Genomic DNA, 56,064 nt, shown 5'->3' with positions numbered 1-56,064 from the left:
TTGAAGATGAGTTGGGTGTAGCGGGATTCGGGCGCGGAAAAGAGGCGCATACCCGGCAAAGCGGCCATGCGCGGCAGGTCGGCGGCGGGTATGCGGTTGATGGCATAGATCGCGCCATCCTGGTAAGCAGTCACGGCGGCGGCCACGTCCGGGAAGAAGCGATATTCGATGGCGTCCAACTGCACGCCGCCGCGCCAATAAGCAGGGTTGGGGCGCAGGCGCAGCCGCCCGCTACGGGTCCAATCGCCACTCTCGACGATGAAAGGCCCTGTGCCCACGGGGGCCTGGTTAAAGGCGGCGGCGGGCAGGGTAGCGGCGGTGATGCCGGGCAATAGATGGGCGGGCAAGATGCCGCGCGTGGTGGCTTCCAGGAAGGGGGAATAGGGCGTGGGCAGGGTAAAGGAGATGGTGTGCGCGTCTAGTGGGGTGATGGTGACGGCTTGCCAAAGGCGCGCCAGGCCGGGCACGGCGGTGTAGGCATCATCCTGCATCAGGCCGTAGGTGAAGGCGACGTCGGCGCTGGTGAAGGGCTGCCCATCCTGCCAGGTGACGTCGTCGCGCAGGGTGAAGGTGACGGTGAGATTGTCTTCGCTAACCTGCCAGCCGCGGGCTAATGCCGGCACTAACTGCCCCTGATCATCGTAGCGCGTGAGGCCGTCAAAGACAAGGTTGACGAGGTCGCGGTCTACCTGGTTGGCGTCCGCCAGCAGGGGATTGATATATTGCGGGCGTCCCACAACCCCTTCAACCAGGCTGCCGCCAGATGCCGGCACTTGCACCGTACACAAATTCGCCGATTGCGCCTGCACCGTCAGGAGAGACAGAATCAGGCCCAGGCAAACCAGCGCCAGCAGCCCTTGCAGCCGAATATCAGGTTTCATCATTATCGGGCGCGGCGCACGCCGGCGCGGGGGAAAAGGCCAACCAGGGACCAACCACCTGTGTCACTCGCCGCGTGCGGCCACGCAAAGGGGGATCAGCTTTGCCCAACAGCGATAAAAGTCAATACCGTGATGATAAAGAAGGCAATGCTGAAATAAATGGTCACCGTATGCAGCGTGGCTTCCATGCCCCGGCGCGTGCGGAAAGGCCCACTACCGCCTCCGGAATCCCCACCGAGAAACCCGCCCAGGTCAGTTCCCTTGTTTTGCAGGACGACCAGGACAATCAAAACGACAGCCAAAACAATTTCAATCAGGCTCAAGTAGGGAGCAAAAGGACTCAAATCCATCGTGTAACAACCTCGCTAGTAGAGAATAGGCGGACGCGCATGGGGCTTTGGGTTCGCGCAAAATCAACTTTGGACTATCCCACAAGCAAGAACCCTTTCAGCGCATTCGTCAATTCCCGAGCGAAGCCGCTATTGACGGATGCGCCCTTGTGGGTCGCCATCGTGCCGCATGTAGACAAGCGAGGCATTATAACAATCTCCGGCGACAGCGTCGAATTTCGTGGTAACGCCATCTATTGACATTCCCCGCGCACGACCTTATAGTTATGCGGCGCTCCGTCGCGCCTTTTCACGTTCATTTCTTACCTGTTTGCGGGCGTTTCCCGCAATACACAAACGGTCACATGAGTAACGAAAGCGAAGCCAACAGTAGTACGGGCGATATGCCCCTGCCCGACTACCCTGCCAACTCAATACCCTAAGCCCTGGCAGGTTCCCATACCTCCAGGGCGTCGTCAATGGCGACAGCGCAACCACGGAGGTATGTCATGAGTCCTCAAGCGTTTGACACATTTGAATTGATCCTGGAAGAATTGCAGGTGTCCCTGGACCGCGGCGATATGCCGCGTGCCGTGGAGATTTTCGCGGCGCTGCGTCCGGCGGATATGGCGGCGGTTTTTGACGCGCTGGATCAGGAAGAACAGATAGCGCTGCTGGGCAGTTTGCCGGCATCGGAGTCCGCCGACATCCTGGAAGAATTGGACGATGAAGATGTCGCGGAACTGATTGCCACGCTGCCCAACCCCCAGTTGGTGCGCATTATGGATGAGATGGAGCCGGACGAGGCCGCCGACCTCCTCGGTGACATCCAACCGGAGCGTGCCGAAGCTCTCCTCTCCGACCTGGAAGATGAAGATGAACTGCGTCCGCTGTTGATCCACCCCGACGAAAGCGCGGGCGGCATCATGACGTCCAGTTTCCTGGCGCTGCGTCGCCGCATGACGGTGGCGGATGCACTGGAAGCGCTGCGAACGTGGCGACCAAACGCGGAGGCCATTTACTACCTGTTTGTGGTGGACGCGCAGGCGCGCCTGGCGGGCGTGCTGGACCTGCGCCGTTTTCTGATTGCCGATCCGGGGACGTTAATTCAGGATATTATGAACCCGGATGTGGTGTCGGTTCGTGCCGGCATTGATCAAGAAGAAGTCGCCCGCCTCATGGTCCGCTACGACCTCCTCGCCCTCCCCGTCGTAGACAGCCAAAGCAGGCTCCTCGGCGTCGTCACCTACGACGACATCATGGACGTTCTCGAAGAAGAGGCCACCGAAGACATTCAACGACTGGGCGGCGCGCTACCCTTAAAACGCTCCTACCTGGACACCGGCATCGTCACCATGACGCGCAAACGCATCGGCTGGCTGCTCCTTCTCTTCGTCACCGCCACCCTCACCGGCTCCGTCATGCGCGTGTTCCAGTGGGAACTGGAAGTCATGGCCTCCCTGGCCATCTTCATCCCCCTGATCATCGGCACGGGCGGCAACGCCGGCTCACAAACGACCGCCACCGTCATTCGCGCCCTGGCCACGGGGGACGTCGAATGGCGTGATTTATTCTCCGTCTGGTGGCGCGAAGCGCGCGTGGGTTTGCTGTTGGGCGCGGGGATGTGTGTGGCCGCGTATGCGCGCGCCATCACCTGGGAGCCAAACCCGCGGCTTGGCCTGACCGTGGCCGTGGCTATCGTGGGCATTGTCCTCTGGGCCACCTCCGCCGGCGCTATCCTCCCCCTGATTGCCTCCCGCCTGAAAATCGATCCCACCGTCGTCTCCGGTCCCGTTATGAGTACGCTGGTGGACGCCACCGGGCTTTTCATTTACTTCACCCTGGCGCGCCTGATCCTCGGGCTTTAGGTCGACCAAGAACCTTTGAGGAAGGTTGCTCTGGTTTCCTAATGCCAGGTTTTGGCCTGAAAACACCTGCCTGGAAGGGGCGCAAGATCACAGCGTGAGTAAAAAAAGGCCGACCAGATGATGGTCGGCCTTTGCCCGGAGAGATGAACCAGGGGAGAGGATTGTTGCTAGTTGTTCGGGCGGGCCTCCAGCGTGACCTCTACGGTTGCCGGTTGACCGTCGCGCAGGATGTGCAGGGTCACCGTTTGACCCACTTCCGTATCTTGCGTAATGTAGGTGAGCAAGTCGTCGAAGTCCTGCACCGTCTGGTTGTCAATGCCCACAATCACGTCACCGCCGATGCGCACCGCCTGCCCCTGAACGGTGGTTTGCCCGGTGGCGCCGCGCAGCCCTGTGCCTTCAGAGGGGCCACCGGCAACGATGCGGTCCACCAGCACGCCGCGCTGGTTGGCATCCAGATTCATGGCCTGCGCCAGCGTTGCGTTCAGTTCCACGCCGGAGACACCCAACCAGGGGTAGCTGACCTGACCGGTGGCGATAATCTGCGGCACGGTCTTGCTCACGATGTCCACGGGCACGGCATACCCGATACCGGAGGAGGCGCGCACGGGGGACTCAATGGCCGTGTTCACGCCGATGACCCGGCCATCCAGGTTGAGCAGGGGACCGCCCGAATTGCCCGGATTGATGGCCGCGTCCGTTTGAATGATGTCGGAAATGCTGAAGCCTTGCCCTTCATTCAGAAGACGCCCCAGGCCGGAGACGATGCCGATGGTCATGGAGCCTTGCAGGCCAAAGGGATTGCCGATGGCGACCACGAACTGTCCCACGTGCAGGGCATCGGAGGAGCCGAGGGGGAGGGGCGTGAGCTTGCTGGCGGGAACGTCAACTTTGACGACGGCGAGGTCAGAGTCGGCGGTAGCGCCGACGAGGGTAGCGCGGGCTTCGCTACCATCGGCGAAGTTGACCCGGATGCTGGATGCTCCCTCAATGACGTGGTTGTTGGTGACGACGTGCCCCTGCGTGTCGTAGACGAAGCCAGAACCCTGGCCGAGATTGGTGACGATGTTCACCACGCCGGGGTTGACACGGTCATAGAGGTTGACAAAGGTGTCTTCGGTAAGCGCGCCGCCGCTGACGATGCTTTGCGCGGCAGCCGCGGCGGGGACGGCCTGGGTTTGGGTTTGGGTCTGGGCGACGGTGGCGGGTTGCAGGTTTTCGGTTTGCGAGAGGAGGGCGGGTTGAGATGCCGGCATGACGGCGGCCTGCCCGCATCCACTCACAACCAATAGCAGCAGCACAACAAGAGGTAAGTAAACAACATGAATTCGCTTCCGCATGACGTGTAGGTCTCCTTATCTTAATGCATCTGATTCCAAACGTGATGCCGGCATTTTCGCCCACACGTGTAAAAAAACTGTTACCTGATGTTAAACGCGAACTGAGGGCGACCTGAGCAGCAGGTGAACAGCCCAGTTTTCACCGGCATTTCCCGTCATCCGCGCAATTACCTCACGGCGGCAATGGTCGATTTCCTCGTTCGACGTTACAATCGTTGCTGCCAGTGCTGAAACAAGACACCCACATGTGAAGACACGTCGCACCATACCTTATTTGGGTAGCCAAAAAGGAAGACATGAACGAAATCTTAGACGTCGGTTTAGAGATAACGAGGTGGTTGCAACAGAACTACCCCTGGCTACGTGGATTCATGGCTTTTATGTCGCAAATGGGGCGCTTCGAGTTTTATCTGGTCTTGGTCCCCATCATCTACTGGGCTATCGACAAGCAGCTTGGCCGCTCACTGACTTACATCCTAACCTTCAGCGACGTAACCAACAATCTCCTCAAACACGCTTTCCGTGGCCCCCGCCCCTACTGGTTAGATCAATCCGTCGGCCTTAGCAGCGAGAGCACATCCTACGGCATCCCCAGCGGGCACAGTCAAACCGCGTTCATCATCTATTTATACCTGGCTATCTGGCTGCGTCGGCGGTGGGTCTGGGCGCTGGCGCTGCTGATGGTATTCCTCATGGGACTCAGCCGCGTCTATCTGGGCGTCCACTTCCTGCACGATGTTCTGGCTGGCTACCTGGTCGGGTTGTTGATTCTGGTTGGCTATCTGCTTTGGTGGCGATATTTGCAGGACAATTTTCGCCGACGCATATTGGGGCAGCGGTTGCTACTGGCGATCATCATCCCCCTGGCTTTCGGCCTTATCTACGCGCTCGTTCTCTACCTCATTGGCCAGCCGGACCTCAGCGTTGCCTGGAGCAGCTACCTCCCTGAGTTGGAAGCGGAAAGCGTGCAAAGCATGTTCAGCAGCCTGGGCGCGCTGCTGGGCGTGGGCTGCGGTCTGGTTTTGGAAGGCAGCCGCGTTCGTTTTCGCGCGGGCGGCCCTATTTGGAAGCGTGCCGTGCGCGTCATTCTTGGCCTCATCGGGGCAGTGGCGTTCTGGCGCGGGCTGGCGCTGGTGTTTCCCACCGATCCGCTCTGGTTAGGGCTGCCGCTGCGGGCGCTGCGTTATTTCTTGTTGGGTATCTGGGTGAGCTATTATGGCCCCATGGTTTTTGTGCGCCTGCGGCTGGCGGACGCAGACCCGCCCCCAGGAATTGAGCTGACGATACGCCCCCTCGACCGTATTCAGCCGCCGAAGTAGATGGGGGCCGGCTTAGATGCCGGCAATTCGCAAATCCTCAAACCGTTTCCGGGCAGCCGGGGTGAGCGGGCGCGCCTTACGAGATGCCGTATCCACCTGCACAATCACCGTTTCCGCATCCGCCACGCAGCGACCATCCTGGTAAATCGCCTGCGACAACGTGAGCGAACTGTTGCCAACCTTGCGCACGCCTGTGCCCACGGTGACCGAGCCAGGCCACTGAATTTCTCCCCGAAAGTCAAGCGTCAGTCGCGCAATAACAAACTCAGCATCATCCGCGGCAAGCGGCTGTTCCGGGTCGTACAGAATCTCCACGCGCCCGGTCTCCAGGAAAGTGGCAAACAGAGCATTGTTCACATGGCCCTGCCGGTCTGTGTCCGCGTAGCGAACCTTATCGGTTGATTGTCTGGGAAAAGATGGCGGCAGTCGCTCCATGCCGGCAAGTATAGCTTCGCGTACCCAATCGCGCTAAGGACTGTCGATGAAATAAAGTACAGAATTGCGTCGTCAGTTTGAGGGAACGGTACGGAAACAACTTCGCCGTCTTATTTAATCTCCGTTCCTACCATGTCACGGCGCGTAACCATCAAAGACGATCAAGCTGTTGGCTGCATTGGGGTTATGCGTCCCCAGCGTCCTGATAGTGACGGCGTGCGGACCGGGTTCCAATCCACTCATCTGCACCTCGTACTGGAGCTGAGGGATGGGATAGTAGGTATCCACGGTAGCCAGGAGTTGTCCGTCAACGATGACGTCCGCTTCCCCACACATAGGGCAGCGCAGCGTGAGCCAGCTAAACTCTGCTCCCCACGCGGCGAAGTTGATGGTCGCATCTGGCGCCACGGTTTGGCGGAAGCCGCCGCCGAAAGCACCCGGAACAGCGGTCCCGTTCCACAGATTGTACTGCACGGCCAGTTCGTTATCGTCCGTGATTGCATTCCCGAAGGCGAATCCGTCCACGCGCACGTCACGGCCATTGGAATAAGGCGACTTCAGGCCGCTGGCAACGATCATGATGGTGTGCGACTGCAAGGGGTTGAGATTGCCATATTCCAGTGTCAGTTGGTAGGTAGGCTGTGGGAAGTAGAGATTGAGCAAATCCCGAAATTGTCCATCAATGAACACGTATGCCTTCCCCTGGTCTGGTCCGCGATAGGTAATGAAGGCCACCGCATCAGTGGGGGCAGGGGTCTTGTACGTCATGGTTTTGCCCAAGCTATTGGCAGCGCGGTAGCCACCGCCATAGGCATTGGCATCCGCAGTCCCCACCCAGCCGCCAAAGCCGGCAAATCCTCCATACTGCACGCTGTAATCGGCGTCATCAATGAACACGGGGGCGTCATAGGCCGGTCGCGTTACGCCAATGTGGAAACTGTCGTTGGCCTTGTAGGTAAAATAGATCCAATCTTCCGCCCCCACCGGAACGACGTCGAAATCCATGACGATTTGCCAGCCGGGCAGGACGAGATCAAAGTCCACAAGGCCGATAACCAATGTCTGGAAGCTGAGGCCATCAGTGCTGACGGCCAGATCAATGCGGCCGGTGTCTGGATGGAAGTAGAATAGTTCGTAGGTACTGTCTGGCAGTTGGCGTACGCGGCTGATGCCTCTGTCAGTGGCCGCGCCATTCAGCCATATCTGCTCGCCGCCTGTCTGCCAGTTGCCCCAACCGGAACCGCCAGTGTCGCTTGTGCGATAACGCAGGTCCTCAGGCACATTGGGATACATTTCGCCGTCAACGTCTACGCGCGCCCACATGCGGTAGAGACCGTTTTGCTTCATGACGTTTTGGGATAATGTGCCTATCAGGGTCGGTTGGGCGATGACCTGCCAGTCGAGGCCGTCACTGCTGGTGACGTAACGCATCGCGTAAGCCCAGCCTTGACTATGTTCGTAGTAGTAGCTCTCCCAGGCTTCGTAGGTGGCGGCTTCTTTGATGATGGAGCGAATGCCGGCAACATACTCATAATCATCTCCCCCAGGTAAAGCAAGATTCGTGTTCGTGCGGTCCGACCAAACCAGTCCATCCTGGCTCTGAAAACGCTGCTCCACACCAAAACGCGGCAGACTCCGCTTGTTGCTGTTCAGCCACATGTAATACATGTCGCCTTCTTGCATGATCGTAAAGTACTGCAAATAGCCGCCAAAAGCAGGGGCCAACTCGACAACTGCCCCACCGACATCTTCAAGAAGGACCGTTGAAGTGAGGTAAACGGGGGTATCCAGGGCCAGCGGCGAGGTGTGTTCCCCACCGAATGCCGGCAAGTCGGTGGCGTAGGTGCTGTCGATGGGCAACAGCCACAAAAGGACCGCCAGCAACACACAGACGGCCAGCGGTAAGCCAACGATGGCGACGTTGTGGGCAATCCTTGTCTTATTCATTTCGCTTTCTCCTTGCTCCCAATTCGAGGCACTTTGTAGCCATCATACTAAATACCGCGAAGGCAAGTCAAGCAAAAACAGCCGGGGATTTGCCGCAATTAAATTGGCCGTATTGTGCGAAACACGGCTATCCATTTTCCACACACCCGGCACTTATCAGCCCATCCGCAAATGCGCACGCAGATCAACAAGAATGGGAAGCGGATGGGTCTTTATGGTGAAGCGTTTATGCCGGCAATTACCACCATCCGCTCCCCCTCATCCGAAAACGACTCCCGCCGATACCCCCCATACAGCGCCAACAGACGCAGCCCCGCGCGGCGCAGCAGCATCTCCACTTCATGGGCATACCAATAGTAAAAATCAATCTGCGTCACCAGCCGCCGCACTACCCCACCCGCCGCCGGCGCGGCATCATAAATCCAGGTCACTTGCAACGTCTGCGCCTCCTGATCCAGGCGGCTGCTGGCGAGTTGGAGTACCAGATCACCCGATTCGGGATCGGTAAACGCCCGCTCCAGCGTCAACAGATGATCATCCGGCGTCTGCGTCACGGTCAGCGGATGCGGCAAATCAATGAACAGGCGACCGGCGGCGTGCAGATGGGCGCGGGCGGCGCGCAGCGCCGCCTCGGCTGCCGCCGGTGGCAGGTGCATCAGCGTATTGTACGATAACAAAATCAGGGAGAACGTTTGCGGCAGCGCGAACGCCGTCATGTCGCCCTCAACCAGCGTGACGCGGGCTTGCGTGACGGCGGTCTCATGCGCCAGTTTTTGCCGCGCCCGTTGCAGCATGTGCGGGGAGTTGTCGAGGCCGGTGATGGACACGCCGGCGCGGGCCAGGGGCAGCAGCAGCCGCCCAGAGCCGCAGCCTAACTCCAGCACGGGGCCATCGACGGCCAGCGCCAGGCTGCGCACAAAGGGAATATCCGCTTGCAGCGCGGCGTGGGTCAGGTCATAGTAGTGGGCGATTTTCTCGTAAAGGGGAATCGTGGACATGAGGGAAGTGTAGCAAATTGGCTTGATCGCACAAGACCCGATTTCCCAGGAACCGGGTTTCAGGCAGGAAATGCGCCGTAGCCCTGTTCCATTCGCGCATGCGCCGGTAAAATCGCGTTATGAATCAACCATATGCGACTCCTCCGGCGGCCACGATGCGCCTGCTGGGTCTGGCGGCGGTGGGTGTGTTGGTGTTGGCGATTGGGGGGATTTTGCTGATGAGTGCCGGCATTTTCGACCCCATCCCCGCCACACTTCCTACCGCGCCCCTGCCCCTCTCCCCCATGACCCTCACCACCACCGAGCCGCGGCTCGTCTGGCTGGCCGAGGCGGACCCGTCCGCGCCTTTGGATGCACGATTGACGGTGGCGGGAAATGCCGGCAGTCCCGACGTCGCCTACGCGCTTCTCCTGGGCAACCCGGTCACCTTTCTCGCCGTCATCCTCTCTCCCGCCGGCTACACCTCTATCTCACTACACGAAAAAGGCCGGCAGATTGACATCCTGCCCGCGCAAACCTGGCCGCACATCCACCCAGGCAGCGAACTGAACGAAATCCAATTGACGCGCCAGGACCAAACCATCACCGTGCGCCTCAATCGGGAAACGCTGTGGTCGGGCCGCGTTCCCCTGACGGAAACCTGCCTGGGCATCAGCGGCCAAACCTTTGCCCCCCCCACCACCATTGACTTCATCAGCTTGCAGTTTGCGCCGTAGCCACGCTCTTCTATTCCCCTTGCCACCCCGTGCGCGTCAACAATCCCCCAACCATGCGCGGAAACACTCGATGCCACCGTAAAAACAGGTTCGCCATGAAGGGAACCACGACTTCCCGCCGCTCGCGCTCAATGGCCCGCGCAATGTGTGCGGCGGCCTGCGCCTCCGTGAGCGTGGGCACAATCCGACTCAGCCGAGGAATGCGTTCCTCACTGCCCGGATTGCGCGCAAAATAAGGCGTGTCCACCTTGGCGGCGGCAAACAGGGTGACGCCGATGCGCGTGCGGTGCAAATCGGCGCGCAATCCTTCGCTGAAGCCGCGCATGGCAAAGCGAGCGGCGATATAGCCCGTGGCGCCTGGCCAGGCGGCATAGGAAGCCACGGAAGTGACGTTGAGGATGTGGCCGGCGTCGCGCTGGAGCATGGCGGGCAGGAAGGCGCGGGTGATGTTGAAGGCGGCGAAATAAGGCGCGGCCATCATCTGCGCCCCTTCCTCCGGGGATGTTTCCGCCACGGTCAGCCAGCGACCCGCACCCGCATTATTCACCAACACATCCGGCACGCCGATGTCGGCCATGATCACCCGCGCCACGTAGCTGGTGGCCGCGGCATTGGTTAGATCAATGGGGTAGATGGCTGCTTGCCCGCCCTGTGCCCGAATGGACTGGGCCACTTCCGCCAACTGCGCCTCCCGCCGCGCCAACAGCACGACACGCCCGCCTTTCCGCGCCAACAGTTGCGCCGCCGCCGCGCCGATGCCGCTGGATGCCCCGGTGATGACGATGATTTTCTCGTTAACGTTCACGATTATTCCCAGGTTTCTGGCGGTTCGGGCATGCCCAGGATATGGTAGCCGGCATCAACGTAGATGACTTCACCGGTGACGCCGCTGCTGAGGTCGCTGGCCAGCCAGAGGGCGGTGCGGCCCACTTCGTCCTGATCGACGTTGCGGCGCAGGGGGGCGCGTTCACCGACATAAGTGAGCATTTTGCGGAAGCCGGAAATGCCGGCAGCCGCCAATGTCTTAATCGGTCCGGCGGAAATAGCATTAACGCGAATCCCATTCGGCCCCAGGTCCGCCGCCAGGTAACGCACGCTCGCTTCCAATGCCGCCTTCGCCACGCCCATCACGTTGTAGTGGGGAACCGCTTTTTCCGCGCCATAGTAGGTCATCGCCATGATGCTGCCGCCGTGAGCCATCAAGGGCACGGCCCGCCGCGCCATGGCCACCAGGCTGTAGGCGCTAATGTCCATCGCCAGGGCAAAACCGTCGCGGCTGGTATTCACGAAGCGGCCCGTCAGGTCATCCTGTTTGGCGTAGGCCACGGAATGGATGAGAATGTCAATCTCGCCAAAATGCGCCGCCGCGCGCGCGAAAACGGCATCCAGTTCCGCATCCGAGGTCACGTCGCACTTCTCTACGAAGGTAACGCCAAGCTGCTCCGCCAGCGGCATCACGCGCCGTTCCAACTGGGGAATGCCATAGCTGAAGCCAATTTCCGCCCCATGCTCATGCAGCGCCTGGGCAATGCCCCAGGCAATGGAGTTTTTGTTGGCAATGCCAAAAATGAGGGCCTTTTTCCCTGCCAATAGTTTCATGCTGTCTTCTCCGAAGGTAGTGGTCAATGGGTGGTGGTGGTTGGTCAGAAAGTGGGTGGCTGGCATTGGTGAGTTGGTCGTGTGCCAACCTGTTCGTCATTTTCCGTTTTCTGTTGCCCGTTTTCAGCGGTATTGAGAGACGAACGGGTTATCCTTTATCCAAAACCGCCAGGGCATGGAGTGCCAGGGTTCGGACGTTTTGCCTAATCCTACGCGCGGGCCGTGGTGAATAGATGCCGGCATCACCGCACGCGCCTCCTCCACCCATATAACCCCGCCGGCCTGAAAAAGATTTGTCCCATTCAAATCACTACCAATGCCCAACGCCCGCGCCAGCTTCGCCGGGCCATTCGTCCACTCGCCGCGCCCACGCCCGGCCCGATTGCGAGCCATCACATCCTCCCCTTCATCCGGCTCCAGCGCCCGAATGAGCACCGCACTCGCCTGCCCGGCATCACCCGTGACGATATTGAACATCCAATGCATACCGTACGTAAAATAGACGTACGCATGACCCGCCGGGCCAAACATAACGGCGGTGCGGGCCGTGGGCGCGCCGTTGTTGCGCGTGCCGTGGCAGGCCAGATCGGGTTCCTCGCTATCGCAATACGCCTCCGTCTCCACGATCACGCCGCCAACGCGCCGACCGTCAATCAGGCGCACCAGCCGCTTGCCCAACAGCGCCCTGGCAACAACGACGGCGGAACGTGCATAAAAAGATTGGGGCAGCACAGTCATGACAGCTTCCGGGAAGAGCAATGTCGCTTGAACAAAAAGAGGAACAGGCCACATGACCGGTTCCTCCTCAAAATTCGTGGCGACTGACCGCCGCGCCCTATTCCAACAGCGTGGCCGTCAACTTAATGTCCGTCCCCGCCAGGGCTTTGGAAACGGGGCAGCCCGCCTTCGCCGCCTGCGCCTTTGCCTGAAATTCCGTATTCTCCAGGCCGGGCACAACCGCCTCGGTACTCAACTCAATCTGCGTAATGGCCGGGCCGCCATCCACGCGGCCCAGGTGAACGCGCGCCGTCGTCTGGATGCGCGTTGGCGTGTAACCGGCATTGGAAAGCAGCGCCGACAAAAACATGGAGAAGCAGCCCGCATGAGCCGCGCCAATCAGCTCTTCCGGATTGGTTCCGTCCCCTTCTTCAAACCGAGAGGCATACGTAAACGGGCCATCGTACCCGCCGCTGCCCAGTTTCATCGTGCCCGCGCCCTCGCGCAGCGTTCCCTGCCATATAGCTTCAGCATTTCGTACAGCCATGCGAAATTCTCTCCTTCAAAACCACCCAGTAGGGCGAGTTTCTAACTCGCTAAGTACAGTGTTGCGTGAATGCGTTCCGTGGTAACTACTAACGCTCTCTGGAGATTGGACCAATTTCACGCGCTCAATGGCCGTTTTCACCAGAGAAAATTGGTCCGAATTATTCTCATCTCAGGCAGACGCCCCCATTATAACCGCTAACGGGGACATCCGCGAACACTTCCCGAAAGCTCGATTTCTGCCAGGCGCGTCTCCTTACGGCTTCCGGGAAGGTGGGGGCAAATGAATACCCAATTGCCATGTACCGCTTGCCTGCTGCAAAAGGCACGTTACAATGAGCGGGCACGTCATCTCATCGTCAGTGGTGGTCTGTTTGCCGGCATTACGGTGCATCCGTCAATAGATTTGGAATGGACGAATGCGCCGGGAAAGATTCTTTTGGGCACAAACCCTTGCGAGGCTTTCATGGGTCGCTTTGAGCAGAAAATCGCCTTGGTTACCGGTTCGGGGCGCGGCATTGGGCGGGAATTGGCCTTACGCTTCGCCCGCGAAGGCGCGGACATCATCGTCAACTTCTTCCGCAACCGCGAGCCGGCGGAAGAAACCGCCGCCGCCATCCGTGACCTGGGGCGGCAGGCGCTGGTGATCAAAGCCAACGTCGGCGACCTGGACGACCTGGCCGCCATGTACGAAACCATCAGCACCACCTGGGGCGGGTTGGACATCCTCATCCACAATGCCGCATCGGGCTACAACCGTCCGGTGCTGGACCAAAAACCACGCGGCTGGGAATGGACCATGAACATCAACGCCCGTTCGCTGCTCTTTGGCGCGCAACACGCCGCGCCCTTGATGGCGGCGCGGGGCGGCGGCGCCGTGGTCGTCATTTCCAGCCTCGGTTCCATGCGCGTGCTGCCCGATTACGTGGTCGTGGGCGCATCGAAGGCGGCGCTGGAAGCCCTGGTGCGCTACCTGGGCGTGGAACTGGCGGCGCAAAACATCAACGTCAACGCCGTGTCGCCGGGCGTGGTCCTCACGGAGGCTTTGCGGCATTTCGAGGCCTTTCGCGGCGAAGAAAACCCGCTGGTGCAGCACGTGCTGGACAATACGCCCGTCGGGCGGCTATGTACGCCGGAAGACGTGGCGAATCTGGTCTGCTTTCTTTGCCTGCCGGAGAGCAGAATGATCTGTGGGCAAACGATTGTGATGGACGGCGGGCATTCGCTGCCGCTGCGATAGGCAATCAGACTGGAGCAATTGGGGAAGCTGCTCCAATCTCTCAGGAAGGGGTTACGATGTCAGATTTAGTTGAGCCACAACGGGAAAAATCACGCAGCGTGTTACCCACGCTGACCGCGCTGGGTGTGGGCGGCTTTTTGCTCTGGCGCAATGGTGAGCGTTGGATGCGGCACGGTTTGATTTATCTGTCACATGCCGCATGGGCGCGGGACGCCATCAGCGCCGTGCCCGTGGCCTGGGCGGTTGCCAGCCGCTTTGTCGCCGGCGAAGCGGTCCAGGCCGCCATGTCGGCCAGCAAAGCGTTGAATGACCAGGGGATGTCGGTCACGCTGGATTTTTTGGGTGAGAGCGTGGCGGATGCAACGCAGGCGCGGGCGGCACGAGACGAAATCGCCCGTCTTCTGGATGAGATTGCGGCGGCAGGCGTCAATGCCAATGTGTCGCTAAAGTTGACGCAGTTGGGGATGCAGATTGAGCCGCAAATGGCGGAGGAGAATCTGCGCTATTTGCTGGAACGGGCCAGGCAGCATGGCAACCGCATTCGCATCGACATGGAGGATTCCCCGTGGACGGATACGACGCTGCAAATTTACCGCTCCGTGCGGGATAGTGCGGGACTGGACAACACGGGGGTGGTCATTCAGTCTTACCTGTATCGCAGCGAGGCGGATGTGGCCCGGTTGATCCAGGAGGGGGCCTGGGTGCGGTTGTGTAAGGGGGCGTATGCGGAGCCGGCGGCGGTGGCTTTCCCGAAGAAGGTGGACACGGACGCGAATTATGTGCGGCTGATGCAGATGTTGTTGAGTGAAGAGGCCAGGGAGAGGGGGGTGTATGCCGGCATTGCCACCCACGACGACAACATGATCAACGCCACCATCGCCTACGCCCAGGACAACAACATCCCTCCCACCGCCTTTGAATTCCAGATGCTCTACGGCATCCGCCGCGAACGACAACTCGCCCTGGTGCGCCAGGGCTACCAGATGCGCGTCTACGTCCCCTACGGAACCGCCTGGTATCCCTACTTCATGCGCCGCCTGGCCGAACGCCCCGCCAATCTCTGGTTCTTCGTCAGCAACTTCTTCCGCGGCTAAATTGAGCTTCCGGGAAGATACATCATCCTTCATATGCCTATGCCTGTTTTCACCGAATCGCACCTGATCAACGGCGTCATCCTGGCGCAACTACAGCCCTTCGGCGACGAACGCGGCCGCTTCATTGAGACCTTTCGCAAATCCTGGTTCCCGCAGCGACGCTGGGAGATCGTGCAAACCAATCGCTCCGACTCCGCCGCCGGCGTACTGCGCGGCCTGCACTACCATCATCGCCAGGTTGATTACTGGTATCCCCTGGCCGGCAGCCTGCGCGTCGGCCTCGCCGACCTGCGCCCGTCGTCTCCCACTTACATGGCCTGCCAGACCATCGACATCGGCGCAGACCACACGCAGGGGCTGTTCATTCCCATCGGCGTCGCCCACGGCTTTCTGGCACTCACAGACGTGACGCTCTGCTACATCGTGGACAATTACTACGATGGGGCGGATGAGTTTGGCGTACGCTGGGATGATCCCGCGCTAAATGTGGCTTGGGGCGTGAGCCATCCCATTTTGTCCCCCCGTGATGCGTGCAACCCGTTTCTACAGAATATTCCCGCCGCACATCTCCCCCACTGAGCCTGCCTCAGCCCAGCAAACGGCTCCAGAGCGGCGGCCCCAGAATGAGCAGACCAATGAGGACCGCGCCGACGGCGGCCACCAACACCGCCGCCGCGGCCACGTCCTTGGCGATTTTTGCCAGCGGATGGGGACGCGGCATAGCCATATCGACCACGGCCTCCAACGCTGTGTTAAAAAATTCCGCCACCCACACCGCCATGATCGTCAGCAGCAAGATGGCCCAATCGCCGCGCGACAGCCGCAGCCAGAACGCCAGCGCCAGCACACTCACGCTGGCCAGCGCGTGAATCCAGGTGTTGTGCTGCGTGCGCAGCACATATGCCCATCCCTGAAACGCATAGCGAAACGAGCGCGCGCGGCTGCGCAGTTCCTTTTGCCCCCCATCCAGCACGGATTTCATGTTCAATACCCGATGAGAATGTGACTACTAGCCCGCTGCCTGAGCCATTAGTCCGCTGCTTGAGATTCCAGTCCGTCGCCTGAGCCTGTCGAAGATGCGCGGCGCTGACTTTACCTGCGCCATCATGAGGCTTGAGATTCCAGTCCGTCGCCTGAGCCTGTCGAAGGCGATATTGGACCAATTTCACCAGAGAAAACGGTCCAATCTGGCTTAGCCGTGACGAATGGCCGTCGTCAGGGCGGCAGGGCTACGGCAGTTCCCAACCGGGCCAGGGCCGCCGCTTGCAACCGCCACATGGCGTCTTTCTGCGCCGGTTCGGCGTGGTCGTGTCCCAACAAGTGCAGCACCCCATGCACGACCAGCAGTTGTAATTCGGCGGCCACGGTGTGCCCGGCCTGGGCTGCCTGCCGCCGCGCCTGGGGCACGGAGATGGCGATGTCGCCGAGGTTGACGACGGGTGAGGTGAGCCATTCGCCGGAGGGGAAGCTGAGGACGTCTGTGGGTTTGTCGTATCCCATGAAGGCGAGATTGAGGGCTTGCAGCCGGGCGTCGTCGCTGAGGAGGAGGGTGAGGCTGGCTGTGCCGGCATAATCCGACACCCCCACCGCGGCCACCACCGCCTCGCGCAAGAGCGACTCCCACGCCGGGTCCATCTCGATTTCCACCACAAAATCGACGTTCACGTGCATGGGAAGACTATGGCCGCGGCTCCACGGCGGGTTGGGAGGGGACGGGTTCCGGGCGGTGGGGTTCTGGAGAAATGCCGGCATCCATCGGCTGCCGCATCATCTCCTCATTCCCCGGATAACGCACGCGCACATGGAAGCGCCCTTTCAGCGTCTTAATAAACGACGAGCGAATATGCTGCAACTCGCCCAACGTCAACCCGGAATTATCCAACTGCCCCGCCTTCAAATGCCCCTCCACAATCGAATTGACCAGCCGCTCAATCTCCGCTTCCGTATCCGGGCGCAGCGCGCTGGAAGCCGCCTCCACCGAATCTGCCAGCATAACAATGCCCGTCTCGCGGGAGCGCGGACGCGGTCCAGGATAGCGGAATCGGCCACTGTCCACCTCCTCGCCACTGATCTCCGCCTCCTCCTGCGCCTTCTTGTAGAAGGCGATCACCAGATTGTCGCCATGATGCTCGGCGATGAAGTCGCGGATGCGGTCCGGCAGGCGATATTGCCGCGCCAGCGCCAACCCATCGGCGACATGGCTCATAATGATGCGGGCGCTGCTGTAGGGATCGAGGTTTTCGTGCGGATTAAGGCCGGCCTGGTTTTCCGTGAAAAACGGCGGGCGGTTTATTTTGCCCACGTCATGATAAAACGCGCCCACGCGCACGAGCGTGCCACTGGCAGCCACCAGTTCCGCCGCCTGTTCCGCCAGGTTCGCCACCATGATGCTGTGGTGGTAGGTTCCGGGGGCGCGGCGCAATAGCTCTTGTAACAGCGGATGGTCGAGGCGCGATAACTCCTGCAATTGTAGCGTGGTGATGATGCCAAAGACGCTGCCCATGAAAAACAGGCCGGCAACGGACAGACTGGCGGTGATGAGGCCATTTGCCAGCGCCCAGCCGAGGAGCTGAAAGAACTCAACGGGCTGCGGGTCTTGTGGCAGGCGAAAAACGACGATAACGGCCATGTTGGCCACGGCGGCGATGAGGCCGGCGCGGAAGAAGGCGTTGATGCGTTGCACATCGCGCAGGGTGAGGACGGCGATCAGGCTACCCACGGCATAATAGGCGGTGAGTTCGAGGGAATTGCCGGCAATGTACCCCACCAGCGCCGCCTCCACAATGGTCACCAGAATACTGAGGCGCACGTCGAAAATCACGGCCACCAACATGGACAGCGCTGCCGCCGGGAACAGGTACGAGAGCGCCGTGCGCCCCGGAACCATCAGCTTCGCGCCCAACGTAAAAATCAAAATAAGGAAGGCGAAGATGAGCAAATACCGATTGGACGGCATCCGCTGCCGCTCAAACACCTGCCAGTAGACAATGATCACCGTCACCGCCAGCACCGCCGCCGTCACCACGCTCACGATCTGCGCCCAGTCGGTGTGCTGGCGCAGCAAACCCAACTGCTCCAACATCTCCACGTCTTCCGCGTCCACGATTTCCCCGACGCGGATAATGCGCTCCCCTTTGGTGGCGCTGTGCAGCACCGGTTCCACGGCGGCAATGGCTTCATTTCGCTTTTGCTCCGTGGCGCTCTCGTCGGGGAAGGTGTTGGCGACGATAAACTGGGGGGCCAGGCTGGTGACGACCCTTTCTTGCGGCGTGGTAAGGTAGAAGCTGATCTGGCTGCGGGCGGTGCGGCGGGCTTCGCTGACGCCAGTTTCGCGGATTTCCTGACGCATCACTTCTTCGACGATGCGCAGGATGTCGTCTTTGACGGCGGAGAATTCGGCGGGGGTGAAGGTGAGGATGTCTACGGCTATTTGCGGTTCGATGGTGATGGTTTCAATGGCGTGGAGGTAGCGGGCGCGCGTGCCGGCATCCGTCACGCCGTCGGCACGCACCACATCCACAAAATTGAAGATTACCTGTGCCTGCTCGCGCCCCGCCCGCCCAATGCTCAAATCCGGCGTGCTATAAATCGTCCCCACGCTGGCCGCCGCATTGTCCTTTTGCCGCTGCGTCGCCAGGGCGCTCTCAAACGTGATCGACTGCGACGCAATAATATCCCTGGCCGCCGGCTCCCCGACCACGACGGACACTTGTGGTCCCGTGACCAGGTTCAGGGCCATGATGCCGGCCAGCCCCACGGTGAGGCCAATCGTTACCAACCAGAGTAACGAACTCTGCACCATGCGCGTCATGCGCGTGCCGGCATCTGGGATTATCTCCGCCTGTCCAGTCATCATCATGCACCGGGCGCGTCGCGGCTCAACGCGGCTGCAACTTCTCCCGCACCACCTGATTCACCAACCCGCCATCCGCCTTTCCCTTCAACTGCCCCATCACCACCCCCATCACCTTGCCCATGCCCTTCAAATCCGTCACACCCAAACGCTGCATCGTCGCCTCCACAACCGCTTCAACCTCCGCGCGCGACATCTGGCGGGGCAGGTACGCCTCAATCAGCGCGATTTCCGCCTCCGCCGTCGCCATCAGGTCGGGGCGACCCGCCCGCTCCGCGTCGGCAATCGTCTCTCGCCGCTGCTTCACCTGTTTGCCCAGGACGGCCAGCACGCCCGCGTCATCCAGCGTTACGCCGTCGTCCTTCTCCACCTGCTTAATGGCCGCCATCACGCCGCGCAGCGTATCGCGCTTCTCCGTCTCGCCGCCGCGCATCGCCGCGGCCACGTCTGCCTGCAATTGTTCTTTCAGTGACATTGTAGAACCTCCGCCGACATTGTAACACGGGAGCGAGGCGGCGGGTAGGCAAGCCCAACCGGACGCGCCCCAGGCGGGCAACAATGCCGCGAGAAAGCCGCCCAACCCCATCCACCGCCCCCCTCGCGGCTCTTGCCCTCGCCCCCCTTCCCCATTATACTTACCGCAATTATCTGGCATAAGCAAATCAGCTTCCCTCGTTTCACGAAAAATACGCATGGATTACGCTACCTACCGCCAGAAATTCTTTACCTCCCCCCCGCCGCAGCCGCGCTTTGCCTTCACCGGCCTCTACGGCATAACCCTATACTTCGCCGACTACGCGGAGGCCGTCGCCTATTACGCGCAAGTGCTGGGACCGCCAGCCTACGTCGAAGGGGAAGGCACGCGCGGGTGGCAAATCGGCCACACCTGGCTCACCCTGCTCCAGGGCAAGAACGGTTCCCCGCAAAACGTCGAAGTCCTGTTCGTCATGCAGACCCCCGCCGCGGCGGAGCGCCTGCAAGCTGCATTCGTGACCGCCGGCGGCGTCGGCCAACCGCCCGGCGACCAACTGATGTACGAACCCATCCGCTCCTGCCCCGTCACCGACCCCTTTGGCACAAACATCCTGATCATCTCCCCCCTGAGCCAATCAACGGAGAAAGAGAAAAACAGGCATGCTTGAAGGTAGTCCTCATTTGATGAATGCTTGATTCCAGGTATAACCACTGTTATACTCATATCATGAAAACAGCTATTTCCGTACCCGATCCGATTTTTGAAGCGGCTGAACGCCTGGCCAGGCGGCTGGGGATGTCGCGCAGCCAACTCTATGCAACCGCCCTCGCCCGTTTCCTGGATACATTTGATGAGAAGGCCACCACCGAGGTGCTTAATGAGGTTTATGCGGAAACCTCTAGCGCCATTGATGCCACGCTCCTACAAATACAATTACAATCCTTGCCCGCGGAAGAATGGTGATGAATCGTAGTGAAATTTGGTGGGCATCTTTGCCAGATGCGGTTGGTTCGTCACCCGGCTGCAGGCGACCCGTCCTGGTGGTCCAGTCCGATGCCTTCAACAATAGTAGAATCCAAACGATCATCGTATTGGCGATTACGGGCAATATAAAGCTGGCCAATGCGCCCGGTAACGTGATGGTCAGCACTAGACAAAGCGGCCTGCCACGAGATTCCGTGATCAATGTTTCTCAAATAATCACGGTTGACAAGTCATTCCTGACCGGGTACGTAAGCACCTTATCCGCCAGGACAATGCGGCAGGTTGAAACAGGGATGCGCCTCGTGTTGTCCTTGTAAGGGCGCATCCGTTTATAACATTGGAATTGACGGATGCGCTGAAAGGATTCTTCTATAATCAGAGCCTCCAAAGTTTATTCCGAGCGAACCCTAAAAGGCTAACCGGGGGGCGGCGCGACCGCCCATTCGCATCTTCCCAGATCTCCCCCGTGAGCAAAAACATTCTGATTCTCTCCCCGTTCCACTAGCCGACGGAGAGAGGGAGGAACAGCAACAAGTTTAGTCCACTGTTTTTCGGGTTTGGCTTCGTGAAGTCGGGCGAATTGAAAGACCTCTTGCCAGGCCAGACACTCGTTAAGACGAAGTGGAACCGCTGCAAACCGCCTTTTTCGCCGCAGGCGGTGCCGGCATCGCGCCCAGCGACCAACTGATGTACGAACCCATCCGCGCCTGCCCCGTCACCGACCCCTTTGGCACAAACATCCTGATCATCTCCCCCCTTGAACCACGCAATAGAACGTGAATCCGCGTTTTTCCGCGTTCATCCGCATCCTGAAAAATAAAGGAAAAGGAGCAAAACGACATGGACAATAGCTTGAATAGTTCCGCTGAGATAGTGACGGTGCGTCCGGAGGCGACGACGATGACGCGGCAGCAGTTGCCTAATTTCGTGGGTATTTCGGAGGCGACGGCGGGTGCGCGGCATCTTTCCATGAATCTGGTGGTGATTCCGCCCGGTGGGGCGGCGCAGCCGCATGTGCATCGCGGGTATGAGACGGCTATCTATCTCTTGCGCGGGCGCGTGGAAACGCGCTATGGTCCGGGGTTGAAGCGCTCGATTATCAATGAGGCGGGCGATTTCATCTTTATCCCCGCCGATGTGCCGCACCAACCGGTTAATCTGAGCGATACGGAACCGGCGCACGCGCTTGTGGCCAGGAATGACCCTAACGAGCAGGAGAGCGTTGTGCCGTATGACCCGGCGGCAGATGACTGATAACTCTGCTGTCTACCGCATTCGGAGCAAGGACGAATCATGGACATCATCAATCATGAGATGTTGTGCCGGCAATTCCTCATCACCATCGACTCGCTAGAAGACGCCCTGCGCAACTGCCCGGACGAACTATGGGAAAAGAAACTGTGGACGGACGAGCCGGAGCAATGGGTAGCGGCGGGATTCTCCGCCTTCTGGTATCTCGGCTACCATGCGCTTTTCTGGCTCGACCTCTACCTGACCGGAGCGGAAGAGGGATTTATGCCGCCAGCCCCTTTCGACCTGGTAGAAATGCAGGCGAACGAAGTCCTGCCACGTACCTACTTCCGCGACGAACTGCTTGACTATCTGGCCTTGTGCCGCCGCAAATGCACGGAGACCATAACCACATTGTCGGCAGAAGAAGCGCGCCGCCTGTGCCGGTTTCCCTGGGGAGAAATCACGTTCGCGGAGCTACAACTGTACAACATGCGCCATGTGCAGGAACATGCCGCGCAACTGCATTTGTTCCTGGGGCAGCATCGCGGCAACTAGAAGCTACGCCGTTTGCAACACGGTGTACAGGTTCAAATCCCCCTCCCGTCCGTCGCTATGGAATTGGTGCAGGATGGTCAGGCCGGCTTCTTGCGCCAGCGCGGCCATCTCGGCGGCGTCGATCAGGCAGACGTAGCGCCAGGCAAAGCCGCCGCGCCGCCACGACAGCAGATAGTCGCGCGGCTCCACATCTACGGCGGAAAGGCCAATAGATTCCCAATCGTTCACTTTGCGCTGCTGGCGTGGATTGCGGGCAAACTGCCAGTGCGCCAGGAACAGGCGACCGCCGGGGCGCAGGTGGTCGGCCATCTCACGTAGCAGCCGCAGACGATTGGCGCGCCCCGGAATGTGCTGCATGGTGGCCAGGCAGGCGATGGCGTCGTAGTCGCCCAGGCCGTGCAGGCAGTCTGGTTGGCTCAGGTCTCGTTGCGCGAATGTGCCGGCATTTTCCGCCCGCGCGATCCGTAGCAATGGCTCACTGAAATCCACGCCTGTGTAGCTACGCAGCCGCGCCTCTCGCCAGAAGAAGCCCCCCAATCGCCCCGATCCGCAGCCCACGTCCAACAAATCACATTTTTCCGCGGGCAGCCAGGGGATGAGTTCCTGGAAACCGGGCCACGGCTGCCGGCGGGATTGGGCGAATTCGGCGGCCATGCGCTCGTAAAACGCGCGGTTGAGAGTGAGAAGTTGGGCGGCGACGGTCTCGGACATGCCGGCATTGCGTACGCGCTTCGTGTTGGTGACAAACCAGCGATGGCCGTCGGCGGCGGCAACCCACATCCCCGGCGGTTCATGCCGCAGCACAATGGCCGGCTGCCAGGCGGCATTGTCGTCGTTGGCAAAACGGATTTCCACGCGCGCGCCGGGCGGGTAGAGGGCGATAAGACGCTCAGGCATGAGGGATTACGGCTGGCGAATCATGAGGTTGTCGAAGGCGGCGCGGACACCTGGTTGGGCGAAAGTGCCGGCATTAACCCCCACCAACCCCCGCGCATACCCCATCGCATCCGTAAATTGCCCCAACGGCTCGCCATTCACATACAAAATCATGTTCGGCCCCCCTACGACCACCTTCAACCGGTTCGTCGCCCGCAAACCCGACTTGATCGCCGCCGACTCCGCCCAACCGTTAGGCAGCAGCGGCGTCCACGAACCATCTCCATTCAACCGATCCAGCGTGTAATATCCGTCTCCCGTGATGTTGAAACGATAGAATCCCCCCGCGTCCTGGATGCGAAACAACACGCCGTAGCTGCCGTTTACCGGGCCGTCCAGGAAGGTCGCATCGACTTCCAGGGAGAAGTCGGTGAAGTCAGGTTCGCGCAAGGTGGCGTATTGCAGCGTATTGGCTTCCTGGATGCTAATGATGAGGCGTTCGTCTTCAATAGCCGTCGTTCCGGCGGCATCAGCTTCCAACTGCCAGGGACCAGATTGCCCCGGTGTGAAGGCGTCGGCGAAGAGAATATCCCCGGCGGTGTTGCCGGTGTTGGGAAGGGAAGAATGCCGGCATCCCCCCGCCCCCACCAACAGCAGCAACAAAACCGTCACCCACTCCCTACGGAGCCAAAACTTGCACATTGTCAAACGTAATCACCGCCGTGCCGGCCTCGAACGTACTCCCCGCCAGTCCCATATCCCCCACCACAAACGTCGGATCCGTCACCGACGCCAGCGGTAATCCGTTCACCGCCAGGCTCAACTGGTCGCCGATGCAACTTGCCCGAATCTGATTCATCGCCACCCCCTGGTTGATCACGTCGGACGCCACGAATTTGCCATCTCCCGTCAGGTACTGCATCACTTCGTTGCCGCTCTGGTACTTACCAATAGCGTAAAAACCATCTCCGCTCACCAGGAAAATATAGAAGTTGTCCTTATTCTGGTAACGGCAGATCACGCCATAAGCGTTGTTGTCTGGGCCGCTCATCTGCCGCGCCTGCACGGTGATAATCACGTCGTCAAACTGTCGCCCCGGATTCGTCCACCACACCTGCCCCTGCTGGCTCGTACTCAGTTGCAACGCCCCATCAACCATCTCCACAACGGCCCCACCCTGATTGTATGCCACCCAACCGCAGTTGCGGTCTGGGGAGAAATCATCAGTAAAAAGCACGCCACCCTCATCGCAAGCATCCGGCCCGCGAAAACGGTCGGGAAGGCATCCCACCAGCAGCGCGGCGGCAAGGCATAAACTCAGCAAGAACAACCTCAGTCGCATATCTCCGTCCTCAGAAATGGTGAGAACACCGAAAAACCGGTTTCCGGGCTTCGCGCGTGACTTCATCCAGGCAAAAGAAATCACGTTTTAGACACAGAGAGTCAATGGCTATCGTTCGTCGCGTCAACTTTTGGCGGCCATCAACGTTCCCGGTAGTTGGCAGATTATTTTTTCGATTCGTCCAACCCGGCATTCAGGGCTTCGATCTCGTCATGCAGGCTGCTGTGTTGGTTCGAGGTGCGGAAGTAAAGTAACAAAATTACCACCCATAAAAGGATAATGATAGCGCCAAAGAGGCTCAGGTTCATACGGTCGCTCCTTCTGTAGACAGATGCCGGGCAGACAGTCGCCAGGTCCCGAAGTTTACCCGAAAAAGGTCGGGCTGCGTAATGGTTCGCCACCAGACCGGCAATTCCCATTTTGCGGGGTTTCCCGTAGGGGCGGGGCATCATGAGGTAGGAGGCAGGAGGTATGAGGGGCGAAAGGGGCGGTTGTTTGCGTTTTTGCGGAGTCGCAACCTGCCACTTGCGCGCCCGGCAATTCTCGTCTTGCGGGGCTTGCGCGCCGCCCCGCCCGCACGCCAATGAGGTTCCGGCACGTATGCGTCGTAATCAGGCGCGCGAATCCCACAGCGGTTCGGGCACGTTGGCCGCCAGATTCTCGTAGCGAGCCATCACAAAAAGGGCATCGGAGAGGCGGTTGAGGTAGCGTACCACATAATCGCCCACCGCTTCCTCGCGCGCCAGGGTGATCACGTCTCGTTCGGCGCGGCGGCAAACGGTACGCGCCACGTGCAACTGCGCCGCGCCTATGGTCCCGCCGGGCAGGATGAAGTTCCGCAGCGGCCCAACTTTCTCGCTCAGCTCGTCGATCACCGCTTCCAACGCGGCCACATGCCGCGCCTCGATTTGCGGTATCTGGTACGCCTGCTTATCTTCTTCGGGAAAGCAGAGGTCTGATCCCAGATGGAATAACTCATTTTGTATCGCCGTTACCACGGGAGCCAGCCGCGCGCTGAGGCCGTGCGCCAGCGCCACGCCCAACACGGCGTTCAATTCGTCCACGGTTCCATACGCCTGCACCCGCAGCGCGTCTTTGGGCACGCGGCGGCGGCTGCCCAGCGATGTCGTGCCATCATCACCGGTGCGCGTGTAGATTTTAGTTAGTCGAGGCATGAGACACTCCAGCGTGCGAATGATGAAGGATGAAGGCGGCGGCGGCCTGGTCGGGGGTGAGCCAGCCCTGGCCGGGGAAAAGCTGAACCATTTGCGGGGCGAATTCGGGGTGGGTGGCCAGCACCTGCCCAGGAGGGCCGGCGGCGACAATCTGACCGGCGTCCAGGATGTAGACGCGGTCGGCGGCAGCGGCGGCCAGTTCCACGTCATGCGTAACCAGCAGTAGCCCCGCGCCGTCGTCCAGCCACCAACGGCACATGTGCAGCAACTGCTGTTTGGCGGCCATGTCCAGGCCGCGCGTCGGCTCGTCCAGCAGCAGCAGGCGCGGACCGGTGACGCTGACCGCGCCAAAGGCGACGCGCTGCCGCTGCCCGACGGAGAGGTCGCGGGGATAGGCGTCCTGAACGTCGCCGAGTCCGAGGTGGGCAAGCAGGCCGGCGGGGAGGATGGGGGGATGGGCGGGATCGAGGCGATGGTTGCGCAGGGTGATGAGCAGTTCTTCGCGGACGCTGCCGGCATATAGGAGATCATCGGGGTTCTGCGGCAGGTAGGCGATATGCCGGCATCGCTCCGCCACGGAACGCCCCGCCAAATCGTCCCCATCCAACCGCACCGCCCCCGCCGCCAACGGCAACAGCCCGGCAACGCAGCGCAGCAGCGTCGTCTTGCCCGCGCCATTCCGCCCCAACAGCGCCACCACCTCCCCCGCGCCCACCGTCAGGGATATGTCGCGCAGAACGGGCTGGCGCGCCAGCGTGCAGGCGAGTTGGTCCACTTCCAACAGCGGCGCGGACGTGGACGTGGACGTGGGTGTGGGGGGTGCGGGGGGCGGCGGCAATGCCGGCATTGGCGCAAACGCGCGCGCCTCGTCCACCGTCAACGGCGGCGGCTGCCAACCCATCCGCCGCCCCAGCGCCGTCACCGGCGGCAAGTAGGGCAGATCATCCAGCGTCTCCAACACGGGACCATCCGCCACGATGCGCCCATCGTCCACCACCACCACCCGATCCGCATAAGGCAGCACCCGCTCCAGACGATGTTCGACGAGGACAACGGTCAGGCCATCATCCCGATTGAGCCGCACCAGCATGTCCAGCAGGTTGGCGGCGGCTTCCGGGTCAAGCTGGCTGGTCGGTTCGTCCAGCGCCAGTATGCGCGGGCGCAGGGCCAGGGCGGTCGCCAGAGCCAGCCGCTGCCGTTCGCCGCCGGAGAGGGTGTTGATGGCGCGCCGGCGCAGGGGAGTCAGGGCCAACCGGTCCATCACGTCCGTCACGCGCTGGCGCATTTGCGATGCCGGCATATTCGCCTGTTCCAACCCAAACGCAATCTCCGCCTCCACCTGGTCCAGCACCGCCTGCGCTTCCGGGTTCTGGAAGACAAACCCCACCTCGCGGCTGAGCCGGTTTGGCCCGGCGGCGACTACATCCAGCCCCGCCACGGTCACGCCACCACTAATGCGCCCACCCGTGAAGTGGGGCACAAGGCCATTGAGGCAGCGCAGCAAGGTGGATTTGCCCGCGCCCGACGGTCCTGTAAGCAGCACAAACTCGCCTGCGTTAATGCGCAGATCAATGTCGCGCAACGCGGGGCGCGCCTGCCCTGGATAGTGGTAGGTGAGGTGGGAAAACGCGATCATGTGGTCGGGGGGATGGCGTCTACTTCGCCTGTCGATACCATACCCAGCCGCCGAGGGAGAGGAGCAGCGCCAGCCCCAGCACAAGCCAACCGACCCAGCCGGGGAGGATGCCACTCGCCTCTTCCAGACCGACGGCGGCGGTGTTGGCGGCAAAGGCACTCGCGGCCACAGCGCCGGTGAGCAACGCCATCATAAGCAGTGCAGTCAGACGGAGCCATAGTTTTCTCATGGTTTTCATGTGTTTTCCTCCTGTGTAAATGATCTTCCCGGAAGCTTTGTCGCGGATGATGGTTTTGGGTAACAGCTTCCGGGAAGGTGTTCTTATTTGCAAAGGATCTTCCCGGAAGCTTTGTCGCGGATGATGGTTTTGGGTAGCAGCTTCCGGGAAGGTGTTCTTATTTGCAAAGGATCTTCCCGGAAGCTTTGTCGCGGATGATGGTTTTGGGTAGCAGCTTCCGGGAAGATGCCCGCGTCTTAAGTATATCCGTCATGCTCACCGGTGGACAGGAAAAATGCCGGCACACTCCACAACGCCAGCAATCCGCCAATCAACGGGGAAAATGCCGGCACACTCAATCGCGGATACGGGTCATAAAACAGCGTGGCGTGTGCCGGCAGCGTCGGCAGCACCGCCAGCAGCGGCAGCAGCGCCGCCACCACCCGCAGCGAATCCACCGCGCGCCAGCGTCCCGCCCGGTAGCGCGTACGCGGAAACGCCAGTCCGGCGCGCCATAACAGCGTCAGCAGCAGCAGCGCCGCCGCCCCCAGCAGCAGCCAACCCGGCCAGCCAATCCACACCGCCAAAAACCAGCCGGCCAGCATAGCCGCCAGACCCACCAGATACCCCACGCGCGCGCCCAGCCCGGGGTCGCTGCCCGCCGCCGCCCCATAACCACGGGCGACCATCGCCTCCGCCAGCCCCATCGCCCGCTCCAGCCCACCCACGAGCAAGGGAATGACGATGGGTCGCCAGTCGCGCAGTCCGCGCAATTGGTGGCCGCGAATGGCCTGCGCCTCACGGATGCGCTGCAAATGGCGCGTCGTTTCCGGCACGTAGGTGAGGGCCACCAGCAGAACCACGCCCAGGTCGCGCAGCGCCCGCGGCGTCAGGCGCGCCAGGTCATGGACAGGCACGATGGCGTTGAGGGCGGTGAAGACGGCAAGGAGGGTGAGCAACAGCAAGCCGTTGCTGGCTCCCCAGACGAGAGCTTCCAGGGTAATCGCGCCGCCAATCAGGGGCCAGGATGCCGGCATTCGCAGCAGCACCGTCTCACCCACATGCACAAACAGCGCATTGAACAGCGCGGAAAAGCTAATGATCGCCCCGCCCAACCGCCACAGCGGCAGGCGCGGCCCCTGACCAGGGCGGGCGCAGCTCACCGTCACCAGCCGCGCCGCCAGCAGAAGAATGAGACTGTAAAGCGGGTTACGCGCCAACATCGTCGCCACCGCCCCGGCCAAAACCCAAACCAACCAGCTCCGACCCTCATCCCTCATACCTCATACCTCATACCTCATCCCTCACGAACTGAAAGCGGTCCCGAAACCGGGCCAGCGCATGAATCGCCGGCATGCCCAAAATGAGGAGGAGGGCAACGTTGCCGCCGGCGCGCACCAGGTCCCAGAGGAGGGACGTGCCGGCATAAAACGCCAGATACCGCCCCATCCCATCCACGACGCCCAGCCCCGGCTCCCAACCTGCCCCGGCCATGCCCACGGCAAACGGCCAAAACGTCAGGTTCATGAGAAGGCCGAACAGCAGCCCCCAGGCAAAGCCGAACAGCGCCAACAGCGGCAGCGGGCGGCGCAGTTGGGGCAGCCAGCCCGCCGTCAACCCCACCCAACCGGCGGCAAACATCTGGTACGGCAGCCACGGTCCCACGCCCCCCGTGAGCAGCGCGGACACCAACAGCGTGAGCGCGCCCATGAGGAAGCCAAAACGGGGGCCAAAGACGAAGCCGGCGAGGATGATAGGGGCGAAGATGGGGGAAAAACCACCGGGACCAGGAATGGCGACTTCCAAAAAGCGGAGGACGGCGGTCACGGCCACAAGCACGCCCAGCGCGGCCACAACTTTGGCGCTGACGGCCTGTCCCTGCATTTCCAGCAACAGGATGAGCAGGCACATGGTGATCAGGATCATCGTGAGCAAGGGGGCCGCCTGCTGTTGACCGGCGAACTGCTGGAGTTGGGCGGCGTTGAGGAAGAAGGGATAGGTGAAGGCGACGAGGCCAATGCAGCCGCTGAGGAGGTAGAGGGCGAAGGAAAGGAGGCGATGGGTCATGGCCGATTCCGTCCGTGGCGCGCAAGCAGCGCCGCGCCCAGGCCAACGAGGATGAGGGCGAAGGCGAGGTAGTTGAGGGGGGCACTGTCGGATGGGGAGGGTGGGGGCGAGAATGCCGGCATGGGCGTCACCGTCACCCTCTCTGTAGAAGTCGGCGCGGGCAGCAAGGCGACCGCTGTGGCCGCCGGCGGCAGCGTGGAAATGGCAAAGACAATCGCGGCGGTGGGCGGAACGGTCGCCAACGGAATAGTAGGCGATGGGGACAAGGTTGCCCGGAGCGAGTCCTCCAAGACGGGCGGCGCGGGGGATGGGATGGGCGGCGTCGCGGTCGGCTGTGGCGCAGGCGGGGCGGCGGACTGCGTGACCATCACCGTGTCCGTGGGCATGACGGTGGTGGTGGGCGACGGCTGCCGCACGGCCACCGTCACCTGGCGCACGATCTCGCCGCCGCCATGCGTGGCGCGCAGCGTGTAGGTCTGGTCTTGCGCGGGGCAGACCTGGCGCGCCCCGTGCCCCTCAACGCCCGCGCCATCCAGGTACAGGGCGCTCACATGCTCCGCGTCCCAATGCAACACGGTGCAGCTTCCGGCAGCCACGATGTCGGCCTCCACCCCAAAATCGACCAGCGGCTCCGGCGTGGCGGTTGCCGGCACAGGCGTGACTGTGGGCGGTGCGGGCGTAGCCGTGGCCGTGGGGGCGACGGTGGGCGAGGCGGGGGGGGCGCTGCACACGTCGGCAAACGTGATGTCCGGCGGGGGGATAGCCGCCGTGACGGACCCCGGTCCCCACGACCAGCCATCCACGGCGCCATCGGTAATGGGGTAGATGCCGGCACCACCCTGCGAATACTGCCAACTTCCACCAATCTGATGCCAGTATGACCAGTAGACGCACTCCGCACCCTGGCACTGGCAGAAGCAGTCGGTGGCCGGGCAGCCGACGCCGTTGATGGCGCAGACAGCCGCGCCAATGCCGCCTGCTTCTATGGTCAGGTCCATGCCGGCACGCACCAGCAGGTCGTGCCCCGTGATTTGCGATTCGCTAAAGGAGACGCAGCGCGTATCCACCTGACCATCGGCGTAGCGCACCACCAGGGCGGCCCGGTTTTCTGACTGCGCCCACAGGCGCGGCGGCAGCGCCAGCAGCAGCAGCACTGCCAGCAACAAAAAGTGCCGGCACTTTTCGCGGTTCATGGCGTGGGTTCCGCCGCCGCAGCCGGTTGGGTCGCGGGCAAATAGACGAAAAAGCGCGGCAGCGGGCGTGTGGATAAGAGGATAATGGCGTCTGTCGTGCCAAACGGGTCGTCAGTTTGACCGAGGTAATCCAACCAGCAGCCACCGGGCGCTTGCCGCGCCATGATCGCATCTGCCGCATGGCGCAGCCGCCCCTCGCTGACCTGGCTCCAGGTGGGACCAAACGGATGCTGCCCCAATGCCGCCAATCCCTGCGCCACTTCCGCCGAGGCGCTGGAATCGGCGATGTCGCCGTATCCCCAGCCGCCATCCGCCACCTGCGTTTGCGCCAGGACGGACAGCGCCAGGCCGGGTGCGGGGTAGACGAGTTGGCCTAAAGCATTCAGGGCGATGCCGTTGTCGCCGACGCTGCCCCAATCGCCACCGGTCTGCGCGGCGCGCAGGAAGGCGATGGCCGTCGGGTCCACGAGCTGCCCCGCCGCCGCCAGCCCCAAAATGGCCTCGGCGTGGGCAAAAATGCCAAACGTGGTGTCATCGTACGCGCCGGTGGGGGAGAGGTAGGCGGTGAGGCTGAGGGGCAGGTTGTAGCCGGCAAAGTCGAATACATCACCGCCGGCGGCAACGACGCCCTGCATGACGATGCCCACGCGCCCGCCGCGCCCGCCGCTGAGGTAGTCGGGGGTGAGGTTGGCGAGAGCCTGGAGCGGGGTGATGCCGCCTGGAGTGTAGGCGGCGGGGTCATCTCCGGCGGCGACGATGGCCTGGATGGCGCGGGAGGTTCCGGCGGCGTTGATGCCAAAGCCGGCGAATTGTTCCCATCCGCCCGTGCCGGCATCTTGCAACGTCGCCAGACAGTCTAGACCCGCGCGCGCCGCCTGGTAGCGCGACGGCAACGGGAAGGGGCGACCGGTCGCGCCGGGGATGGCCTGCACGGTGGCGTAGAAATCGTCAAAGGGGCCAAAGCCGAAATCTGATTGAAACGCGCCCGTTTTCGCTTGATAACTGAGGAGGGCGCTGAGGGGGGTGCCCATGCCGGCATCCCACGGTCCCCCATCCAGGTAAAAATTCTCGCCCAGCGCGCTCAACGCTTGCAGCACCAGCGCGGTGCTGTTGGCATTTTCGGGCAGGCCGGCGGCGTAGGCAAAGCCGCCGGTGGGCAATTGGGCGCGGGCGAAAAAGGCTGTAGCGCGGAGGAGCGTGTCGTCGTTTGCCGGCACTTTGGCGGCCAGCAGGGCCATCACGGCCATGCCGCTGGCGTCCGCGTTCCCCAATGTGCCATAGCCATCATCCCAGGAGCCATCATTATCCCCACCGCCGGCCTGCCGGTCTTTGAGCCATTGCACGGCCACGTCCGGGATCGGTTCCGCGGCGGCGGCAAGGCCCAGCAAGGCCAGGGATTGATTGTAGGGATCGGGGACGTTATATTGACCGGTGGGCGAGAGGTGCTGGGTGGCGCTGATGACGAAGTTGTGGCCGCCAAAGGCGCGGGGGTTTTGGTTGGCGGCGGTGAGGGTGAGGAGGAGTTTGCCGGCATTTCCCCCATTTTGCCCGGCGTAGTCGGCCACCTCGTCAATCTGGGACAGCAAATAGGCGATGGGGGTTGTTTGCCGGCCCGGCCAGGGCACGGTGGGGTCGATGCCGCTGCTGGAAAGGGCGATGAGGGTGTCGAGTGTGCCGGCAATCGTCGAAGGCTGCTGATCGGCGCCGCTGCTAAAACTTGTGTAGCCGCCATCCGCATTCTGGTGCGTGCGGATCAGCCAATCAATGGCGGCGGCAACGGCGGCGGGCTGGTCAGAATAATAGGGAGTGGCAGCTCGCGCCGGCGCGGATGGAGACATTTCCAGGGCGCGCGCCACCCCCGTGATCAGGAGCAATGCCATCAAAACAACAAGCGTGACGACTATTTTAGGTTTCATGTCGGGTCCTCCGGGATGGCCGACGGAGCCGGCCAGAGGGGTGCGCCGCACCCACCTCCGACAGACTTCGGGGGGAGACGGGCAGGTCAGGGAAGTGAACGGCGTAAAAACCCGGCCCAGAAACGCAAAAACCCGATGTCGTGTAGGACAACATCGGGTTGAGGAACCGGTGCGGCGTTGAAAATCGCTGGCGTCGTGTTCCCAACCCTTACCCACGAGAGTTGACACGATCCCAGGCGGGCGACCTGACTTGGCGGCCGGTCATATGCGACCAGCGCGCTTCACAGTTGCGGGGACAGTACCGGACTTGCCATCAAGGGCGCACCGGTTTCGCCATTACGTCCTGCCATCCGGGGCATAGGACACCTGGAATCATTTGTTAAGTTACAAGCGCAAACAGTGTAACACCGCTGTGGCGGCGGAGCAAGAAATGGCATTGCCGTTGCTGAAAGATTACAAAAGTCTCCCAGACTTTTGTAATCTGAGCAGTTTTTCCAGATGCTCCTGGTGGTGGTCGTAGGAGGCAATGACGATGAAGGCCAGGGAATGTCCGTTCAGCCAGGGGTAGCGGTTGGCGTCGAGGAGGGCCGGCTCGGCTATCGTCTGCGCCAGTTCCAACATGCGCAGGAATCCGTCACGCCAGCGGTGGTAGACGGTTTCCCAGGATTGGTCGCGGTTTGATTCGTAGATCCAGGTGTTGACTGGCTCGGTATTCGCTTCCACTTCTGGGTCCAGGTGCGGCAGCCAGGGGGGGAACTCTGGCTCACGCTGGTGTTGCGCGGCTTCGAGACGGGCGATAGTCCGCTGCTGCCAGGCGTTCAGGTGGGCGAGTTCGTCTTTGAGGGACCAGGCGGAGGGTGTGAGGGGGAGGGCGCGTTGGTGGAGGGGAATGCCGGCAATCGCCCCCTCCCACGCCGAAAATTCCTCCCGCAATGCTGCCAGAATGTGTTGTTTCATGTACATAGTAACCCCCTTTGTCATATAGCAAAAAGGCCGACCTGCCTCTTCAGGAGACAGGTCGGCCTTTGGATTCATCGCTTACATGACGGAAGCGACGGACTTGGGCATCACAACTTTACCAACGACGGTTGTTGCCGCGGTTGTTGGAGGAGTCGTTACGCCGACCAGCGTCGCTGCGACCGCCGCCGCCACGAAAACCGCCACCGGAACGTTGTTCCATGGGACGGGCTTCATTGACACGCAGGGAACGGCCATTCAATTCTTTGCCATCCAGGCTGGCGATAGCGGCATCCGCTTCGGACGCTTCCATCTCGACAAAACAAAATCCACGAAAACGGCCGCTGTCACGGTCGTTAATCATGGCAATTGATTCGACTGTTCCAAATGATTCAAACAATTCCTGCACGTCGGCTTCGGTTGCTTGAAAGGACAAATTTCCTACATAAAGTTTCTTCGACAAGTTATACTCTCACTGATGTTGGTTCTGCTTGTGGCGTTGCCCAGGGCTGCCCAGACGCGGAACGGGTTCAAATAGAAATGCGATAAGGCTCGAGAAAGGCCAAGAGGCCGACCAAAGCAGATTACCACTAAGTATGCATGATACATGCTGCCGGCATTTTCGCCAAAAAGTGGGCAAGATAATGAGAACCCGGTGAGCAAGGCCGCGCCGCGAAATGGGAAAAGGTGTCGTACACCGCGGAACGAGACGAGAAAATATGTTTGATAACCAGATGCGGCGTGTAAAAGAGCGTGTTTTTGTGCCACTGGCAGCGCCATTTCGGCGGCTGCCGACGTGGCTACTATCTTTGATTGGGCTGCTATGGGGCGTGGCGGCGGCGGCGGCGTTGGCGCGCCAGGCGTATGCGTGGGCACTTGCGTTCTGGTTCCTCAATCGCGTCTTCGACGGGCTGGACGGCACGGTGGCGCGGCTGAACGGGACGCAGACAGACTTTGGCGGCTACCTGGATATTCTGATTGACTTTGCCGTGTACGCCATGATCCCCATTGGCCTGGTGCTGGGGCGACTGACGCCGCCGCACCTGCTTAGTCTTGTGGCGCTGCTGGCGGTGTATTATGTCAATGCGGCATCCTGGATGTACCTGGCGGCGATTCTGGAGAAGCAGGCGCGTGGAGATGCGGGAAAGATGACGACGGTGACGATGCCTGCCGGCATTATCGGCGGAACGGAAACCATCATCTTCTACACGCTCTTTATCCTCTTTCCCGGTTGGCTCTTCTGGCTCTTCAACCTGATGACGGTCCTCGTGCTGTTCACGATTGGGCAGCGATTGGTATGGGCAGCGCGGAAGTTGTAACCTATGGCGCGTCCGGCGGCAAAAGCCAGACGTGTTCCGGGGGCAGGTGGAGCGTGATCTCGCTGCCTGTGGGGTGGTCGTGGGGGTTGAGGGCGCTGCTGGTGACTTCCAACACCAGGGGGTCCGCGTCGGTGGGAATGGCAACTTTGAGGCGGGTGTGCGTGCCGGCATAAACCCGCCCCACCACGCGCCCCACAAGCCGATTCTCCCCTGCCCCATCGCCCAACCGCACCCGCTCCGGGCGAATCGTGAGCAGCACGGGACCATCCGGCAAGTCGGACAGACAGGCGTAGAAGCGCCCCCACGCCGTCTCCACCACGCCATTTTGCCACGCACCCGGAATAAAATTAACGCCGCCAAAGAAGCGGGCCACGCGCCGCGACACCGGACGATCATAAAAATCGGGCGGCGGTCCCATCTGGTGCAACTTCCCCGCGAACAGGAGCGCAATCTGGTCCCCCAAAATCACCGCCTCCTCCTGATCATGCGTCACCACAATCGTTGTGATGCCCAACTGCCGCTGCAACCCCAGGATCAACTCGCGCATCTCGTCCCGCAAATGCGCGTCCAGATTCGACAGCGGCTCATCCAACAGCAGCACCGACGGCTCCACCACCAACGCCCGCGCCAGCGCCACCCGCTGCCGCTGCCCCGCCGACAACTGGTGCGGGCGGCGATGCCCCAGATCGGCCAGTTTCACCATCGCCAGCATTTCCGCCACACGCCGCGCCATCCGCGCACGGTCCAGGCGGCGCATCTTCAGGCCAAAAGCGACGTTGTCCGCCGCCGAAAGGTGCGGAAAGAGCAGATGGTGCTGAAACACCATCACCGCGCCGCGCCGCTCGGCGGGCACGTCCAGCACCGAGCGCCCATCAAAGGTGATGTCGCCCGCATCCGGGCGCAGCAAGCCGGCAATCATCTTCAGGATCGTCGTTTTGCCACAGCCGGATGGCCCCAACAAGGCCGTAATTTGATGGCAGGCAGCCGTGAGGCAAAGGTCCGTGATCACGGGGTGCTGGCTATCGTACCGTTTGCTGATCTGGTGAAGTTGAACTTCCGTCATCGTGTATTGCGAACTGGCGCAGGCTGCCAAACGGCTCCCGTTTCTATATTCTGCCAAAGCCACCGATGGCCGCCGTGTTGCCGTCGCCGAGCAGGCGGGACATCAAGGCCAGGAACAGTAGCGCGGGGGCGATGAAGACGAGGCTAAGGGCGGCGGTGATGGCATTGTCGCCGCTGTTGGCGAAGGAAAACAGCAGCACGGGCAGGGTAAGCACCTGGCCGCCGCCAATGATCAGGGTGAGCAGGTATTGGCTCCAGGAGATGATGAAGGCAAAGAGGCTGCCCACGGCCACGCCGGGCAGGATGGCGGGCAGGGTGACGTGCCAGAAAACCTGCCGCGGGCGCGCGCCCAGTGACCGCGCCTGGGCTTCGTAGTCAGGATCATAGTTGGCAAAGACGCTGCGCAATATCAAAACCATGTAGGGCAGAACGGGCACGAGGTGGACGAGAACAACGCCGGCCAGGGTGTCCGCCAGGCCGTAGCGGATAAAGGCGACGTGGATGCCCATGGCCACGGCGATGACGGGCATGATGGTGGGGGCGAGGATGAGGAAGGTGACGAGGGTTTTGCCGCGAAAATGGTGGAGGGCGAGGGCGCGTCCTGCCGGCATTCCCACCACCACCGAGAGCAGCGTCACCAACAAGGCCACCAGCACACTATACCCCAGCGCCCGCCCCACCTGCGATGCCGGCGAGAACACATATGCCCAGGCGCGCCAACTCCAGGATGCCGGCAGCACATCCGGGAAAAACCAGCGATGCGCAAACGACCACAGCAGCAACGGCCCCAACGGGGCCAGCACGGACAAGACAATCAGGGCGGAAAGGAGACGAAAACGCATGCGGGAGGAGTTGAAAGTTGCCGGTTGGCTAGGGGTAGTGGCGGAATTGGCGGCGGTGGAGGTAAGCCTGGTAGGGGGCGGCGTATTTTAGCTTTTCCTTGACGCCGTAGGTGAGCAGGTCGCGTAGGGTCATGTCGCCAAAGAAGTGGGCGCGGTAGTCGCCGTGCCCCAGGAATCCCTCATCCTTTTTTAGCAAACTGAGGCGGATTTTGTTTTTGGGCAAAAAGGTCTTGCCCGCCAGCAAGTCGCGGAATGGATCGGCCATCCAGGGAATGCCGGCAAAAACCTGATTGATCGCCGCCACCGCGTCATCTACCGCCGCCTCGTCGTAGGGATCGACCGCCTCGATGATGCGGTCTATCCGGTCCGCGGCCACATCAAACGCCGCGAAGCCACCGCCCACCAGCCCCAACCCCGTCAGGTGACGGTAGTACACGGCGCGATCTCCGCTCGCCTGGGCGCGCATGGCGTTCAGCTTCACCAACTCCGTGTACGCCCCCAGCAGCCAGAGGACGGAATAGACCTGCCACAATTTGTAGTTGGCGAATGACTTGTAGCTGTTGGCGGTGAGGCGGTCGTTGTTGCGCACGAAGCGGCGGGTCACTTGCTCCAATGGCGCGAAGGCGGACGCGGAGTAGTCGCCCGTCGTCCGCGCTTGCAGCAACAAATGGGCCAGCAGGGAAACGGCCATCAGCGAGACGTACAGCCCTTTGGAGTAAAGCGGGTCAATGAAGCCGACCGCGTGCCCCAACAGCGCCCAGCGGTCCCCGACGACCTGGCGTGAACTGTACTGCAAGCGCCCGGTGCGCGTCCAGGCTCGTACCGCGCGCGTGCCGGCAAATTGCGCCGCCATGCCCGGATATTGACTGATAAAGGTGTAAAACTCCTCTTCCGGGGAGAGGTCGGTCGGCAGAGGATGCCGCCGTGGGTCCAACAGCAGCCCCACGCTGCACAGGGGATTGGTGCTGCGCGAGTGGTTATCAAAGGGAATGACCCACATCCAGCCGCCGTCAAACAGGTGATGCAGCGTGCCTTCGGACATGGGGAAGGGGAGTCCGTAGTTGCCTCCCGTGCTGTTTGTTTCGGCAAATGCCGGCACATCCACCATATGCGTAAACAGTCCACGAGAGTGCGTGCGCAGGTCAAAATCCCGCAGATCAAACTGCCGCGCCAGCACGGAGCGATAACCGCTGGCGTCCACCACGTAGCCGGCGCTGAAGGATTCCCCCTGTTCGCTGATGAGCGTCACCCCTGCGTCGTTGATAGCCACACTCCGCACGGGGGTGTCCTGGTGCACTTCCACGCCGTAGGAAATGGCCGTCACCATCAGGTAATAATCGCTATCCTGGCGGTAAAGGTGGAGTTCGTGGCCGTGTGGCTCTTTGGGGATGACCGCCTGCAATGTGTGACGCGGGTCGTGCGGTTGGCCGGCGGTGTGGTGCAGAAAGCCAAAGTGCCGTTTGATGCCGTGCGCGGTGCCGATGTGCGGCATCAGGTTTTCGGAACTGAAGTAAGCGATCTCCGGCACATCGTACAGTTCAGCCAGGGCGCGCATGGTCTCCGACGTTTCCAGGATGAGGGATTCGCCAATGGCGAAGCGGGGATGGCTTTTGGCCTCCAGGACGATGACGTTCATGCCTTGTCGCGCCAGGATTGTTGCCAGGGTTGTGCCGGCAATTCCCGCCCCAATAATCGCCACATCATAATCGTTCGTTCTCATCATCTCATCCCATCTCGTCACGGTAACTGCTAAGCCAGATTGGACCAATTTTCTCTGGCGAAAAGAGTCACTGAGCGCGTGAAATTGGTCCAATCTCCAGAGAGCGTTAGCAGTTACTCGTCACGCGCCACCGCATAACCAGCACGCCACAATTAAAGCACGCTTTGCGCCAGCCGCGCCGCTTGACTAACCAACGACTCCCCGCACCTGGCTCATGCCATATTGTGCGGCTTCCTGGCTGACTTCTCGTAGACCTTGCGTCTTCTAAACCGCTAATTCGAGCGTTACTTGCCGACCGGCACGAGCTTCAAGTGTGATCAGCATTTCCAGGCTGAACTTTTCCCACTTTCCGCGCACCAAATCTGATACGCGAGATTGGGCAATTCCCAGCTTTTTGGCAGCTTCTGTTTGCGTCATGTCACTGGACTGAATATACAGCCCTAAATCATTCATCAATTTGGCCCGCATATGCAAGATCGCCGCTTCCGCTGGCTCCAGGTCCAAATCTTCAAACACATTGCCGCTTGATTCAAAAATCGGCTCGTCCATTTGTGTATTCTCGAATCTGGTTATATCTGCAACACCTATTTGGCCCATCGCTTGTTACAGTTTTAGCCTTCGCCAATTTAGCGTATTTTTTGCGGAGGCGTGCCGGACTAATTCCGGTTCAGGCGCATGTAGGCGAAAATCAGGAGTGTGATGATGCCGGCAATCACCACACTCATGGCCATCGCCTCCGCCCGTGCCTGCAAATCCACGTCCGTATACTGGCGATACGCCAGCACCGGCAGCGCCGAAGGGAATCGTTGCCCCAGCAGCAGCGGCACTTCAAACGCGCCAAAAGTGTAAGCAAACACGAGAATGGAGGCGGACAAAATGCCCGGCTGCATCAACGGCAGCAGCACGTGCCGCAGTCGCTGCCAACGGGACGCGCCCAAAGTGCGCGCCACCGCCTCATAATCGTCGCCGATGGATTGTAGCAAAGCGAGCAGAATGATGCCGGTAAAGCAGGTCGTTTTCCACACATATTCCAGGATGATGCCCAGCGCGTAACGGTCGTAAATCAGGGCAGGGAATTGCGCCGGGGCGTTAATGAGACCCGCCAGGTAGGTCAACCGCGCCAGAAACCCGCTCTGCCCAAAGAGGAACAGCACCCCCACCGCGCCCACCACGTGGGGAATGGGCAGGTTAAGCTGGAAGATGAACGTGACCCACTTTTGCCCGCGAAAGGGGCGGCGCAAGGCCAACGCGCTGAGGATAGCCAGCAGCGTGGACAACGCTGTGCTGGCGGCGGCAATCCAGGCACTGAGGAGCAGGGAGCGGTAGAAGGCGGGCTGGCGGAAGATGTGGCGATAGGCGTCCAGCGTGAAGTGGCTCTCACCCACCACGGGCAAATACCCGACACTTTGCAGCAAGGCCAGCGTGAGGCCGCCGCCAAACAGGAGGATGACGACGGCCAACGCCGGGGCCAGCATAAGGAGGATGCGCCAACGCATAAGTGGAGGTTGGACCAATTTTACGCTCTCAATGACCATTTTCACCGGAGAAGATTGGTCCAATCTATGGTTGATTATTACTCAACACGCTCGCTTCCCATCCCTGCTCAAACGCCGTAATCCAGGGGGCTTGTAGTTCGGGGAGGCGGTGGGCGGCGAGTTCGGCGGTGGAGAGGGTGGCGATGCCGCGGGGGATGGCGTCGAATTGGGTGCGGGCGTCTGCCGGCATCAACAACGGATCAAGCACCGGTAAATCTCCCCAATTGGCCGGCTGCGCCTTGCTCAACTGCGCTTCCGGCGAGAGCAGGAAATTCGCCACCACCATCGCCGCCGCCTTGCTCGCGGAGTTGTAAGGAATCGCCACGTAATGCGTGTTGGCAATGGTGCCGCTATCAAAAACAAACGTGCGCGTGCTTTCCGGGTAACGCCCATTCTCCACCAGGCTGGATGCTTCCGCCGGATTATACGCCATGTCGAAGCTCACTTCGCCATTGGCAAACAAATCCTGCTGGCGCGTGTGGCTTTCCGGGTAGGTCTGCCCTTCGCGCCAGAGATAGGGAGCCAGGTCGCTGAGCAGATCCCAGCAGGCGGGCGCGTGCGCGTCAAAGGTCGCCTGATCGAATTCGCCCAGCAGTGCCTCATAACCGCCCGCCGCCTCGTAGCAGACATGCCGCATGAAGGCGCTGCCCGTGAAGTCGGGCGGCGCGGGATAGGTGAACTGACCCGGATTCGCCTTGATCCATTCCACCAGCGCGGGAATGGTGCGCGGCGGCTCCGGTACGCGGGCGCTGTCGTAAATCATCACAAACTGCGCCTTGCCATAAGGCGATTCATATCCATCAACAGGGAAGCCAAAATCGTTGGCGACGCTGGCGTCATCCCCGTTGACGAAGGCGGCGTTGGGCAGGAACTGGGACCAGCTGCCGTACAACAAATCGCCCTGGCGCATGGTGCGAAAATTCTCGCCGTTGATCCACACCAGGTCCACCGCGCCGTCGCTGTCTTTCCCCGCCTGTTTCTCCCCCAACACTTTGTTGATATACTCGGTAGCGTCGCTGACGGGGACCATGTTCAGGGTGACGCCGTACCGCTCCTGCACGGCGGGGGTGACGAAATCGTTCACCCAGGTGTTGATCAGGTCGCTGCCTCCCCACATATACCAGTTGACGGTTTGTCCTCTGGCGTCGGCGAGGATGTCGGCCCACGCTTTCCCTTCGTATCCCGGCGGCGGCGGCGCGTCCGGTGGGGCCATTTCTTCCATTGCATCCGCGTCCGCCGCCTCGCTCATGTCGTCGGCTTCGCTCATGGTTTCGCTTGAGGTACTTTGCGCCATGCTGTCGTCATGGTCCGCCGACCCGCTATTTTGCCCACCGCAGGCAACCAGCGGCAGGGTGATTAGCAGTGCGATCAAGACAAGGGCACTATATTTTCCTTTCATGAAACCTCCATGTGTGCAATCCGTTGGTCGTTGGCAGTTGATTGTTTTCAGTTCTGGAGTTTGGCGAATTCCATATAGGGTGCTCGGAGTCGAGGCTTTAGCCGGGTCACCCCCCATATGTGGGCCGGCTGAAGCCTCCACACCCAAAACGCCGGAGTCCAGTTCAGTTTCCCGTTGCTATCGTCGCCAGGAGAGCCATTTGTCAAAGATGGTGGCGACGAGAGGGGTCAGGCGGGTGCGGTTCCAGGTGTCGGCGGTTTTGCGGATGGCTTCGGCCTGGGTGGGGTATGGGTGGATGATTTGCGTCATTTTGTTGAGGCCAATGCCGGCATTCATCGCCGTCGTCACCTCACTAATCATCTCACCCGCATGACGGGCAATAATCGTCGCCCCCAGAATGCTATCCGTCCCCTTTTTCACGTAAATCTTCACAAAACCCGCCTCCTCCCCATCCGTGCGCCCGCGATCCGTCTCTCCAATCGGCGTCATAAATGTATCCACCGCCATCCCCCGCTCCTCCGCTTCATAGTCAAACAGACCCACATGGGCGATCTCCGGGTCCGTGTACACCGTCCAGGGAATAATTAAATCGCTCACCTTTTTGCGACCCAGGAACAACGCATTTTGCAACACAATGCGCGCCGCTGCGTCCGCCGTATGCGTGAACTGCTGCGCCAGCGCCACATCCCCCGCCGCGTAAATCTCCTTGTTCGTCGTCTGCAAGAAATCGTTGACCTGTATGCCCTTCTTCGTCGTCGCCACCCCCGCCGCTTCCAGGTTCAGCCCCTCAATGTTCGGGCGGCGTCCGGCGGCCAGCAGGATTTCATCCACCACCAGCGTCTTTGTCTCCCCCTGGTGCGTCACCGTCAGCACCTTTTCCCCGTCGCGCGCCGTCACCTGCTGGATGCCGCTCTCCAACCACATCGTCATGCCGTCCTCGGAAAACGTCCGCGCCATCAGCGCCAGGCCATCCGGGTCACGCAGGCCGCCAAAAACGGGCAAAATATCCATCATCGTCACCTGGCTGCCCAGGCGGGCGAACGCTTGCGCCATTTCCACGCCAATCGGACCCGCGCCGATCACGGCCAGGCGCGGCGGCAGCGCGGTCAGCTCAAAAACACGCTCGTTCGTCAGGTAGCCGGCCTCCGCAAGTCCGGGGATGGGAATGTGCGCCGGGCGCGCGCCCGTGGCAATCACCGCTTTCTGGAAGCGAATGGTGCGCCCGTCCACCTGGAACGAATCCGGTCCCGTGAACGCCCCTTCGCCCAGGTAGAGGTCTATGCCCAGCTTGCGGAAGCGAAAGGCGGAGTCGTGATGACTCAGTTCGGCGCGGACGCGGCGCACGCGCGTCATCACGGCGGCAAAGTCCACGGTGACGGGCGCGGGCACATACACGCCCACGGCGGCGGCGCGGCGGATGTCCCCGACGGCTTTGGCGGAACGAATGAGCGTCTTGGAGGGAACGCAGCCCACGTTGAGGCAGTCGCCGCCGAGCAGATGCTTTTCCACCAGGGCCACTTTCGCGCCCAGTCCTGCCGCGCCCACGGCGCTGACCAACCCCGCCGTGCCGCCGCCGACGACGAGCAGATTGTAGCGTCCGGTGGGTGTGGGGTTTTGCCAATCCGGCGGATGGGCGTTCGCCACAAGTTCCTGGTTGTAAGCATCAAAGGGGGGAATTTGGATGGATGTGGTCATGAGGGTCTCCGTGGGCGAGCAAGACTTGGCGGAAGCGCGATTTCATCATAACTTCTGGGAAGGTGGTGCGGTGGATTCTCGTTTTTTGAAGTGGCGGGAGAGGGCGATACTGCCGGCAATTAACGCCACCGAAAGCACCAGCGTCACCGGATTCAGCCTGTACTCGCCCGCCAGCAGCGCCTCCAACGTGCCAAACGACGTTCCCAACAACACAAACGAAATCGTGCCCGGAATGGAGCCGATCGCCGTTGCCGCCAGAAAGGCCTTCCAGTTGATGCGCAAAAACCCGCCCGCGTAGTTTACCAGATCATAAGGCAGGAATAGCAGCCGCATGAGCAAGACCGTTTCAAAGCTGTTTTGGCGCATCCGCTGCGCATACCGCTGTACCACACTGGCATTCTCCTCCCCTTCCAGCACCCCCTGACCGAAATACCGTCCGACACCATACGCGACCATTGCCGATGTATTGCTTCCCAGGATGGTGTACAGAATCCCCCAGGGCCCAAACAGGAAGCCGGAAAGCACCGTCAGCAGCGTCGCCGGGAAAAAGATGAGCGGGCGCAAGGCGTATAGCAGGATGTATGCCAGCGGTCCCCAGATACTGCCAGTGAGGAGATGGGCGACCAGCGTCAGCGTCTCCTGGAGGGTAAGGCCATTCCGGTTGGCGTACCACCAGTAGCCGCCCAGCACCAGCGCCCAAAAAGCAAGCGCCCCCAGTTTTGCGCCATGCCGCCGCCAAAAGGTTGCGACCGTTGTCGTTTGGGTGGTTTCCGTTACTGTCATGCTATCCTCGCAAAAGGGTGTCTGCTATATGTTTGTGTCGCCAGGCTACAGGCAGCTACTTATGGCGTATTGTCCTTCCTGACGCGACCCGTTGACCCTATCTTACCTGATGACGTCCGCCGCCGCGCCCTTTTTGGCAACCTGTAAGCAATATGTAACATTCCGGCGGGAGCGAGCGATGCCGGCAAAGTGCGCGGCATTTCTGATGCGATGTTGAGATTCTTCACGGCATCCGAGGCGAAGAAACAGATTGACTAATCAATCTATTTTGCGTTATACTCCACGCGAATAGCCATCGGCTAATACTCCACCATACGTCATTAATCTTCCAGAGGTGAAACATGGTATCGCCTTTTCGTCGCAACTTCAAGGTATCGGCAGACGATGAACGACTCGTGCGCAGCGTCGTTGGGCAAGAGAGGATGCCCGGCTCTATTCTGCCGGATTTTGAAGCGCTATTATCATACGTGCGGAAAACCAGCCTGGCGCTAACGGCAAAGGGTCAGTTGCCGATGAAAGCGTTGATGGAGATCAACGCGCTGTTGACGCAGCCGGTGGAACTGGGCTTGCGGCGTCCCGTGCAGAAGTCTCTCCCACCCGTTCATGGACTGTATTTGTTGGTACGCGCGTCGGGATTGACTCATGCCGGCACAACCGGCAAAAAAACCTCTCTACTCATAGACGAAACCCTCTACGACTTATGGCAACAATTGAGTCCCATAGAGAAATACGGCGTGCTGTTGGAAACATGGCTCCTGCGGGGCAACGTGGAAATCCTCGGCGAAGAGCGCGGCTGGATGGGAAGTTCCTCGGATACCCTCCGCAAATGGACGGAGTTCTTCATGAATGTTCCCGAAGAAGGCTGGGACCTTACCACTAACGCCCGCGACGAAGCGTACTTCAGCTACGAGCCAGGATGGCACAATTTGGGCTTGCTGCGGCTGTTCGGCCTCATTGAGGTGCAGGACGCGCCCCCCATCATTGGCAAGGGGTGGCATATCGAACGCATATCCCGCACGCCGCTGGGAAACGCCCTCCTGAAGGTTTTGATGAAACAGGCTCACGCGGACTTCGACCTATACATGCGCTCAATGAAAGATCTGTCAGTTACCTATGGCGTGGTACAAAACTGGTTGCAACCTTACTGGCCTGCGTGGCAGAACAATCTTTTCCTCCAGAAAACCGCATTTCGGGAGGGCGTGCATATCTTCAAGGTGTCCCTGGACAAAAACATATGGCGACGGATAGCCATATCCGCAAACGACACGCTCATCAATCTTGCTTACGCCATCACCAATTCCGTGGAATTTGATCACGATCACCTGCACATGTTTTCCTACCCCAACCGCCTGGGCATGCTGGAACAGGTCAACCACCCCTACATAGAGGAAGGCCCGTGGACCGACAACGTTAAGGTCGGTGACGTGCCTCTGTCTATCAGGGGAACCATGCGCTTTGTGTTTGATTTTGGAGATTGGTGGGAGTTTCAGGTCACACTGGAAAAAATAGATACGGAAATGTCTCTGAAAGAGGCAGCCATTATCGAATCACATGGCGTGGCTCCGGAGCAGTACCCGTCCCACGATGACGACAATGATGACGACAATGACGTGTTTCTCGTTTGGCTTGATGACGAAGAAGAATAACCGCGCGATTGACTCACCGCGACTGTTTTGAGTGCCCATGTCTGGCAAACGCAAACACGATCCTGACGAAAAACGCGCCAAAATCCTGAGCAGCGCCCTGGATCTGTTCCTGGAAAAAGGCTTTGATGGCGTTTCCATGAACGCCATCGCCCGCCATAGCGGCGTCACGCAAAGCCTGATTCACCACTACTTCGGCTCAAAACAGGAACTGTGGCAGGCAGTCAAGTCACACACGTACAGCGACTACCTGGCACACCAGCAGCAAATCCTGGATCAGGATGATGGCCGGCCAACCCCCTTCGTACGGAACGCGCTGCGCAGCCGTTTCGACTTTTTCCAGCAGAACCCGCATGTGGTGCGCCTGCTCTCCTGGCTGCAACTGATGGAGGATCCCACGGGTATGGAAACAGGGCAGGAGATTGGCCGCCAGATGCTGGCGCGCATCCGGCAAGCGCAGGCCAACGCCTCCATCCGCGCCGACGTCCCGGCGGAAACCATTCTGGCGATGGCCCTGGCGCTCACCACCCATTGGTTCCAGAGCCGACACGTCATCCAGCACTTCGCCAACATGGATGACACGCCACCGGCTCAGGCCGACGCGGAATATCTGGAAGCGATGATCACCGTCTTCCTCGATGGTCTGCGCCCACCGTCAAACACCAACTAACTATGCCTTCCCGGAAACTATAGAGTTTCCGGGAAGATGACAAGGAGGCATGATGGCCGAAATCACCGGGGGCGAACTGCTCCTCCGCAGTCTACACGCCCAACATATTCACCACATTCACGCCATCACCGATGGCACGTACATGATTTTTCTGGAAGCGCTGGAGCGGTTAGGGCCGGAACTGGACATGCGCCTGATTGTGCCGCGCCACGAAGCCGCCGCCGCGCACGCCGCCGATGCCTATACCCGTGTTACGGGCGAGCCTGCCGTGGTCATGGCCTGCGCCGGTCCGGGCGCGGCCAACCTGCTGGCGGGCATCATCTGCGCCCAGGCGGAAGGCAGCCCGGTCGTGGCGATCACCACGATGCGGCGCGCCGATGTCAGCGATGATTACCGCCACCTGGGCGGCACGCAGTCGCCAGACCACCAGGCATTGTTCCAGCCGGCGGTGAAATGGAGTGGGCGCGTCAGCCACTGGCGGCACATTCCCGACATGGTGCGGCACGCTTTCCGCGTGGCGATGGCCGGCACGCCTGGCCCGGTGCATCTGCTCATCCCCGAAGATGTGCTAAACCAGCGTGGTGACGAGGCAAGCGCGCCGCTCTGGCCGCGGGCGCGGGGGCAAGCGATGGCTCCGGCGGTGGCCCACCCGGAGGATGTGCGACGGGCGGCGGAGATGTTGGTGGGGGCGAAATTCGTGAACATTCATGCCGGCAACGGGGCCAACCGATCCGGCGCGGGAGTGGAAATTCAAGCCCTCGCCGAACACCTCGGCTGCGCCGTTACCAACAACGTCACCGCGCGCGGCATCCTCCCCGAAGACCATCCTCAGCTATTTCCGCCCCTGTGCATGGCCGCCTTCATGGCCCACCAGCAGGCCGACCTCATCCTGGCCGTGGGCACGCGCTTCGGCGAACTGGTGATGTGGGGCAAGCCGCCGCTCTGGGGCGACCCGGCGACGCAGCCCACCATCCAGATCGACATCAATCCCGCCCACATCGGCCTGAACCGTCCCGTTGATGTGCCCCTTATCGGCGACGCCCGTATCGTTATGCAACAACTGCTCGACGCCGTGCGGGAACTGACGCCACCACGCCCGCCGCACCCCAAACTGGCGGAACTGGGCATGGTGCGCGCGCAATGGCAAAAGGGGTTGGACGACGCCGTGGCCGACCGCGAACGCGCCCCCATGCTCACGGGTACGATTTTCCAGGTGTGCAACGAATTCTTCGCCGACGACGCCATTCTCGCCCTCGACGGGGGTAATACGGTGATGTGGGGCATGCACTACCACCTACCCCGCCGACAGCAGTCGGTCCTGTACACGGCGAACATGGGCTACCTGGGCACGGGCCTGCCTTACGCCATTGGGGCCAAAATCGCCGCGCCAGAGCGGCAGGTGTACTGTGTCACGGGTGATAGCGCGTTTGGCTTCAACATGCAGGAGTTGGAAACGGCAGCCCGCCTCAGGTTGCCCATCATCACGATTGTGGCCGTGGATGGGGCGTTTGGCATGGAAAAGTCGGCGCAGCGGCGCGTTTTTGGCCGCGAGGCGGAATGGTTCATGCACGATCATGCGCCGGTGCGCTACGACAAGGTGGCGGAGGCGATGGGGTGTCATGGGGAGTATGTGGAGCGAGGGGTGGATTTGATGCCGGCATTACGCCGATCCACCGCCTCCGGAAAACCCGCCGTCATCCACGCCGTCATTGACGCCGACGCCAACGTCGATCCTCCCGGCATGTGGATATGGAACTCCGCCCGCTCCGGCAACGTGAGCTTCGGCTAAACCATGCAAACAATGGTTTTGGACGTATCCGCGCCCCGCATCCTGGCAACCAGATTGTTGGGGCGCTTCTGGCAAGGGGCGTATTTTGCCCGCACCGCTCCTTTGCACCTGATGACCCTGCCCGATCCGCCGCTGCCATCGCCCGACTGGGTGCGGGTACGCAATCGCCTCTGCGGCATCTGCGGCAGCGACCTGCACCAGCTATTTGTAGACGCCAGCCTGAACGTCGCTCCCGTGGCCTTGCCCTCGCACCAGCGCATCTACCTGGGGCATGAAATGGTCGGCAACGTCACAGAAATGGGGCCAGACGTAGATGGTTGCCAGGTAGGGCAGCGCGTCGTCCGCTGGGGGCGCGCCGATGACTGCCGCGCCCGCGGACGGGAGGACCTCTGCGCCGCCTGCGCCCGCGGCCATCGCGTCCTCTGCCAACGTGCCTCCGATCCCCGGCCCTATCACCCCATTGGCGGCGGTTTCGGCGACAGCTTCATCACCCCCGCCAGCACGCTTCTGCCCGTCCCCGACGACCTCAGCGACGAACAGGCCATCTTTGTCGAGCCAACCGCCGTCGCTATTCACGCCGCCTGGCGGCGACCGCCGGCGGCAGGCGAAAAAGTGCTCGTAATTGGCTGCGGCACCATTGGCTACCTCTTGATCCAGGCCATGCGCGCCTTACAACCACACTGCGAGATCACCGCCGTGGCCCAGTTCCCCTGGCAGGCAGCCGTAGCCGCCCAATGCGGCGCGGACCAGGTCATGCTTACCGCGGAAGATGGCTACGCCGCCGTCAGCCGCCTCACCGGAGCCGGCCTCTATCAAGGACGGGGGACCAATCGGATGCTGCTGGGGGGGTTTGACGTTGTGTTTGACGTGGTAGGTACGCCGCGCACGCTACAGGATGCCCTGCGCTGGACGCGGGCCAACGGAACCGTGGTGCTGGTTGGCGTCTATCTGCACCCTATGACGGTGGACCTGACCCCTGTGTGGCATCAGGAGGTGGACCTGATTGGAACCGTTGGGCATGACGTCGTTACGTGGGAAGGCGCGTCGGTATCCACGTTTGAACTGGCGATGCGCTGGATGCAGCAGGGGAAAATCCAGTGCGAAAACCTGCTCACGCATCGCTTTCCGCTGGCGGAATACCGGCAGGCGTTTCGCACCGCGCTGGACAAACGGGACAGCGGCTCGATTAAGGTGGCGTTTACATTACATTAGATTGGTTCATTCTCCAAGAATGACTCTACTGAAAAAAGGTCAAAAACCGGGTTTTTACACATGAACCACTCTGGTAATTTTTGCCGGACAATCGAAAAACCCGGTTTTTTCAGTGAACTCAAGCATGAACGAATCTTGTCGCGTAACTACTAACGCTCTCTGGAGATTGGACCAATTTCACGCGTTCAATGGCGATTTTCACCAGAGCAAATTGGTCCAATCTGGCTTAGTAGTTACCTTGTCGCCAGGGATCGACCGGTTAATCATTCACCAATGAGTCGTTCCTCACGCTCATCACAAGGAGGATGAGCCATGTACAATCTCACAGGAAAAGTAGCCCTGATCACAGGCGCGGGGCGGCGGTCGGGTATTGGCGCGGCCATTGCCCGGCGGCTGGCAGCGGAAGGCGCGCACGTCGTCGTCAGCGACATTTGCGCCGCGCCGTCCGCCCTCCCCCACGGCGGCAACGCCCAGTGGGAAGAATTGGTCGCGGTGGCTGCGGAAATTGCCGGCATGGGTGTAGACAGTCTGCCTCTGCGCGCGGATGTGACCCAATCGGCGAACATACAAGAGATGGTGGCAACAGTGCAGTCACAGTTTGGACGGTTGGATATTCTGGTAAACAACGCAGGAGCAACGATTGGCCCCGCGCCGGTGCTGCAAATGACGGAAGAGGCGTGGCGGAAAACGCTGGAGATCAACGCCACGGGTACGTTTTTGTGCTGCAAGGTTGCGCTGCCGCTGATGCTGGCAGGTGGGCAGGGGGGACGGATCATCAACATCTCCTCGATTGCGGCGCTGCGTCCACGTCCGTTTTTGTCAGCTTATGCCGGCAGCAAAGCCGCCATCAACGCCCTCACCCAATCCCTGGCCCAGGAAGTGGGCGAATTCGGCATCACCGTGAACGCCATCCTCCCCGGCGACATCGACACAGGCATGAAACAGTGGGGAATGCAACTGGAGGCGATGGTGCTGGGTCGCACGGCGGAAGACGTGGCCGCCGACCTCACGGCGCGCATTCCGCTGCGGCGCATGGGCGTGCCGGCAGACGTGGCCCGGTTGGTGGCGTTTCTGGCCTCCGACGAGGCTGCCTTCATCACCGGTCAGACGTATAATCTAACCGGCGGGCGCGAACTGGCGTGACCCTCGACCTTTCTCCACCTTCCGGGAAGGTAGGTTAGCTGTTCTATGATGTTCTTAACGCGGCTGGCGGAAAATTGCCGGCATCTTCCCCACAAAACGGCCATCGAATTCATCCGCCCCACGGGCAGCGAGATCGTCACCTACGCCCAACTGGAAGAAAACGTACGGCAAACCATGCGCCTGCTGCGCGGCCTCGATGTGCAGCCGGGCGACCGCGTCGCCCTGCAACTACCCAAGCGGCTCCCCTTCATCTATTTACACCTGGCCATCATGCGCCTGGGCGCCATCACCCTCCCCCTCAATCCCGCCTACCCCGAACACGAACTCACCTACTTCCTGCGCGATTCCGGGGCCAGCCTCCTCTTCGCCGACGTCGCCGCCAAAGAGACACTCGCCCCCATCCTCGCGCCGCTGACCGACCTGCGGCACGTCGTCTACCTGGACGGGGCGGATGATACCGGCTTCATGGCACTGCTGGCCGCCGCGCCTGCCGCCGACCTGCCCCCACTGCCCATCGACGCACAGCAGACCGCCCTCATGATTTACACCAGCGGCACGACAGGACGCCCCAAAGGCGCGGAAATCACGCACGGCAACCTCACCGCCAACCTGGACGCCCTGCATCAGGCGTGGGGTTGGCGCGAGGATGACGTGTTGCTGCATGTGCTGCCCATTTTCCACGTCCACGGCCTCGTCGTGGCCCTGCATGGGGCGCTGCACGCGGGCGCCACGGCCATTCTCCTGCCCAGGTTCAGCCCTGCCGAGGTGCTGGATACGTTGACGCGGCGGCGCTGCACTGTGTTCATGGCCGTGCCCACCATTCACCGCCGCCTGGTGGAGTACCCCCATGCAGCCGACTACGACCTCCGCCACATGCGCCTGCTCACCTCCGGCTCTGATCGCCTGCCGGACGATTTGTTCCAACAGTTTCGGCAGATATTCGGTCACACGCTGCTGGAGCGATACGGCATGACGGAAACGGGCATGAATCTCTCCAATCCGCTGCACGGGGAGCGGCGCGTTGGCTCCGTGGGGCTGCCGCTGCCGGGCGTGTCGGCGCGGATCGCCGATCCGGAAACGGATGCGCCCCTGCCTGATGGCGAAATTGGCGAGGTGCAGATTCGCGGTCCGCATGTGTTTAAGGGGTATTGGCAAATGCCGGCAAAAACGGCGGCGGCGTTTACGGCGGATGGCTGGCTGCGCACGGGCGACCTGGGGCTGCGCCAGCCGGACGGTTATTTCACGCTGAAAGGGCGGGCCAAAGACCTGATTATCACCGGCGGCCTCAACGTCTATCCGCCGGAGGTGGAGCTGGTACTGGCGGCGTATCCCGGCGTGGCCGCCAGCGCCGTCATTGGCTGCCCGGACGCGGAATGGGGCGAGCGCATCGTGGCCGTGGTTGTGCCGCAGCCGGGCGTTGCCTTGCGGGCGGAGGAGATTGTGGCATATTGCCGGCATCAACTCGCCAGCTACAAAACGCCCCGCGCCGTCATCTTCGTAGAATCGCTGCCGCGCAACGCGCTGGGCAAAGTGCAAAAGGCGGAATTACGTCGCCTGCTGTGCGCGCCCACCGCCTGACTTTTTTCCCAACATACGCAGGTAACGCAAATGACCCCACCCCCTCCCGCACCCTTCACGATTCCGCCGACAACGACCGTCGGCGCGGTGACGCTGGCCGTGGCCGACCTGAACCGCACGAGCCGCTTTTACCAGGACGCCATCGGCCTGCGCCTGCTGGCGCAAGATGCGCGCTCCGCCTCGCTGGGCATTGATGGGCAGCCTATTGTGCATCTGCTGGCGCGACCGGAAGGCAAGGCCTATCGCCGCGCCACGGGGTTGTATCACCTGGCGATACTGCTGCCCTCGCGCGCGCACCTGGGGCAGTGGCTGCGCCATTACGTGACGGCGCGGCGACGCATGATTGATGGCGCGGGGGACCATCTGGTGAGTGAGGCGCTCTATTTGAGCGATCCGGAAGGGAACGGGATTGAGATGTACCGCGACCGGCCCCGGGAGACGTGGGAATTTGTGCAGGGGCAGGTGCGGATGGATACGTTGGCGGTGGATTTGCCGGCATTGATCGCCGACGCCGCTCCCGAACCATTCACCGCGCTTCCTGCCGGCACGCGCCTCGGTCACATCCACTTACAGGTCCACGATATTCCCGCCGCCGTTTCCTTCTATCACAACATTTTGGGCTTCGAAACCATGATGCGCCTGCCCACGGCGGCGTTTGTGGCCGCCGGCGGCTACCACCACCACATCGGCATGAATGTGTGGCACTCCCGCGGGGCGGCTCCCCCACCGGCGGATGCGTTGGGGCTGGTGCATTACACGGTTGTGCTGCCGCATGAGGCGGCGCGGCAAGCGGTGTTAGCGCGACTGGAGGCGGCGGGGGCTGCTGTTTGGGCGCATGAGGAGGGGGTGATGGTGCGGGACAATGCCGGCATCCACATCCTCCTCACCCTACCCGCTTCATAACCGTTCCTCCCCACCCACTTTGCCGCTATAATAGGCCTTGCGGCAAGGAGATAGACACGCCATGAAAACAAGCCAACGAGACATTCAAACCACGGACTATCCTCATATTGTGAAAATTGGCGGCGTACTGGGCGGAGAGGCCATTATTGCCGGCACGCGCATCGCCGTCTGGCACATCGTTGGTTACTATTACAGAGTGGGCATGTCCGTGGAGGACATCCTGGCCGAATGGACCTATCTACAACCAGCCCAGGTCTTCAGCGCCCTGGCATATTACCATGACCACAAGGCCGAGATAGACGCCGTGCGGGAAGCCAACAGCTACGAGCGTTGGCAGCAAGACCAGATTGCCCATGCCGCCGATTCGATGCCGAGTACTTGAAATAGCAGACCTGATGGCTCTAATTATTCAAGTTAGTAACTGCTTAGCCCGCTACCTGAGCCTGTCGAAGGCAATTTGGGCTTCGACAAGCTCAGCCCACAAGGGGATTATATAGTTACACAAGTGAAATAAGTCAATGCTTTCAGTGTTTATCCACGTATGCACACAATAGCTCAGGAGTTACAATATGGACGTCCTCTTACTATCTATCATTTTGTTTTTTGTTTTGTTCTCCTCGTCGCAATTGTGGCCTCTATTTCCAGCTCCGCAAAACACAAACAGGAGGGAGTGACGTCTCTAGCACATTGATGACCCTTACACAGTCCGTACAGCAAGAACAAGCGCAGATTGCAATTCTTGCTACAAAATGGCCCACTTGGAACCCGTTGTCCAAACTATTAGCAATGTTCAGGTAGAGTTGAAGGGTTTAGCGGAAAGAATCGCTCATGTAGAAAATGGGCAAAGTGCGGCAAATCAAGGAATAGGCACGCTATCAAATGGCCTTGTTCGGACCGAGTCGTCTCTTAATGCAAAGGTCAGCGACGCTCGACAGCAATCCATCGCATCAATAGAGCAAGTGGGTAGAGGGTTAACAGGTGAAATAACCCGGTTTCAAAAAGAATCAAACGTGGCACTTGCGGAATTGCGCACATTGGCACAAACTCTACATGAAACAACCGGCGCAATAAGGAACGAATTAGCTCGAGCGAAAAACGATCTGACCGAACTCCAAACGAACGCCAAGTCCCGTCAAGAACTAGAAGTACAGACCGCCGAGTCCGTTCGAAGATTAGAAGCAATTGTCGCCGGAACACAAACAAAGGGTTCCGCGGCGAGAATATCCTCGACTTGGTTTTCTCCAAACTTCCTGCTGAATGGCAAGTAAGAAATTTCCGTGTTGGTGGAAAATTGGTTGAGTTTGACTCGACTTCCGAATGACCTTATTCTGCCGATTGATAGCAAATGGGCGGCAACGAACTTGCTGGAGAAATTCATTGCGGCATCCGACATTAGTGAGCAACAGCGTTTGAAAACAGAAATCGAATCCGCCATAATCAAAAAGGCAAAAGAAGTTAGAAGTACATAGACCCAAGCGTAACTGTAACTTTTGGCGTGGCAGTAATACCTGATGCCGCCTATGACCTGTGTGCGGGCGCTCAAGCTGAAGCCTTTCAGATGAGCGTGGTGTTGATTAGTTACAGCATGTTCGTCCCGTATCTCCTTCTCGTTTTTCAAACCATGCTCAAAACAAGTCAAAGCATTGATCTTCAAAAGTTGAGTGCCCATTTGCAAACAGTACAGAACAGCATGATAGCATTGCAAAGCGAGCTTGATGGTCGGATTTTTGCCGGACAATCGAAAAACCCGGTTTTTTCAGTGAATTCGCTTCACCGATTTCGTTGGACTCGTAAATGCATTTGGCTTTGAGTTATCGCGCACGCACGGCAGTCATCACATTTTTACACATCCTGACATTCCCGAGATATTGAATCTACAGAATAGTAAAGGACATGTCAAACCCTACCAGATTCGTCAATTCTTGCAGCTTGTCGAACAATACAATCTAACATTGGAGGAATAATATGGAAGACTACTTCATCAGCATTTTCTACTCAGAAGAAGACGAAGGCTACATTGCTGACATTCCAGACCTGCGTTATTGCTCTGCATTTGGCGAGACGCCGGAGGAAGCTTTGCGAGAAGTGCAGATAGCAAAGGAAGCGTGGCTGGAAACGGCGCGCCAAAGCGGCAAGCCCATTCCCAGACCACAGTATCGCCCGGCAATTTATCGCCTGAGCCAACCGCCGGCATTTTTAACCCCCTGAAACCCTTACGCGAGCTTAGTCTCGCCTTATTTAACTGCTGTACCCCTCGCTAAAGATGTCAATCATCAAGCGCGCGTCACCCAGCGGATAGAGGATGGGGCAGGTGCAGCCGTTGTCGATGTACTCGCGCACTTTGGCCTTCACCTCTTCCGGCGAGCCGGCCGCCGTACACATCTGCACCACGTCGTCCGGCACCAGGTGCATTGCCGCCTCAATCTGCTCATCCGTCGCCGGCCACGTCAACACCTGATGAATTTCGTCCAACAGGTCCTGGCTGACGCCGCTGGCCTTCATCAGGTGCGGCTGCTGCCCCAGGTACTGCGTGATCATCTTGCGCGCGCCGTCCAACGCCTTCTTGCGGTCATGATCAACCGAGCAAATCATCAACTGGGGGCGGTCTATGTCGTCAAGCGTTTTGCCGGCACGCTTCGCCCCCCGCTCCAACGCCTCCAACGCCTGCAGATTATACTTGGGCGCCACCAGATAATTCAGCACCACCCCATCCGCAATCTCCCCCGTTAGCTCCATCATCTTCATGCCCGTAGCCCCAATGTAAATGGGCACATTGCGCGCCCCCTTGCGACCATGCACCACATCTAGCTGGATGTCCGTCACATGATGGAATTCACCGTGGAAGGTGACATTTTCGCCGGCCAGCAGGCGGCGCAGCACCTCCACCGTCTCCCGCATCGCCGTCAGCGGTTTGCGCCGCTCAATGCCCACCTTGCTCGCCAACGGATCCCACCACGCCCCAATGCCGCAGATAATGCGGTCGGGCGCCAGGTCGTCCAGCGTCAAAAACGTAGCCGCCAGCAAGCCCACGTTGCGCGTCCAGTTATTGGTAACGCCGCTGCCCACCTTCAGCTTGCTCGTATGCGCCGCAAACGCCGCCATGGGCACGATGCAATCCCGCACCAGGCGGCTCTCCGCCTGCCAGACGGCTTCAAATCCCTTCGCTTCGGCATACTTCACCAGTTCGATGCCTTCCTGTAAGGAGTGGGCATCCTGCAAATACAGGGCAACTCTATCTTGGGTCATGGGATTCTCCTTTTGAA

At 60.6% G+C, this 56,064-nt stretch carries 62 protein-coding genes and 1 riboswitch (1 of these 63 running past the window's edge); of the genes, 26 read left to right on the top strand and 36 right to left on the bottom strand.

Annotated elements, in window-relative coordinates; all coding sequences use genetic code 11:
• Both H6650_16940 and secG read right to left on the bottom strand, forming a co-directional pair.
• On the bottom strand, positions 1-884 hold the 5' portion of the coding sequence (locus tag H6650_16940; protein MCB8953694.1) for a peptide ABC transporter substrate-binding protein. It extends 820 nt beyond the left edge of the window; 884 of the gene's 1,704 nt are visible here — the first part of the coding sequence; the start codon lies at positions 882-884; its stop codon lies off the left edge, out of view.
• Between the two features lie 92 nt (positions 885-976).
• The gene (gene secG / locus H6650_16935) at positions 977-1,204 is read right to left on the bottom strand and encodes a preprotein translocase subunit SecG (GenBank protein ID MCB8953693.1); all 228 of its coding nucleotides are present in this window, start codon (positions 1,202-1,204) and stop codon (positions 977-979) included.
• 515 nt (positions 1,205-1,719) lie between these two features.
• Here secG and mgtE point away from each other — a divergent pair.
• Entirely contained in the window at positions 1,720-3,078 is a 1,359-nt protein-coding gene (gene mgtE, locus H6650_16930) for a magnesium transporter (protein ID MCB8953692.1), read from the top strand.
• A gap of 167 nt (positions 3,079-3,245) precedes the next feature.
• On the opposite strand, the gene H6650_16925 is transcribed toward mgtE, so the two are convergent.
• Positions 3,246-4,418: a trypsin-like peptidase domain-containing protein gene (locus tag H6650_16925; GenBank protein MCB8953691.1), complete on the bottom strand. Its 1,173-nt coding sequence runs from the start codon at positions 4,416-4,418 to the stop codon at positions 3,246-3,248.
• 296 nt (positions 4,419-4,714) lie between these two features.
• Here H6650_16925 and H6650_16920 point away from each other — a divergent pair, with 296 nt between their 5' ends.
• Complete coding sequence (locus tag H6650_16920) at positions 4,715-5,737, top strand: phosphatase PAP2 family protein (protein ID MCB8953690.1); 1,023 nt, start codon at positions 4,715-4,717, stop codon at positions 5,735-5,737.
• Between the two features lie 12 nt (positions 5,738-5,749).
• On the opposite strand, the gene H6650_16915 is transcribed toward H6650_16920, so the two are convergent.
• The 3 genes from H6650_16915 to H6650_16905 all read right to left on the bottom strand — a co-directional run bounded on the left by H6650_16915 (position 5,750) and on the right by H6650_16905 (position 9,117).
• Positions 5,750-6,172 (bottom strand): acyl-CoA thioesterase, encoded by a 423-nt coding sequence (locus H6650_16915; protein ID MCB8953689.1) that lies wholly within the window; start codon positions 6,170-6,172, stop codon positions 5,750-5,752.
• A 135-nt stretch (positions 6,173-6,307) separates the two neighbouring features.
• Positions 6,308-8,119 carry a hypothetical protein gene (locus H6650_16910; protein MCB8953688.1) on the bottom strand — a complete coding sequence of 604 codons (1,812 nt, stop codon included), beginning with the start codon at positions 8,117-8,119 and terminating at the stop codon, positions 6,308-6,310.
• A gap of 212 nt (positions 8,120-8,331) precedes the next feature.
• The gene (locus H6650_16905) at positions 8,332-9,117 is read right to left on the bottom strand and encodes a class I SAM-dependent methyltransferase (protein ID MCB8953687.1); all 786 of its coding nucleotides are present in this window, start codon (positions 9,115-9,117) and stop codon (positions 8,332-8,334) included.
• Between the two features lie 119 nt (positions 9,118-9,236).
• Here H6650_16905 and H6650_16900 point away from each other — a divergent pair, with 119 nt between their 5' ends.
• Positions 9,237-9,833 carry a hypothetical protein gene (locus tag H6650_16900; GenBank protein ID MCB8953686.1) on the top strand — a complete coding sequence of 199 codons (597 nt, stop codon included), beginning with the start codon at positions 9,237-9,239 and terminating at the stop codon, positions 9,831-9,833.
• Positions 9,834-9,843: 10 nt separating this feature from the next.
• On the opposite strand, the gene H6650_16895 is transcribed toward H6650_16900, so the two are convergent.
• The 4 genes from H6650_16895 to H6650_16880 form a co-directional block, all read right to left on the bottom strand.
• Complete coding sequence (locus H6650_16895) at positions 9,844-10,638, bottom strand: SDR family NAD(P)-dependent oxidoreductase (protein MCB8953685.1); 795 nt, start codon at positions 10,636-10,638, stop codon at positions 9,844-9,846.
• A gap of 2 nt (positions 10,639-10,640) precedes the next feature.
• The gene (gene fabI, locus H6650_16890; GenBank protein MCB8953684.1) at positions 10,641-11,432 is read right to left on the bottom strand and encodes an enoyl-ACP reductase FabI; all 792 of its coding nucleotides are present in this window, start codon (positions 11,430-11,432) and stop codon (positions 10,641-10,643) included.
• Between the two features lie 123 nt (positions 11,433-11,555).
• Complete coding sequence (locus H6650_16885) at positions 11,556-12,170, bottom strand: DNA-3-methyladenine glycosylase (protein ID MCB8953683.1); 615 nt, start codon at positions 12,168-12,170, stop codon at positions 11,556-11,558.
• Positions 12,171-12,267: 97 nt separating this feature from the next.
• The gene (locus H6650_16880; GenBank protein ID MCB8953682.1) at positions 12,268-12,696 is read right to left on the bottom strand and encodes an OsmC family protein; all 429 of its coding nucleotides are present in this window, start codon (positions 12,694-12,696) and stop codon (positions 12,268-12,270) included.
• 465 nt (positions 12,697-13,161) lie between these two features.
• On the opposite strand from H6650_16880, the gene fabL reads away from it, so the two are divergent.
• From fabL to H6650_16865, 3 genes are all read left to right on the top strand, one after another.
• Entirely contained in the window at positions 13,162-13,935 is a 774-nt protein-coding gene (gene fabL, locus H6650_16875) for an enoyl-[acyl-carrier-protein] reductase FabL (GenBank protein ID MCB8953681.1), read from the top strand.
• 230 nt (positions 13,936-14,165) lie between these two features.
• Complete coding sequence (locus tag H6650_16870) at positions 14,166-15,029, top strand: proline dehydrogenase family protein (GenBank protein ID MCB8953680.1); 864 nt, start codon at positions 14,166-14,168, stop codon at positions 15,027-15,029.
• A 39-nt stretch (positions 15,030-15,068) separates the two neighbouring features.
• Positions 15,069-15,608, top strand: a complete 540-nt coding sequence (locus H6650_16865) for a dTDP-4-dehydrorhamnose 3,5-epimerase family protein (protein MCB8953679.1) — start codon at positions 15,069-15,071, stop codon at positions 15,606-15,608.
• A gap of 7 nt (positions 15,609-15,615) precedes the next feature.
• Here the strand turns inward: H6650_16865 and H6650_16860 are convergent, their stop codons facing one another.
• From H6650_16860 to H6650_16845, 4 genes are all read right to left on the bottom strand, one after another.
• Positions 15,616-16,011, bottom strand: a complete 396-nt coding sequence (locus H6650_16860) for a diacylglycerol kinase family protein (GenBank protein MCB8953678.1) — start codon at positions 16,009-16,011, stop codon at positions 15,616-15,618.
• A gap of 233 nt (positions 16,012-16,244) precedes the next feature.
• Complete coding sequence (gene ybeY / locus H6650_16855; GenBank protein ID MCB8953677.1) at positions 16,245-16,700, bottom strand: rRNA maturation RNase YbeY; 456 nt, start codon at positions 16,698-16,700, stop codon at positions 16,245-16,247.
• Between the two features lie 7 nt (positions 16,701-16,707).
• Complete coding sequence (locus H6650_16850; protein MCB8953676.1) at positions 16,708-18,888, bottom strand: HDIG domain-containing protein; 2,181 nt, start codon at positions 18,886-18,888, stop codon at positions 16,708-16,710.
• Positions 18,889-18,907: 19 nt separating this feature from the next.
• A complete protein-coding gene (locus tag H6650_16845) occupies positions 18,908-19,357 on the bottom strand; it encodes a GatB/YqeY domain-containing protein (protein ID MCB8953675.1) in 450 nt (149 codons plus the stop codon).
• 217 nt (positions 19,358-19,574) lie between these two features.
• On the opposite strand from H6650_16845, the gene H6650_16840 reads away from it, so the two are divergent.
• The 6 genes from H6650_16840 to H6650_16815 all read left to right on the top strand — a co-directional run bounded on the left by H6650_16840 (position 19,575) and on the right by H6650_16815 (position 22,129).
• The gene (locus tag H6650_16840) at positions 19,575-20,024 is read left to right on the top strand and encodes a VOC family protein (protein ID MCB8953674.1); all 450 of its coding nucleotides are present in this window, start codon (positions 19,575-19,577) and stop codon (positions 20,022-20,024) included.
• Between the two features lie 59 nt (positions 20,025-20,083).
• Positions 20,084-20,320 (top strand): hypothetical protein, encoded by a 237-nt coding sequence (locus H6650_16835; protein ID MCB8953673.1) that lies wholly within the window; start codon positions 20,084-20,086, stop codon positions 20,318-20,320.
• Entirely contained in the window at positions 20,320-20,658 is a 339-nt protein-coding gene (locus tag H6650_16830) for a type II toxin-antitoxin system PemK/MazF family toxin (GenBank protein MCB8953672.1), read from the top strand. Before H6650_16835 ends, H6650_16830 begins: the two co-directional genes overlap by 1 nt.
• Positions 20,659-20,962: 304 nt before the next feature.
• Positions 20,963-21,121 (top strand): hypothetical protein, encoded by a 159-nt coding sequence (locus H6650_16825; GenBank protein ID MCB8953671.1) that lies wholly within the window; start codon positions 20,963-20,965, stop codon positions 21,119-21,121.
• Positions 21,122-21,181: 60 nt separating this feature from the next.
• On the top strand, positions 21,182-21,595 hold the full coding sequence (locus H6650_16820; GenBank protein ID MCB8953670.1) for a cupin domain-containing protein: 414 nt from the start codon (positions 21,182-21,184) through the stop codon (positions 21,593-21,595).
• 39 nt (positions 21,596-21,634) lie between these two features.
• Entirely contained in the window at positions 21,635-22,129 is a 495-nt protein-coding gene (locus H6650_16815; GenBank protein ID MCB8953669.1) for a DinB family protein, read from the top strand.
• A 3-nt stretch (positions 22,130-22,132) separates the two neighbouring features.
• Here the strand turns inward: H6650_16815 and H6650_16810 are convergent, their stop codons facing one another.
• The 13 genes from H6650_16810 to H6650_16750 form a co-directional block, all read right to left on the bottom strand.
• Complete coding sequence (locus H6650_16810) at positions 22,133-23,026, bottom strand: class I SAM-dependent methyltransferase (protein MCB8953668.1); 894 nt, start codon at positions 23,024-23,026, stop codon at positions 22,133-22,135.
• Between the two features lie 6 nt (positions 23,027-23,032).
• Complete coding sequence (locus H6650_16805; protein MCB8953667.1) at positions 23,033-23,677, bottom strand: hypothetical protein; 645 nt, start codon at positions 23,675-23,677, stop codon at positions 23,033-23,035.
• A 7-nt stretch (positions 23,678-23,684) separates the two neighbouring features.
• Positions 23,685-24,347 carry a hypothetical protein gene (locus H6650_16800; GenBank protein ID MCB8953666.1) on the bottom strand — a complete coding sequence of 221 codons (663 nt, stop codon included), beginning with the start codon at positions 24,345-24,347 and terminating at the stop codon, positions 23,685-23,687.
• 164 nt (positions 24,348-24,511) lie between these two features.
• A complete protein-coding gene (locus H6650_16795; protein ID MCB8953665.1) occupies positions 24,512-24,655 on the bottom strand; it encodes a hypothetical protein in 144 nt (47 codons plus the stop codon).
• A gap of 303 nt (positions 24,656-24,958) precedes the next feature.
• Positions 24,959-25,522 carry a cob(I)yrinic acid a,c-diamide adenosyltransferase gene (locus tag H6650_16790; protein ID MCB8953664.1) on the bottom strand — a complete coding sequence of 188 codons (564 nt, stop codon included), beginning with the start codon at positions 25,520-25,522 and terminating at the stop codon, positions 24,959-24,961.
• Positions 25,506-27,158: an energy-coupling factor ABC transporter ATP-binding protein gene (locus H6650_16785; protein MCB8953663.1), complete on the bottom strand. Its 1,653-nt coding sequence runs from the start codon at positions 27,156-27,158 to the stop codon at positions 25,506-25,508. Before H6650_16785 ends, H6650_16790 begins: the two co-directional genes overlap by 17 nt.
• 19 nt (positions 27,159-27,177) lie before the next feature.
• The gene (locus H6650_16780) at positions 27,178-27,396 is read right to left on the bottom strand and encodes a hypothetical protein (GenBank protein MCB8953662.1); all 219 of its coding nucleotides are present in this window, start codon (positions 27,394-27,396) and stop codon (positions 27,178-27,180) included.
• A gap of 236 nt (positions 27,397-27,632) precedes the next feature.
• Positions 27,633-28,655 (bottom strand): energy-coupling factor transporter transmembrane protein EcfT, encoded by a 1,023-nt coding sequence (locus H6650_16775; GenBank protein ID MCB8953661.1) that lies wholly within the window; start codon positions 28,653-28,655, stop codon positions 27,633-27,635.
• Positions 28,656-28,665: 10 nt separating this feature from the next.
• On the bottom strand, positions 28,666-29,442 hold the full coding sequence (locus tag H6650_16770; protein ID MCB8953660.1) for an ECF transporter S component: 777 nt from the start codon (positions 29,440-29,442) through the stop codon (positions 28,666-28,668).
• Entirely contained in the window at positions 29,439-30,635 is a 1,197-nt protein-coding gene (locus H6650_16765; protein ID MCB8953659.1) for a hypothetical protein, read from the bottom strand. The genes H6650_16770 and H6650_16765 overlap by 4 nt, the downstream gene beginning before the upstream one ends.
• Complete coding sequence (locus tag H6650_16760) at positions 30,632-32,551, bottom strand: hypothetical protein (GenBank protein ID MCB8953658.1); 1,920 nt, start codon at positions 32,549-32,551, stop codon at positions 30,632-30,634. Before H6650_16760 ends, H6650_16765 begins: the two co-directional genes overlap by 4 nt.
• 217 nt (positions 32,552-32,768) lie before the next feature.
• Positions 32,769-32,936: riboswitch (cobalamin riboswitch) on the bottom strand.
• A gap of 68 nt (positions 32,937-33,004) precedes the next feature.
• Positions 33,005-33,514 (bottom strand): ClbS/DfsB family four-helix bundle protein, encoded by a 510-nt coding sequence (locus tag H6650_16755; GenBank protein MCB8953657.1) that lies wholly within the window; start codon positions 33,512-33,514, stop codon positions 33,005-33,007.
• 112 nt (positions 33,515-33,626) lie between these two features.
• Positions 33,627-33,971: an RNA-binding protein gene (locus H6650_16750; protein ID MCB8953656.1), complete on the bottom strand. Its 345-nt coding sequence runs from the start codon at positions 33,969-33,971 to the stop codon at positions 33,627-33,629.
• Positions 33,972-34,227: 256 nt separating this feature from the next.
• Here H6650_16750 and H6650_16745 point away from each other — a divergent pair, with 256 nt between their 5' ends.
• A complete protein-coding gene (locus tag H6650_16745) occupies positions 34,228-34,827 on the top strand; it encodes a CDP-alcohol phosphatidyltransferase family protein (GenBank protein ID MCB8953655.1) in 600 nt (199 codons plus the stop codon).
• A 1-nt stretch (position 34,828) separates the two neighbouring features.
• On the opposite strand, the gene H6650_16740 is transcribed toward H6650_16745, so the two are convergent.
• From H6650_16740 to H6650_16705, 8 genes are all read right to left on the bottom strand, one after another.
• Complete coding sequence (locus H6650_16740; protein ID MCB8953654.1) at positions 34,829-35,890, bottom strand: ABC transporter ATP-binding protein; 1,062 nt, start codon at positions 35,888-35,890, stop codon at positions 34,829-34,831.
• 43 nt (positions 35,891-35,933) lie between these two features.
• On the bottom strand, positions 35,934-36,731 hold the full coding sequence (locus H6650_16735; protein MCB8953653.1) for an ABC transporter permease subunit: 798 nt from the start codon (positions 36,729-36,731) through the stop codon (positions 35,934-35,936).
• 28 nt (positions 36,732-36,759) lie between these two features.
• Positions 36,760-38,451, bottom strand: coding sequence for an FAD-dependent oxidoreductase (locus tag H6650_16730; protein MCB8953652.1), 1,692 nt, complete (start codon positions 38,449-38,451; stop codon positions 36,760-36,762).
• A 264-nt stretch (positions 38,452-38,715) separates the two neighbouring features.
• Positions 38,716-39,000, bottom strand: coding sequence for an XRE family transcriptional regulator (locus H6650_16725; GenBank protein ID MCB8953651.1), 285 nt, complete (start codon positions 38,998-39,000; stop codon positions 38,716-38,718).
• 107 nt (positions 39,001-39,107) lie between these two features.
• Positions 39,108-39,947: a sugar ABC transporter permease gene (locus tag H6650_16720; protein MCB8953650.1), complete on the bottom strand. Its 840-nt coding sequence runs from the start codon at positions 39,945-39,947 to the stop codon at positions 39,108-39,110.
• Positions 39,948-40,011: 64 nt separating this feature from the next.
• On the bottom strand, positions 40,012-41,385 hold the full coding sequence (locus tag H6650_16715) for an ABC transporter substrate-binding protein (protein MCB8953649.1): 1,374 nt from the start codon (positions 41,383-41,385) through the stop codon (positions 40,012-40,014).
• 177 nt (positions 41,386-41,562) lie between these two features.
• Positions 41,563-43,080 (bottom strand): mercuric reductase, encoded by a 1,518-nt coding sequence (locus tag H6650_16710; GenBank protein MCB8953648.1) that lies wholly within the window; start codon positions 43,078-43,080, stop codon positions 41,563-41,565.
• Positions 43,081-43,125: 45 nt separating this feature from the next.
• Positions 43,126-43,863, bottom strand: coding sequence for a TVP38/TMEM64 family protein (locus tag H6650_16705; GenBank protein ID MCB8953647.1), 738 nt, complete (start codon positions 43,861-43,863; stop codon positions 43,126-43,128).
• A gap of 341 nt (positions 43,864-44,204) precedes the next feature.
• On the opposite strand from H6650_16705, the gene H6650_16700 reads away from it, so the two are divergent.
• From H6650_16700 to H6650_16640, 13 genes are all read left to right on the top strand, one after another.
• A complete protein-coding gene (locus H6650_16700; protein MCB8953646.1) occupies positions 44,205-45,509 on the top strand; it encodes a plasmid pRiA4b ORF-3 family protein in 1,305 nt (434 codons plus the stop codon).
• 37 nt (positions 45,510-45,546) lie between these two features.
• Positions 45,547-46,176, top strand: coding sequence for a TetR/AcrR family transcriptional regulator (locus H6650_16695; protein ID MCB8953645.1), 630 nt, complete (start codon positions 45,547-45,549; stop codon positions 46,174-46,176).
• 49 nt (positions 46,177-46,225) lie between these two features.
• Positions 46,226-47,965 (top strand): thiamine pyrophosphate-binding protein, encoded by a 1,740-nt coding sequence (locus H6650_16690; GenBank protein ID MCB8953644.1) that lies wholly within the window; start codon positions 46,226-46,228, stop codon positions 47,963-47,965.
• Positions 47,966-47,968: 3 nt separating this feature from the next.
• Entirely contained in the window at positions 47,969-49,177 is a 1,209-nt protein-coding gene (locus tag H6650_16685) for an alcohol dehydrogenase catalytic domain-containing protein (GenBank protein ID MCB8953643.1), read from the top strand.
• A gap of 312 nt (positions 49,178-49,489) precedes the next feature.
• Positions 49,490-50,320 carry an SDR family oxidoreductase gene (locus tag H6650_16680; GenBank protein ID MCB8953642.1) on the top strand — a complete coding sequence of 277 codons (831 nt, stop codon included), beginning with the start codon at positions 49,490-49,492 and terminating at the stop codon, positions 50,318-50,320.
• A 45-nt stretch (positions 50,321-50,365) separates the two neighbouring features.
• Entirely contained in the window at positions 50,366-51,898 is a 1,533-nt protein-coding gene (locus H6650_16675; protein MCB8953641.1) for an AMP-binding protein, read from the top strand.
• A 30-nt stretch (positions 51,899-51,928) separates the two neighbouring features.
• Complete coding sequence (locus tag H6650_16670) at positions 51,929-52,801, top strand: VOC family protein (protein MCB8953640.1); 873 nt, start codon at positions 51,929-51,931, stop codon at positions 52,799-52,801.
• Positions 52,802-52,862: 61 nt separating this feature from the next.
• Positions 52,863-53,183 carry a DUF433 domain-containing protein gene (locus H6650_16665; GenBank protein MCB8953639.1) on the top strand — a complete coding sequence of 107 codons (321 nt, stop codon included), beginning with the start codon at positions 52,863-52,865 and terminating at the stop codon, positions 53,181-53,183.
• Positions 53,184-53,559: 376 nt separating this feature from the next.
• On the top strand, positions 53,560-54,069 hold the full coding sequence (locus tag H6650_16660) for a hypothetical protein (GenBank protein MCB8953638.1): 510 nt from the start codon (positions 53,560-53,562) through the stop codon (positions 54,067-54,069).
• A gap of 9 nt (positions 54,070-54,078) precedes the next feature.
• Positions 54,079-54,270, top strand: a complete 192-nt coding sequence (locus tag H6650_16655; GenBank protein MCB8953637.1) for a hypothetical protein — start codon at positions 54,079-54,081, stop codon at positions 54,268-54,270.
• Between the two features lie 26 nt (positions 54,271-54,296).
• Positions 54,297-54,611 (top strand): hypothetical protein, encoded by a 315-nt coding sequence (locus H6650_16650; GenBank protein MCB8953636.1) that lies wholly within the window; start codon positions 54,297-54,299, stop codon positions 54,609-54,611.
• Positions 54,565-54,765, top strand: coding sequence for a type II toxin-antitoxin system HicA family toxin (locus H6650_16645; GenBank protein ID MCB8953635.1), 201 nt, complete (start codon positions 54,565-54,567; stop codon positions 54,763-54,765). The genes H6650_16650 and H6650_16645 overlap by 47 nt, the downstream gene beginning before the upstream one ends.
• A 1-nt stretch (position 54,766) precedes the next feature.
• A complete protein-coding gene (locus tag H6650_16640) occupies positions 54,767-55,009 on the top strand; it encodes a type II toxin-antitoxin system HicB family antitoxin (protein MCB8953634.1) in 243 nt (80 codons plus the stop codon).
• A gap of 30 nt (positions 55,010-55,039) precedes the next feature.
• Here the strand turns inward: H6650_16640 and H6650_16635 are convergent, their stop codons facing one another.
• Complete coding sequence (locus H6650_16635) at positions 55,040-56,047, bottom strand: LLM class flavin-dependent oxidoreductase (GenBank protein MCB8953633.1); 1,008 nt, start codon at positions 56,045-56,047, stop codon at positions 55,040-55,042.
• Between the last annotated feature and the right edge of the window lie 17 nt (positions 56,048-56,064).

The sequence above is a fragment of the Ardenticatenales bacterium genome, assembly GCA_020634515.1.
Taxonomy (GTDB): Bacteria; Chloroflexota; Anaerolineae; order Promineifilales; family Promineifilaceae; genus JAGVTM01.
Note: the sequence above shows the minus strand (reverse complement) of the source record. Positions and strands in the feature narration are given on the sequence as shown.

Bases quoted from the DNA above. Each gene is read 5' to 3' on its own strand.
- H6650_16735 (MCB8953653.1), bottom strand. From the start codon at position 36,731: ATGCGTTTTCGTCTCCTTTCCGCCCTGATTGTCTTGTCCGTGCTGGCC.
- H6650_16720 (MCB8953650.1), bottom strand. From the start codon at position 39,947: ATGCGTTGGCGCATCCTCCTTATGCTGGCCCCGGCGTTGGCCGTCGTC.
- H6650_16885 (MCB8953683.1), bottom strand. From the start codon at position 12,170: ATGACTGTGCTGCCCCAATCTTTTTATGCACGTTCCGCCGTCGTTGTT.
- H6650_16925 (MCB8953691.1), bottom strand. From the start codon at position 4,418: ATGCGGAAGCGAATTCATGTTGTTTACTTACCTCTTGTTGTGCTGCTG.
- H6650_16640 (MCB8953634.1), top strand. From the start codon at position 54,767: ATGGAAGACTACTTCATCAGCATTTTCTACTCAGAAGAAGACGAAGGC.
- H6650_16900 (MCB8953686.1), top strand. From the start codon at position 9,237: ATGAATCAACCATATGCGACTCCTCCGGCGGCCACGATGCGCCTGCTG.
- H6650_16665 (MCB8953639.1), top strand. From the start codon at position 52,863: ATGAAAACAAGCCAACGAGACATTCAAACCACGGACTATCCTCATATT.
- H6650_16905 (MCB8953687.1), bottom strand. From the start codon at position 9,117: ATGTCCACGATTCCCCTTTACGAGAAAATCGCCCACTACTATGACCTG.
- H6650_16865 (MCB8953679.1), top strand. From the start codon at position 15,069: ATGCCTGTTTTCACCGAATCGCACCTGATCAACGGCGTCATCCTGGCG.
- H6650_16690 (MCB8953644.1), top strand. From the start codon at position 46,226: ATGATGGCCGAAATCACCGGGGGCGAACTGCTCCTCCGCAGTCTACAC.
- H6650_16915 (MCB8953689.1), bottom strand. From the start codon at position 6,172: ATGGAGCGACTGCCGCCATCTTTTCCCAGACAATCAACCGATAAGGTT.
- H6650_16700 (MCB8953646.1), top strand. From the start codon at position 44,205: ATGGTATCGCCTTTTCGTCGCAACTTCAAGGTATCGGCAGACGATGAA.
- H6650_16765 (MCB8953659.1), bottom strand. From the start codon at position 30,635: ATGAACCGCGAAAAGTGCCGGCACTTTTTGTTGCTGGCAGTGCTGCTG.
- H6650_16770 (MCB8953660.1), bottom strand. From the start codon at position 29,442: ATGACCCATCGCCTCCTTTCCTTCGCCCTCTACCTCCTCAGCGGCTGC.
- H6650_16705 (MCB8953647.1), bottom strand. From the start codon at position 43,863: ATGACAGTAACGGAAACCACCCAAACGACAACGGTCGCAACCTTTTGG.
- H6650_16710 (MCB8953648.1), bottom strand. From the start codon at position 43,080: ATGACCACATCCATCCAAATTCCCCCCTTTGATGCTTACAACCAGGAA.
- H6650_16680 (MCB8953642.1), top strand. From the start codon at position 49,490: ATGTACAATCTCACAGGAAAAGTAGCCCTGATCACAGGCGCGGGGCGG.
- H6650_16810 (MCB8953668.1), bottom strand. From the start codon at position 23,026: ATGCCTGAGCGTCTTATCGCCCTCTACCCGCCCGGCGCGCGCGTGGAA.
- fabI (MCB8953684.1), bottom strand. From the start codon at position 11,432: ATGAAACTATTGGCAGGGAAAAAGGCCCTCATTTTTGGCATTGCCAAC.
- H6650_16780 (MCB8953662.1), bottom strand. From the start codon at position 27,396: ATGAAAACCATGAGAAAACTATGGCTCCGTCTGACTGCACTGCTTATG.
- H6650_16785 (MCB8953663.1), bottom strand. From the start codon at position 27,158: ATGATCGCGTTTTCCCACCTCACCTACCACTATCCAGGGCAGGCGCGC.
- H6650_16850 (MCB8953676.1), bottom strand. From the start codon at position 18,888: ATGATGATGACTGGACAGGCGGAGATAATCCCAGATGCCGGCACGCGC.
- H6650_16760 (MCB8953658.1), bottom strand. From the start codon at position 32,551: ATGAAACCTAAAATAGTCGTCACGCTTGTTGTTTTGATGGCATTGCTC.
- H6650_16725 (MCB8953651.1), bottom strand. From the start codon at position 39,000: ATGGACGAGCCGATTTTTGAATCAAGCGGCAATGTGTTTGAAGATTTG.
- H6650_16715 (MCB8953649.1), bottom strand. From the start codon at position 41,385: ATGAAAGGAAAATATAGTGCCCTTGTCTTGATCGCACTGCTAATCACC.
- H6650_16675 (MCB8953641.1), top strand. From the start codon at position 50,366: ATGATGTTCTTAACGCGGCTGGCGGAAAATTGCCGGCATCTTCCCCAC.
- H6650_16740 (MCB8953654.1), bottom strand. From the start codon at position 35,890: ATGACGGAAGTTCAACTTCACCAGATCAGCAAACGGTACGATAGCCAG.
- H6650_16840 (MCB8953674.1), top strand. From the start codon at position 19,575: ATGGATTACGCTACCTACCGCCAGAAATTCTTTACCTCCCCCCCGCCG.
- H6650_16880 (MCB8953682.1), bottom strand. From the start codon at position 12,696: ATGGCTGTACGAAATGCTGAAGCTATATGGCAGGGAACGCTGCGCGAG.
- H6650_16755 (MCB8953657.1), bottom strand. From the start codon at position 33,514: ATGTACATGAAACAACACATTCTGGCAGCATTGCGGGAGGAATTTTCG.
- H6650_16920 (MCB8953690.1), top strand. From the start codon at position 4,715: ATGAACGAAATCTTAGACGTCGGTTTAGAGATAACGAGGTGGTTGCAA.
- H6650_16745 (MCB8953655.1), top strand. From the start codon at position 34,228: ATGTTTGATAACCAGATGCGGCGTGTAAAAGAGCGTGTTTTTGTGCCA.
- H6650_16670 (MCB8953640.1), top strand. From the start codon at position 51,929: ATGACCCCACCCCCTCCCGCACCCTTCACGATTCCGCCGACAACGACC.
- H6650_16815 (MCB8953669.1), top strand. From the start codon at position 21,635: ATGGACATCATCAATCATGAGATGTTGTGCCGGCAATTCCTCATCACC.
- H6650_16695 (MCB8953645.1), top strand. From the start codon at position 45,547: ATGTCTGGCAAACGCAAACACGATCCTGACGAAAAACGCGCCAAAATC.
- H6650_16835 (MCB8953673.1), top strand. From the start codon at position 20,084: ATGAAAACAGCTATTTCCGTACCCGATCCGATTTTTGAAGCGGCTGAA.
- H6650_16635 (MCB8953633.1), bottom strand. From the start codon at position 56,047: ATGACCCAAGATAGAGTTGCCCTGTATTTGCAGGATGCCCACTCCTTA.
- H6650_16845 (MCB8953675.1), bottom strand. From the start codon at position 19,357: ATGTCACTGAAAGAACAATTGCAGGCAGACGTGGCCGCGGCGATGCGC.
- H6650_16820 (MCB8953670.1), top strand. From the start codon at position 21,182: ATGGACAATAGCTTGAATAGTTCCGCTGAGATAGTGACGGTGCGTCCG.
- H6650_16775 (MCB8953661.1), bottom strand. From the start codon at position 28,655: ATGAGGGATGAGGGTCGGAGCTGGTTGGTTTGGGTTTTGGCCGGGGCG.
- H6650_16910 (MCB8953688.1), bottom strand. From the start codon at position 8,119: ATGAATAAGACAAGGATTGCCCACAACGTCGCCATCGTTGGCTTACCG.
- H6650_16790 (MCB8953664.1), bottom strand. From the start codon at position 25,522: ATGCCTCGACTAACTAAAATCTACACGCGCACCGGTGATGATGGCACG.
- H6650_16830 (MCB8953672.1), top strand. From the start codon at position 20,320: ATGAATCGTAGTGAAATTTGGTGGGCATCTTTGCCAGATGCGGTTGGT.
- H6650_16800 (MCB8953666.1), bottom strand. From the start codon at position 24,347: ATGCGACTGAGGTTGTTCTTGCTGAGTTTATGCCTTGCCGCCGCGCTG.
- fabL (MCB8953681.1), top strand. From the start codon at position 13,162: ATGGGTCGCTTTGAGCAGAAAATCGCCTTGGTTACCGGTTCGGGGCGC.
- H6650_16730 (MCB8953652.1), bottom strand. From the start codon at position 38,451: ATGAGAACGAACGATTATGATGTGGCGATTATTGGGGCGGGAATTGCC.
- H6650_16795 (MCB8953665.1), bottom strand. From the start codon at position 24,655: ATGAACCTGAGCCTCTTTGGCGCTATCATTATCCTTTTATGGGTGGTA.
- H6650_16860 (MCB8953678.1), bottom strand. From the start codon at position 16,011: ATGAAATCCGTGCTGGATGGGGGGCAAAAGGAACTGCGCAGCCGCGCG.
- mgtE (MCB8953692.1), top strand. From the start codon at position 1,720: ATGAGTCCTCAAGCGTTTGACACATTTGAATTGATCCTGGAAGAATTG.
- ybeY (MCB8953677.1), bottom strand. From the start codon at position 16,700: ATGCACGTGAACGTCGATTTTGTGGTGGAAATCGAGATGGACCCGGCG.
- H6650_16685 (MCB8953643.1), top strand. From the start codon at position 47,969: ATGCAAACAATGGTTTTGGACGTATCCGCGCCCCGCATCCTGGCAACC.